This window comes from Mesorhizobium sp. M0898, assembly GCF_040319695.1.
Taxonomy (GTDB): domain Bacteria; phylum Pseudomonadota; class Alphaproteobacteria; order Rhizobiales; family Rhizobiaceae; genus Mesorhizobium.
Genome location: NZ_JAMYOE010000027.1, coordinates 1 through 54,333, shown reverse-complemented (window position 1 = coordinate 54,333; position 54,333 = coordinate 1). Strand labels below are relative to the sequence as shown.

Below are 54,333 nucleotides of genomic sequence, written 5' to 3'. Positions count from 1 at the left end.
CATTGTCTTCATTGCTGATCCACCCTCTTTTTGATGGTTCACGCCGGCCTGGCACCGCGGGCTGCTGAGTTCGGATAGTGCTTGGGGAATGCCGCAGACAGGAACTCGTTCGCGGCCTGCAGCGCCGTCTCGCGTGTGGCGTCCTCGGTGCCCATCATCAAATGCAGCCACAGACCATCCAGCATGGCGCTGAGCGCCAGCGCCATGACTTGCGGCTCATAGGCATAGAAGCCGCTCTGCTTGAGCGCCGCGCAAAGATCGATGAATATGTTCTGGTAGACGGCATCGCGTGCGCTGCTCAGCGCCTGATATTTCGGTCGCGATTTGGCCTCGCCCCAGAAGGCACACCAAGCAGCCAGCTTGCGCTTGTTGCAGATCAAGCGGTTGAAATCGGCTGCCACCAATGCCTGCAGCTGGCGGGCGGGATCATCGCCGGCCCTTTGCAAGGCGCTGCGCCAATGCGCCGAATACTCGTCATGCATGTATTGCAAAGTGGCGACGAGCAGCTTCTCCTTGCTCTCGAAATGGAAATTGACGATGCCGCGCGACAGGCCGGCGCCGTCGGCGACGTCGGCCATAGTCGTTTCCGAATAGCCGCGCTTGGCCAATGAATCGATAGTCGCTTCGATCAGTTGAACCTGCCTTGTCTCTTTCGACGCTTTGCGGCCGCGCTTTTCGGAATCGCTTTTTCGCGCCGGTTCGAGGAGGGCTTCGCGCGCCTCTGTTGTCTTCATCGGGGTGATGGTCTCCAGCATCGCCGGCTAGCCGACCGGCATCGGCCGCGAAGATCAGTGGGACGGTGTTTGCCACTGTCAAGCACCTTCTGCATGGCTGCCCATATTCGAATGTTCTCGTCGAGATTGCATCCTTGGAGAAAACGTCGTCGAAGGCACCGTCGGCGAAAGGCAGCAGTCCCGGCGATGCAAACCAGATCAGCGCCGCCGAGCCTGCCTGCAGCGGACCTTGGCTCGAGATCCACGCCAGGCGCGAGCTGCAATATCAAAAGCTGCTGAAGCGTGCCAAACTGGTGCCGCGGCTGGTCGTCAGGCTCGGCCACCGCACTGCCAATCCGCCTGCGGATTTCTAAAAATGGCCGACACCGACAGTCCCAAACTCGACGCCGAAGCCGCCGAACAGTGGCAGCTGATCAACACACCGCTCGGCGAAAAATGGTCGGGCCGCACCCGCTATGCTGCGGCCATGTTCTTCTACAAACGCGGTGAGATGAGCGCTGAAACGCTGGAGGTCTACCGTATTTGTGCCAGGCTGGATTCGACCGATCCGCTGCCGATCATCCGCGACCGCGGCATTGGCCGGGACTGGCTTAAACGCATGGGTTTCGAATAGTCGGCCTCCAAATCGCATTCCGGTCAAGCCGGCATCACCCGCTTAGCCGATGGTCTTTTCCAGCATGCCGAGCCAGTTGCGATAGGCGATCTTCTCGATCAGCGCGCGCCCGAAGCCGCGAGCCGCGAAAGCGTCGAGCAATCTTGGCAGGCCGGCAACGTCGCCTATCACGGCCGGGATCATGGCGCCGTCGAAATCCGAGCCCAGGCCGACGCCGTCTTCGCCCAGCGCCTGCAGCAGCGAATCGACATGGCGCACCATGATGTCGAGACTGGTGTCGGCGTTCATCCTGCCGTCCTCACGCAGGAACCCGGTGGCGAAATTCAGCCCGACCATGCCGCCGGAGTCGCGGATCGCGCCGAGCTGCCATTCGGTGAGGTTGCGCGAATGGCCGCAGATCGCGTGCACGTTGGAATGGGTCGCGACCAGCGGTGCGTCGCTGATCTCGACGACGTCGCGGAAACCTTTTTCGTTGAGATGCGAAAGATCGATCATGATCTTCAGCTGGTTGCAGGCTTTCACCAGCGCCTTGCCAGCATCGGTCAGCCCTGGCCCTGTATCGGGCGACGACGGGAAGCGGAACGGCACGCCGTGGCCGAAGGCATTGGGACGGCTCCAGACGATACCGAGCGAGCGCAGGCCGGCTGCGTGGAGGACATCGAGCAGGGTGAGCTCAGGGTCGATCGCCTCGACCCCTTCGATGTGGAAGACCGCCGCGATCGAGCCTTGCGCCATCGCCTTCCTCACATCGCCGGCGGTGCGGCAGACAGTGAGCGCCGAAGCCCGCTCCAGCCTGAACAGGATCGAGGCCATCGCTATGGTGGAGTTGAGCGCATCGGCGCGCGGAACCTCGGGCGGCATGGGCTCGCTGTCGCTCGGCGCCAGCGGCACCGCGCCGCGCTTGGATTTCTCGACAGGCGGCGGGAAGATCGCGAACATGCCGCCGGCAAATCCGCCTTTCTTCGCGCGCGGCAGGTCAATATGGCCACTCGGCGTCCCCTCGACGAACAGCTTTTCGACGTCCGCATCCTTCGACTGGTAGAGCCTGAGCAGCGTGTCGTTGTGGCCGTCGAAGACGGGAATGAGATCGGATTCGGTCATGGAGGGCCATTCGGTTGAAGTGGTCGGGCCGCGGAGGGCGAGCCGGTTGTTGCCAATACTTAGGCAAGGCGAGCGCTCTGCGCAAATCCCGCATGTTTGCCTTATGTTTGTACGCCGCCAATGGTCGAAGCGGCACGCGGTAAAGCCGCGCACCCTTTGTCCTGTCATTCATCGAGGGGCAGTCTCTTACCGCTTCAGCACGTCCGCCCATTCCGGATGGCGGCGGAACTGAGCATTGGCGAACGGGCAAAGCGGGATGATCGTCTTGCCCGCCGCACGTGCATCCTCGACGGCACGGGTGACGAGGCGAAGTCCCGCGCCCTGGCCGCGAAATGCATCCGGCACTTCGGTATGGTCGATGATGATCTGGTGCTCGCCGACCTTGGTGAAGGTCATCTCCGCCTCGGCGCCGCTCGGCCCACGCAGGAAGTAGCGGCCCTTCGAGCCGCGGTCCTCCAGCTCGATCTCCGGCAATAGGTCAGACATGGCTTGCGGTCCTTTCATCCGGCGCTACGGCGAACAACTGCCGCGCCGCCTCGATCTCGCTCGGCCGCACCTCATGGCCGCCGTCATGCCACTCGACTGTGACATCGGCACCATCGGCGCGCAAATAGGCTTCGAGCCGCGCCGTCAAATCAGGCGGACAGATCGGGTCTCGCCTGCCGGCGGTGACCAGGATGCGGCTGCCGTCAAGGCTGCCCTTGACCTCCGGCTCGAACGGGATCAGCGGATGCATCAGCACCGTTGAGTCGAACAGCGAGGGTTCGGCAAACAGCACCGAGGCCAGGATGTTGGCGCCGTTGGAATAACCGAGGCCTAGCACCAAAGATGGCTTTGCCGCCTCGACATGTGCCTTGACGAAGCCGGCCATCTTGTCCGTCGCTCGCGTGAGATCGCCCATGTCGTAAACGCCCTCGCCGGTACGGCGAAAGAAGCGTGCGGCGCCTTGTTCCGAGACATCGCCGCGCGGGCCGACGATCGTCGCTTGCGGCGCAAGATCGCGCCCAAGCGACAGAAGCTGATCCTCGTCACCGCCAGTGCCATGGAAGACGAAGAGCAACGGTCCGCCCAGCGAACCGGGCAGCACCTTGTGAATATACGAATCCTTGCTCATAACCCTGCCCTCAGTCTTCCAGTTTCTGCAGATGCTGCTCGAGATAGGGCCGCAAATGCTGGTGTTGCGACGGCAGTTTCAGCGCCTCGCCGAGATGGGCGGTATCCTCGTCGCGGTCGAAGCCCGGCTCGTTGGTGGCGACTTCGAACAGCACGCCCCCCGGTGTGCGGAAGTAGATCGCCCAGAAATAATCGCGGTCGATCACCGGCGTCACCTGATAACCTGTATCGAGGAGTGCCTTGCGCACTTCGATCTGCTTGGCGCGGTTCTCGACGGCGAAAGCAACATGGTGGACCGAGCCGGCGCCGAGATTGGCGAAGCCGGCCCCTGGCAGCGATTCGATATGGACGACGTCGGCGCCGTTGCCGTTCTTCACCGCCAGCCGCCTGATGTTGCCGGACTTGTCGACCTCCTCATAACCCATGAATTTCAGCAGCTCTTCGGTGGCGCCGCCATCTTTCAGCCTGAGCGACACCGAGTGAAAGCCGCGGATCGCCACGTCGGTGGGAATGCCACCCTTGGCCCATGGCGCACGGTTGTCCGCTCTGTCTTCGACCAGCGCAAACCCGTCGCCGTCGGGACCGGCGAACGCAAGACGCTTCTCGCCGAACGTCTCCTCATGGGACAGCCCGGTGACGCCTTGGTCGGCAAACCGTTTCTCCCAATAGCCGAGCGTGCCCTCAGGCACCGAGTAAGCGGTGGTGCCGACCTCGCCAACGCCATGGCGGCCCTTGCCGATGTTTGGAAACGGGAAATAGGTCATCACCGAGCCGGGTGTGCCGACCTCGTCGCCGTAATAGAGGTGGTAGACATCGGGTGCGTCGAAATTGACGGTTTTCTTGACCCGCCGCAGACCGAGCGTCCCGGTGAAGAATTCATTGTTCTGGCGCGCATCGCTGGCCATCGAGGTGACGTGATGCAGGCCCTTGACCTGGTCGAGCATGTTTCTGCTCCTTTCCTTGTGCCGGTGCGGCCCTTGCCGCTGTCCACGCAAATATGAGCATCCGCCTCCTGGCCGCAAAGGCGGCAAACACAGAATGGACTGTGCTGTTAAAGTGAACGACGAAGCAGGTTTTGTTCACCATTCGGCAAACTGGACCGGCTTGCATACTCGCCGAAATTGCGCTCCATGAGCGACGCATGTAGCCAGCATGAGGATACAGCGGTTGAGTGGAAAACGCCCCAACATTCTCCTGATCACCTGCGACCAGTGGCGGGGCGACTGCCTGTCAGCTGCTGGCCACAAGGTGGTAAGGACACCGAATGCCGACGCGCTGGCTGCCGAGGGCGTTTTGTTCCAGAAGCACTATGGCGGCGCCGCACCTTGCTCGCCGGCGCGCGCCTGCCTCTACACCGGCCTCTACCAGATGAACAATCGTGTCTGCCGCAACGGCACACCGCTCGACGCCCGCCACGGCAACATAGCCCTCTGGGCACGCGCCCTCGGCTATGATCCGACGCTGTTCGGTTATACCGACATGGCGCGCGACCCGCGCACGCTGGCGCCTGGCGACCCGCAGCTGAAAAGCTATGAAGGCGTGCTGCCCGGCTTCACCGTGCGCCAGCTTCTGCCCGAGCACCAGAAGCCCTGGCTGTCATGGCTCAAGGCGCGCGGCGTCGATGCCGGCGCCGGCTCCCCCGCCATTCACCGCCCGGCGGGCGAAATCCTGGAAAACGACGGCGCGATCAGCAACGGTCCGCCAATCTATTCGAAGGACGAGACGCCGTCGGCCTTCCTGGCCGGCGAATTCATCCGCTGGCTCGGCGAGCAGGAGCGCGATGCCCCGTGGTTCGCGCATCTTTCCTTCATCAGCCCCCACCCGCCCTTCATCGTGCCGGCGCCTTACAACGCCATGTACAATCCGGCCATCGGTCCAGCTTTTGACCGCGCGGAAAGCTGGCAGGCCGAAGCAGCAAGCCACCCTTATCTCGCCTATGAACTTAACCGGCAGGAACGGTCGAAATTCCGTCCCGGCTCGGAGGGCAAGGTGCGCGACTGGGGCGACGACAATTTTCGCCGCATCCGGGCGCTCTATTACGGCATGATCTCGGAGGTCGACGCGCAGCTTGGCCGTGTCTGGCAAGCGGTCAAGGCGGCCGATGCATGGGACGACACCGTCATCGTGCTGACCTCCGATCACGCCGAGATGATGGGCGATCATTTCATGCTGGGCAAGGGCGGCTTCTTCGACGGCAGCTTCCATATTCCGCTGGTCATTCGCGATCCGCGCCGCCACAAGGCGGCCGGCAGCAGTGTCGACCGCTTCACCGAGGCGGTCGATTTGGCACCCACCTTGGTCGAGCTCACTGGGCTCGAGCTCACTGGCGGCGAAGTCCTGCCGCATCTCGACGGCCGCTCGCTGGCGCCTTTCCTGGACGCAACGGAGCCGGACAATTGGCGCGATGCGGCGCATTGGGAGTTCGATTTCCGCTCGATTGCGGATGGTGATGCAGAACGCTATTTCGGCATCGGTCCGCGTCAGTGCAATCTCGCCGTCATCCGCACCCAAAAGTTCAAATATGTGAATTTCGGCGGCGGCCTGCCGCCCTTGCTCTTCGACCTGGAAAAAGATGCCGGCGAGCTGACCAACGTCGCTGACGACCCAGCCTATCTGCCGGTGCGGTTGGAATTTGCCGAGAAGTTGCTCGCCTGGCGGGCCGAGCATCTCGACCAATCTCTGGCGCTCGCCGAATTGACGGACAATGGCGTTGCCGGCCATGTCGCGGGCTTTCCCTCGACATAAACAAAGCCCGCGCCGTTGCCGGCGCGGGCTTCTCTGTCGGCCTGTGTGCTGCTTAGCGCATGATCATGCGCTGTTTGTCGCGATTTTGCGCATAGCTGGCCTTGTCATAGGGAGCCTGCGCCTCAAGCTGCTCCTTGGTGAAGTTCGTGTAGAGATAGCGCTTGCCGTTCTTGTCGGTCATGAATTTCAGGTTGTCCATGCCGACCGCCACCTCCTTCTCGCCGACGCCAAGGAAGCCGCCAACGTCGATGATGACTGCGTCGACCTTCTTGTCGCTGCCCAGCACGATATCGCCGATCTCGCCGACGTTGACATCGTTGGCGCCATAAACGGTGGTTCCAACCAGATCCTCGGCCCGGATTTCGCCCATCGGCATTTCGGTTAGCGTCGACTTGTCGATCGACCCGGTCTTGGTCTGGTCGGCCGTGGAATTAGCCGGAGGCGCCGCTGCCGGAGCGTTTTGAGCCGTCTTGCCGGCCTGGTCAGCGTTGTTAGTCGTTGCGGTGTTGTCGTTCGGCGCAGTGTTGCTGGCCATCACGGTGGGCGTGACGGTAGCAGGCGCATTGGCATCGTTCGACGCAGTGGTTGCCGGCGCCGGATCATAGGCCTTGCGGTTGAAGTCTGGCTGCGCCTGCAGCTCTTCCTTGGTCGTTTGCGCGACCAGCCAGCGATCGCCGTTCCTCTCGGCCCACTGCGCCTTGTCGAAGTCATAGGCGACGTTCTTTTCGCCGATGCCGAGGAAGCCGCCGACACCGATGATCAGCGATTGCGCCTTGGCTTCCTTGTTGATGACGATGTCGTTCACGTCACCGATGTTTTGGGCGTCGTCGCCGGTGCCGTTATAGACGGTCTCGCCGATGATATTGGTGGCGAGATTGCCTTCGGCGCGCTTCACTGGCTCAGCCGGCGCGGCAGGCGCCGGGGTTGTATTTTGCGCGCTGGTGGAAGGGGCGGCAGGCGCCGCATTATCCGCCGAAGCTGGTGGCGGAGTCGGATCGTAAGGCCTCCGGTCGAAATCCGGCTGAGCCGTCAACTCATCCTTCGTCGTTTGCGCTATCAGCCAACGGTCGCCATTTCTTTCGGCCCATTGCATCTTCTTGTAGTCGAAAACGACGTTCTTGGTTCCTATGCCAAGAAAACCGCCAACGCCGATGACGACGGATTTTACCTCGCCGCGCTCGTCGAAGACGACATCGGTGATCTTGCCGATATTCTCTGCATTGTCGCCGGTGCCGTTATAGACCGACTCGCCGATGATATTGGTGACAAGGCTGCCCTCGGCGCGTTGCACCGGAGCGGCTGGAGCGGAATTCTCTACGGCGGGTGGTTGCGCCGGCGCCGGGGTCGTCGCCGACTGCGCAAATGCACCCGTCGCAATCAATGTTGCGACTGCTGTCGTGGTTAAAAGGGTGCGGATCATCTTAGTGTCTCCTCGTCGGTGATTTCGTGCACGCCGTACCCGCCTGGCGTCACTGCGGGCGCAGCGTCTTCTGCATGTTCACAACGTTGTGACCACACTGTTGTTCCGAAAAAAGCCGTGGTGCACCCGGTGCGATGTCAATGGTTCTCGGATTCGCCGCGTTGGTCGAAAGGAACATTTTCTCGGCCGCCCCGTTCCACTCCCGGCTGGGGCTCCGTCCCGGCCCGATAGGTGCTGGAAAATGGAACGGCCATGCGGTTTGCAGCGGTGCTGAACAAGGACGGGGGCACCCTGCGCACCATCGATCTTGAGGCCTTCGCCAGTCGGATGCGCAGCACCCTTGAGAGTGCCGGCCACTCGATTGATATCGAAATCGTCGCCGGCAAGGATATCGTCGCCACGCTGGACGGCGTAGCTTCCAGGCGCGGCATCGACGTCCTGCTGGCTGGCGGCGGCGACGGCACCATTTCGGCCGCGGCAGCCCGTTTGATGAATGGGGAGAAGGCGCTGGCAATTCTGCCGGCTGGCACAATGAACCTTTTTGCGCGCGGCCTCGGTATCCCGCAGACCCTCGATGCGGCACTGAAATCGTTTGCCGACGGCGAGGTGATGGCAATTGACATTGCAACAGCCAACGGCCGGCCTTTCGTACATCAATTCTCGATCGGCATGCACGCCAAGATGGTGCAACTGCGCCAGAAGATGGAATTCGGCTCGCGGCTGGGGAAGATGCGTGCCTCGGTGCGGGCCGCTTGGGCAACGATCAACAACCCGCCGGCCATGAACGTAACGCTGACGGTCGGTGAGGCCGAGATCAGAACGCGGATCACCGGCATCGGCATCACCAACAATCTGTTCGGCGAGGGCCACCTGCCCTATGCCGATAATCCGGCAGGCGGCGTGCTGGGCATCTATGTCACCGTGGCAAGGCGGCGCGGCGAATTGATCAGGTTCCTCTTTGACGTCGCCCGTGGGAAATGGCGCGGCAACGAGCATGTCGAAATCCATCAGGCAAACCGCGCCGTTTTGAAAATCCATTCGACTAACAGGAAAGTTCAGGCCGTCATGGACGGCGAACTGGTAAAGCTCGATCGCGAGACGACCGTCGAAATCCATCCGCGCGCGTTGAATGTTCTCGTCCCGGCGCGCGCTGTCGAGGCAAAGGTTGCCTGACGTGGGATGCGTGATGTGGGGTTGCGTGATGCAAACTGGCGCGAGCGATGGAGAGAACCTAGCCGCTGGGCGTGTTGCCCTGTTCGGTCTTCGGCGTCTCGATCATCCAGCCGTAGATTTCGGCGACGCCCCAGGCGATAAAAGCCAGCAACAGCGCGGCGATCAGGATACGAAGGACATGCCGACCCCGCCGCCCTTGACGGGCTTTGTTTTCAGGAATGGTTTTTGGCATTGTCTGGCTCCATATTTGGCGCCGGCAGGCGTAACTGGCGGGGCGTTGGCTGGTAACGGTCCCCCGCCGCGAAAGTTCCGGCACTGCAAGGCGGCAGACGGGCCGGTTGGCCTGACCAATCAGCGGAGCCGGCCACCGGGGGCATAGTGGACGACAATAGCCAGAACACGCCGGGCCTGCCGGCCGATATTCGCCGTGTGGTGGGCGCCGCGGACCGTCTTGCCGTGCTGCACGGCCTCGACACGCTGGACGGGGCTGCCGACCCTGATTTCGATCGTATCGGCGGTCTTGCCGCTTCGGCGATGCAAACGTCTGTCGCACTGATCACGCTGGTCGATGCCGAGCGGCAGTGGTTCAAGTCCTGTATCGGCCTCGACGAGACCGAAATCGCAACCGAGACATCGTTCTGCGCCTATACCATCGCAGCCGGCGACGTGCCGATGGTGGTGGCCGACGCGGCGGCGGATCCGCGGTTCAAAGCCAATCCGCTGGTCACCGGCGAGCATCATATCCGCTTTTACGCAGGCGTGCCCATCGTAGTCGACGGCGCGCTGATCGGCACGCTGTGCGTGCTCGACCGGAAGCCGCACGCACGTCCCTCCTCTGTCCAGCTCGACCAGCTGTCGGCGCTGGCCGGCCTCGCCGCCAGCCTGTTCACGCTGAAGGATGCAACCCGCAGTGCGGCGATTGCCAAGGCAGCACTGGTTCGAGAGGAAAAGCGGCGCGCTATCGCGCTCGACGCGGCTTCGCTTGCCAGCTGGGCATGGGATATCCGCAGCGATATGATCGACTGCGATGTCCTGCTGTCCGAATTGTTCAACCTGCCGAAGTCGAACAGGCTGAGGGCGCGCGACATCCTGACCGCCATCGACCCGCGCGACGTTCACCAGACCGAAACACGCTTTCGCGACGCGCTGACCGGCAGCGACGATTATTTTGGCGAATACCGTGTCAAAGGCCTCGATCCGCCGCGATGGATCGCAACACGCGGCCGCGTCATAGAACGCGACGGCGATGGCAAGCCGACGCTGATCTTCGGCGTCAACTACGACATTACCGAACGCAAGCTTGGCGACGAACGTCAACGACTGTTGCTGCGCGAGCTCAATCACCGCGTCAAGAACACTTTGGCAACCGTACAGGCGCTGGCGACGCAGACCGTTCGCCATGCCCGCCAGCCAAGCGAATTCCTCGAAGCCTTCAGCGCCAGGCTGCAGGCACTGGGCGTTGCGCACAGCCTGCTGTCGGACCGCGAGTGGCGCGGCATCGGCATCCGCGAGCTGGTGGAGATCGAGCTAAAGCCGTTCCAAGCCGCCGGACAATCGCGCATGGCGATCTCCGGCGCCGATGTCCTGCTCTCACCCGACCAGGCAGTCGGGCTCGGGCTGATCCTGCATGAACTGGCAAGCAATGCACTGCAATACGGGTCGCTCTCGGTTTCCTCCGGAAAGGTCGATCTCGATTGGAGGGTACAAGGCAGGAAGGGCGCACGCCGTCTGTTGCTGGCCTGGCGCGAAAGCGGCGGCCCGCGGGTTGCGCCGCCCGAACGCCATGGCTTCGGCTCGATCCTGATCCGCCGCAGCCTGGCCAAGGTCATTTCCAGCGAGGTGATCCATGAATTCCGGCCGGACGGCGTGGTCGCGGAAATATCGATTCCGCTCGAAGATTTGTGATTTTGCGACCGGCGCCAGAATCGTTTGCCCCGAACTATCCCCTCCGAACTATTCACGTTTGCCGGTATCCGGATCATCGGAGCCGCGCTTCACGTTCTCGCGGTAGATGGCGTAGGCAGCGAGTGCTATCGCCGGGCCGAGAATCGCGCTCAGTCTGGCCTTTCCCGGGCCATCTTTGCCCTTGAGCAGCGCCGGCAGCACGGCGAGTGCCGCAGTGATGCCGATAGCCTTCATGTCAGCGTTGCGTCGCTTCGCCCGGCGCCTGGCGCGCGAGCCGGCCGACATCCGGTAGACGAGCAGGATGAGACCGGCGATTGCGAGAAAGCCGATCCCGAAGCTCAGGGAAGCTGCCATCGGCCCATAGCGGGCCGCCGTCCAGATATAGGCCGCCCCGACCAGGAAGCCGAGGCCGCACAGCGCTACGACCGCTGCGACCGAATAGACAATTGCAGCCACACGCGCGCGTTGCACCGCCGCAATGGTTTCGCCCGAGGCGAGGCCCGAGATCAGCGATGCAAGCATTCCCATGCGTGCAGAACTAGCGGCGCGCGAGAAGCGCGAAGAGGAACCCGACGCCGGCGGCGATCGCCAGCGACGTCACCGGCTTCTCGCGCATATGCGCTATCATCTGCGCCTCGATGTCCCTGGCGTTGCTGCGCAGGCTGTCGAAGGCTGCCTCGCCCTGGGTTCGCAACTGCTCGACGCTTTCGGCGGCGGCTCGCCGCGCTGCCCCGTAGCCATGTTCGCCAGTTTTGGCCAACAGCTTGGTAAGTTGGTCGATGTCGGCCTTCAGTTGTGCGATGTCGGCCTCAATATCGGAATTCGTGCGGGCTTCGTTCGCGGCCTTTCCTGCGGCAGTCGCCATTGCTTCACTCTCCATGCTTTTGCTCGGTCGAAACGCCCGACAGACCCCAAGGTTCCGGCACGAACCTCTTCTAACCCTATCTCCGGCAGCGCGCGTTGCAAATGCCTTGCATGGGCCGAGGCCGACGCATCCGCGCCAGCGCGTCTTTTTTAAATGACAGCATGCCAAATAACGATCATGACTTCCCCCGTTTCACGATCGAGACGAATTTAAGGAGATATTGCTGCGTGCGCGCATCACTCGACGGTTTGCGGATTCTTATCCTGGAAGATGAGTTCCTGATTGCCATGGATATCGAGCAGCTTTGCCGCGACTACGGCGCGCTCAATGTGGTCATCGCCCGTGATCTGACTGAGATCGAACAGCAAGACGTTGCCGCGCAGTTCGATGTGGCCATCGTCGACCTCATGCTGAGCGGCGTTTCGACGCTCCAATTTGCTTCGCGGCTGCGTGAAGCGGGCATCCCGTTCGTCTTTGCCTCGGGCTATTCGGATACGGACGAGATCAAGAAATCCTTTCCCGGCGTCAGACTGGTCACCAAGCCCTATTCGGGAGACGATCTCGTCGAGGCAGTGGCGGCGGCCTGCAGGCGAACGCCTCTCCGCTGAGGCGCGGAGCGGTTCGAACACGCCGCGCTTCACGCAGCCGTCGACCCGGTTACCTGAGCCGAAATTGCGTCCGGGCCATACTCGTCTTCACCGGAGATCTTCAGAATTTCCTGCAGCCGTGTGCGGGCGCGGCTGACGCGGCTCTTGATCGTTCCGACGGCGCAGCCGCAGATCTCGGCCGCTTCCTCGTAGGAGAAGCCCGACGCGCCGATGAGGATAATGGCTTCGCGCTGGTCTTCTGGCAGCAATTCGAGCGCGCCGCGAAAGTCCTCGAGGTCAAGTTGGCCGTGCTGGGCCGGGTGAACGGCAAGCCTGGCCGTCATGACGCCATCGCTGTCCTGCACCTCGCGGCCGCGCTTGCGCATCTGCGAATAGAATTCGTTGCGCAAGATCGTGAACAGCCATGCCTTCAGATTGGTGCCGGGCTGGAAGCTTTCATGCTTGTCCCATGCCTTGACCAATGTTTCCTGCACCAGGTCGTCGGCCTTGTCGGCGTTTTGCGTCAGCGACACGGCAAAAGCCCGCAGGCTCGGGATCGAGCCGAGCAAGTCGGTCTTGAAGCCCTGGGAGACGGCCGCCATGCCTCAGTCCTTCTTTTGTACAGGTTCGGCTTTTTCCAACTGGCTGAGCAGCTGGGCGAAGCGATCCGGCACATTGTCGGAGACCAGCTCGTCGTAGTATTGTTTGAGTTTGCGGCCGATTTCCGAGTTCGGCCCAAGCGGGTCGCGGGAAGCAGCCCGGCGCCCGTTGCCAACGCCACCCATGGTAGCTTTCGTCATGTTCTTCATTTCGCCCTTTTGTCCCAGCCTTAAGCCGCCCTTCAACACATAACGCAAGGCAAGCGGCAGCCTCGTCTGGTTGCCCAACCCGCCCCTAAACGCCAGCCCATATATTTAGTTCCGCATGATCGGAACTTTTTCGCAGAACCCGCGTTTTCAACTCTGGGCTTGCGAACCGTTTTTTAGCTGTAACATGCAATCACGTCATATGAGGGAGACGTCCAATATGAGCCTATCAGCAACCATCGCTCCGCACCTGCCGTTCCTGCGTCGCTTCTCGCGCGCAGTATCCGGATCGCAGGAGAGCGGCGACGCGCTGGTCGCCGCAATGCTCGAGGCCATCATTGCCGATGTCGACATCTTTCCGAACGCATCGAACGACCGCATCGCGCTCTACAAGGTCTTTGCCAAGCTCTTCACCTCAGTGGCCATTCGCGTTCCGCAGGAGCATGCCCAGTCGGCATGGGAACAGCGTGCCGCGGCCAATCTGAATGCAATTGCGCCTCGCCCCCGCCAAGCCTTTCTGCTGGTGGCGGTCGAAGGCTTCAGCGAAGACGAGGCGGCGGAGATTCTCGACGTCGACGAACAGGAATTCTCCGAACTCCTCGCGCAGGCGAGCAACGAGATCTCCCGTCAGGTGGCAACCGACGTGCTGATCATCGAGGATGAGCCGCTGATCGCCATGGACATCGAGGAAATGGTCGAAAGCCTCGGCCACCGCGTCGTCGGAACGGCGCGCACCCACGCCGAGGCGGTGGCGATGTTCGGCAAGGCGCGGCCAAAGATGGTGCTTGCCGATATCCAGCTTGCCGACGGAAGTTCGGGCATAGCGGCCGTGAATGAGATCCTGTCGTCGACCTCGGTACCGGTGATCTTCATCACCGCCTTTCCCGAGCGCCTGCTCACCGGCGAGCGGCCGGAACCGGCATTCCTGGTTACCAAGCCGTTCAATCCGGACATGGTCAAGGCTCTTATCAGCCAGGCCCTGTTCTTTGACCGGCACGCGAAAGCCGCGGCATGAAACAGCGGGCGGCCGAACTGCGGCCGCCGAGACAGCCGCTCCCCAGGATCAGAGGGGAGTGACGCCGGCTCAATTCACTGGCAACCAACTGGGGCAACCAACTGGACCTTTCCACACACCGCGGCAATTCGGGCCCTGAAGATTTTCAGCATCGTCTTTTTCGGAAAATGGTGGAACAAACGGAGGCGAATCACGTTTTCACCGCAGCATTGGAAGGAGATCGATCATGCTTTACTGGGCGCTCGTATTTCTCGTCGTGGCGATCATCGCCGGTGCGCTTGGTTTCGGCGGCATCGCTGGCACCTCGGCCGGCATAGCGCAGATATTGTTCTTCATCTTTCTCGCCTTCCTGATCATATCGCTTATTGCCGGCCTGATCAGACGAGCGTGAATGCCAAGCGGCCATTCAAGCGAACACTGGAAGCCGCACCCCTCAAACGGTTTCCAGCCACCGCCGGGCAGTGTCCTCCAACGGGATGCCGCTCGGCGGACCGCTTTTTAAGGTTTGATACGAACCTCCTCCTTTTGGAACCCATTTTTCCGCGAACCGTTCAGCCCGACATGGGTTGAGCAAATTGACCGATGCGTTCCAGAGTCGGAAAAATGAAAGACCGCGGCCAGAGTGATGAGATCATCGCTTTGCATCCCGCCGAAAGCGGGATGCAGCTTGGTCGGGCCCTTCTCCATGCACTGCACAATGCCGGGATTTCCGTCCTGTACCAGGATCGCGAGATGAAGACGGTGTGGGCGCGCAACATGCGCGCGCCCTGGACTTCCGATGCCTCCGACAACAACGGCATCTTGCCGCCGGCGCAGGCAGAGCGTATCGGCGCCGCCAAGCACGACGTCATCGTCTCCGGCAATCCTCAACATCTTGAGCTCAGTGTGCCGGCCGATGACGGCGCCCGCTGGTTTCAGGTGTGGATAGACGCCGACCGCAGCGAGACCGGCGCGGTGCAGGGCGTCGTGACCACCATGGTCGAAACAACCGAGCAGAAACGCCGGGAGCAGACGTTGAAGGCGCTGCTGCGCGAAGTCAGTCATCGCTCCAAGAACCTTTTGGCCATCATCCAGAGCATCGCCACCCAGACGGGCCGTTATTCCGGCAGCATTGACGATTTCCTGACGCGCTTCCGGGGCCGATTGCAGTCGCTGGCCTCGTCGCAGGATTTGGTTACGTCATCCAACTGGCGGGGAGCGGCGCTGCGCGAGCTGGTTTCCGGTCAGGTCGGCAGGTACGGCGCGGATCCCTTGCACAGCCTACGTTTCCGCGGCGCAAATCCATATCTCAACCCCAATGCCGCCTTGCACATCGGCTTGGCCATGCATGAGCTCGCCGTCAATTCGGTCAGCTATGGCGCACTGTCGCGCAGCGACGGTTTCGTCGAGGTGACGGCCGATCTGACGGCAGCTTCCGCTGGCGAGCCTGCGCTGTCGCTGACATGGGCCGAAGTGATCGGAGCCAACGACAATCAGCGCAGTGAGAAGCGTTTTGGCAGCGTCGCGCTCGAACGCGTCGTGCCCACTTCATTGAATGGAACGGCGACCCTTGAGATCACCGGGAACCGCCTCGAATACCGCCTTGTCGTTCCTCACGGTAATTTCGAGACGGATTAACGAGCGGCGGTCGCCGCGCGAAGGCTTGCTGCGCATCGCCATCTTTAACCGACTGTTCACCATAAAGTCCGATCCTGTGCGAACGTGCCGATCCGCCGGATTGAGTTTGGCACAAAGTGAAGGGATGGGCGTTGACGGCTGCAGACGTGAACAGACTGGAACAGGCCGCTCGCGTCTCGATGGGCGGTTTTCAGGATCCCGACGCGCCCGCAACGCCCGCGCCTCGTGCTTCGCCCCTGCGCTTCGCCGCCGTCGCGCTTATGGCCGCGATCGTCCTGACCGCCGCGTCCCAACTGATCTGAATCGAACTCGCCTCTGCTTGATCGCTTTGAAACCACTGCCCGAGTGCTCGGCCGTGCCCGTTCGCGGTCGCTGACCTGCAGGGCCAGGCCCAACATGTCGGCGCCAGATGCCTTGCCGTCGATCCGGCGCTCGAGAACGACCATGACAGGATCGTCTGGAACGTGCGCCCCAACGGCACGCTCGATGCGTCCTTGGAGATTTCCGGGTTCGTGGTAGCATCGAACGGCGCACGCCCCGAAAAAGACTATCTTAATCAACAATGAAATCGTGCGGGCAAAGGCCGTACTTTCATGCTAAATGGCGGCTGGAGCTTATTAAAGTGAGGACAAAAGTGAGGATGACTCCATGCGGAAGATGATTATTGCCATGGTTGCCGTGGTTGCGGTCAGCGGCTGCACCACCACGGAAGAGAACGTGGGTATCGGCACTGTGGGCGGCGCGCTCATTGGTGGCGCTGTCGGCGGCGGCAAGGGCGCTTTGATCGGCGCCGGCGCTGGTGCGATTGGCGGTCTGCTCGTTCGCCGGCTGCAAAATGGCTACTGCCAATACAGAGATCGTCACGGCCGGATTTACACAGCTCGCTGCAACTAGTTTCGAGCTCCAGGCGAACAGCAAACGCGGAGGCAGGCCACCTGTCTCCGCGTTTGCTCTTTAAAGCGCTGTTGCGATGCGGCCCACGAGACGGCGTTTCAGGCCGGCAGCGGAACCTTGATTTCCACGTTCAAGCCATCTTCGCGAAAATCGCGCCTGATTGTGCCACGCAATTCGCGCGTGACGTTGAGATCGATCAGTCTGGTGCCAAAACCACTCTTTGCCGGTCTCTCAAGCTTCTTCTGACCGGCCTCGCGCCAGTTGAGAGCCAATGTCCGGGTGCCGCTACGGGCTTCGAGCGACCAGTCGACCTTCAGCGCACCGACTGAATTGCCGGCTTCGCCATGCTTCAGCGCATTCGTCGCCAGTTCGTGAAAGACGAGGCCGAGTGCCTGCGTCGTCTTTTCATCGAGAAGAATCTGCGGTCCCGACAGCAGCCCTTCAGGAAGCTCGCTGCCGAACACCTGGCCTAGCTCGATGCGCAGCAGGTCGCCGAGATCGGCTTTCTGCCAGCGTGAGCGCGTCAGCATGTCCTGGGAAGCCGCCATCGCCTGCAGCCGGGCCGAGAAAGAAGCCGAGAATTCCTGGACGTCGGTGGTGTGCGATGCTGTCTGGCGCGCGATTGCCAGCACCCGCGTGATCGAGTTCTTGATGCGATGCTTCATCTCCTGCAGCATCAGGTCTTTTTCCAGCAGGCTCTTTTCGGTCGTTTCGTGAAGCAGCGAGACCGCCTCATAGGCCCGCTCCTGATAGCGGGCCACCAGCGCGATGGCGCCCGCAAGCAGCAGTCCGAACAATCCGAGCATCACCGGGATGGCGCGCGAGGAAGGTTGCGAGAAAGCACTTGTCGGCCTGAACAGGACGACCCACGGCCGGCCGGCGACGGTGACCTTGCGGGTGACCAGCAGCCTGTCGCCGAGGCTCGAAACAGGCGGCGTTTCCGATTGGAACAGCAGGTTGTCGCTGTCCACCGTGCCGTCATAGATCTCGGTGTTGACCGGCAGCAATGGTGCCCGGCTGAGCGCAGCCTGGAACAGATCACGGGCGCGGAAGGCCGCATAAAGGAAGCCGGCAGTCGAGGATCTCGTCGCGTTCACGGCGTCCGGCGCGGTTTCGACATTGAGCCGGACGAAGACGAGGAACCCGGTAAAGGTCTGCGCGGCACCCGTATCCTTGCCGAACTGCACGAGCCCGCTGGCGTGCTGCTGGTCGTCGGCCATCGCCTTTTCGATCGCCTCGCGCCGCGCCGGCCCGGTGAACATGTCGTAGCCGATGCTGGATTTGTTGGACGGATCCAGCGGTTCGAACAGCACGATGGGCGTACGCCACGGTAAGTTCGTGTCGGGATAGATCGGATGGCTTGCGCCGTGATCGTGCAGGATGTCGCGCTCGACCGCCGCCTCGTTGCCAGTTTTCGCCAGGCGGAGGAAACCGATGCCGCGCAGGCCGGCGAAATTATTGTCGACGTCGAGCGCGTTGAAGAAAGCCTTGAACTCGCCCTGCGAGATACCGCCATTGCGTGCGTCGAACAGCGCCCGGGTCGAACGCAGCAGCGACAGGTCCAGGTCGATGCGGCTTTCGATCCGGTTAAGCGCGTCGTCTGCCGTCGCCTCGAATTTAATGCGGGCCGCCTCCTGGGTGGCAAAATAGGCAAAACCCGCCATCGTCAGGCTGATCAGCGCGACGGCGATAAAAGCGACGGTCGGAAAAAGCTTCTTCAATTGCTGATACGTCCCGTGGACGGTTCGGCATCTTTATGGGCAAGTCCTGACGCCAACACAATGGCGAGGCCAAAGCATGGTGACGGCTGGCACATTTTGGCGGCGTGTGATTAGCCGGCTAATTCTCGTTCATGCGGCGATCTTCAGCGCGCCCGGCCCCGGAATGGCGCCGGGTGGGCACTTGCCGAGGATGATCATGCCGAGCACCTCGTCCTGGGTGACGTCGGTTGTGCGCGCCGTTCCGACAACCCGACCGTTCTTCATGACGCAGACACGGTCGGCAAGCTCGAACACGTCGTGAATATCATGGCTGATCAGGAAGATGCCGATGCCGTCGGCCTTGAGCTGCCTGACCAGTTCGCCGACCTGCGCCGTCTCTTGCGGCCCGAGTGCAGCCGTCGGCTCGTCCATGATCAGGATGCGAGCATTGAACAGGATGGCGCGGGCGATCGCCACCGACTGCCGCTGGCCGCCCGAAAGCTTTACCACCGGCTCCTTGAAGCGTTGGAAACGCGGATTGAGCCTGCCCATCACTTTGCGCGCCTCGGCCTCCATGGCGACGTCGTCGAGCGTTCCCCAGCCGGTCATCAGCTCGCGGCCGAGAAACAGGTTGGCGGCCGCATCGACATTGTCGGCCAGCGCCAGCGTCTGGTAGATCGTCTCGATGCCGTACTTCTTGGCGTCGCGGGGATTGGAGATCGAAGCCTCCTCGCCGTTGACCAAAATCTGGCCCGCATCGCGCTTGTAGGCGCCGGACAGGATTTTTATCAACGTCGATTTGCCGGCACCGTTGTGACCGAGCAAAGCCATCACCTCGCCCGGGAAAAGGTCGACAGAGGCATCGTCGACGGCGCGAATGCCGCCGAAAGCGATGGAGATGTTGCGCATGTCGATCAGCGGCGTGCCCGTGGGAGCGGTTTTGTCTGCCATGATCGTTCCTCCTCCCTACACACGTTTGCGATAGACGGTATCGAGCCACACCGCGAGCACCAGCACGGCGCCGACAACGATGCTCTGCAGCGGTGAATCGATGCCGAGCAGCACCATGCCGGACTGCAGCGACTGCATCAAAAGCGCGCCGAGCATGGCGCCGAGCACTGTGCCGGAGCCGCCGGCGAGCGACGTGCCGCCGATCACCGCCGCCGCGATGACCAGCAGCTCGTCCAACGTGCCCAGCGCATTGGTCGACGAGTTCTGCCTGGCTGACGAGATCGCCGCGGCGATCGTCGCCAGCACGCCCATGATCATGAACACCTTCATGGTCACCCAGCGCGTGTTGATACCGGCAAGGTTGGCTGCTTCCGGATTGCCGCCGATGGCGAAGACATAGCGGCCGAAACGGGTACGCTTGGCGATGAAGGTCATGATCAGCCCTACGGCTACAGCCATCAGCACGGGTATGGCGATGCCATGGGCGATGAACAGCCCGCCTTCGGGAACCGTTATATTGTTGGCCGCCGCATATCTGTTCACGATGCCGACCGGCCAAGGATAGGAATTGGCAAGCCATATGGCGCCCATGATGGCAGCGCAGGTGAGGACACCGAGGAACGTCTCGGCCCAGATCGGGCGCAACGGAAAGCGGAACCGCTTGCGCTGCACCCGCCCGTTGAGCAGCATGAACACAACCGCTAGGCACGCGACAATTCCGACGATCCAGCTCCATCGCGCGCCGATCGAACCCGCCGGCCCGCCCCCCATCAGCTGGAAAGTGGCATCAAGCGGCGCAATCGTCTGACCGCTGGCGACCCACCATGCGGCACCCCGCCAGACCAGAAGGCCGCCCAGCGTCACGATGAAGGCCGGCACCTCGAGATAAGCGATGATGTATCCCTGGAACGCTCCGATCAGAAGGCCAAGCGCCAGGCCGATGGCCAGTGCCAGGATCCAGATCCAGGGATTGCCTAATTGCAGACCGATCATTCGCACCAGGAAATGCACCTGCGCAAAGCCCATGACCACGCCGATCAGACCTTCGGCGGAACCGACCGACAGGTCGATATTGCGCATGACGATAACCAGCACCATTCCGGCGGCCATTATGGCCACGGCGGAAGTCTGCACCGACAGGTTCCAGAGATTGCGTGGCGTCAGGAAGGTCCGGCTGTCGAAGTCGAACGGATTGACGCCGAGCCGTACGCTGGAAATGACATGCAGGCCGACCCAGATGACCAGCAGCGCGCCGACCATGCCGAGCATGCGCGTGTCGAGTTCGGTTGCCTTGAGAAATCGGGCAACGATGCCGAGCTCGGATTCCCGTGCCCGGTCTGCCGTGCTGTCGACCGGCGTGTTGGACGTCGTGTCGGTCATGATGTTTCTCCCGCCGGGTTGCCGTCTGCCGCGGATGCCGGAAGCAGCCTAGAAGTTATCCGCCGGAAGCGGAAAAACAACTCTTGTTGAAAAACGCCGCGGCGAGCGGCCGCGGCGTTCGGACTTCTCGGAAACGTCGGCTCAGTTGCAGACTGCAACAGTGCCAGCCGTCACGCCGGCGCAGACCTCTTCTTTCTTGATCCAGCCGGCGTCGATGACGACGTTGAGGTTGTCCTTGGTGATGGCGACCGGGGTCAGGAACAGCGACTTGACGGTATTGCCGCCGGGCGTGGTGAAATCCTTCACGCCGGCAATGTCGGTCATCTGCTTGCCGTCGGCCAGCTGCGAGGCGATCTCGGCGGCATTCTTGCCGAGCTCGCGCGCATCCTTCCACACCGACACGGTCTGTGTGCCGAGCGCGATGCGGTTCAGCGCGGCGTGGTCGCCGTCCTGGCCCGAAACCGGAACCGATCCGGCCAGCCCTTGCGCTGTCAGCGCGGCGACGACGCCGCCGGCAGTGCCGTCATTGGCCGCGACCACGGCATCGACCTTGTTGTCGTTGGCGGTCAGGAACTGTTCCATGTTCTTCTGAGCGTTGGCCGGCAGCCAGCCGTCGGTATAGGCCTCGCCGACATTCTTGATCTTGCCGCTGTCTATTGCCGCCTTCAGCACCTCCATCGAACCGGCAAACAGGAAATCGGCATTCGGATCGGAACCCGAACCCTTGATGAAGACATAGTTGCCTTCCGGCTTCACCTTGAAGACTTCCCGGGCCTGCATGCGGCCGACTTCCTTGTTGTCGAAGGTCAGGTAAAAGACGTCCTTGTTCTCGATCAGCCGGTCGTAGCCGACAACCGGAATACCTTCGTCCAGCGCCTTTTGCACGGCCGGCCCGATGGCCGAGGCGTCCTGCGCCAGGATGATCAGTGCGTTGGCGCCCTGCGAGATCAGGCTCTCGACGTCGGTGAGCTGCTTGCCGGGGTTGGACTGTGCGTCGGCGGAAATATACTTGTCGCCTGCGGCCTCGATGGCCGCCTTCATTGCGGCCTCGTCGGTCTTCCAGCGCTCTTCCTGGAAGTTCGACCAGGAAACGCCGATGACCTTGTCTTTAGCCTGCGCCACCGACGCCAGCGCCAGCGTCATGGCGACACCCGCCAGAATGGCGGTCGTGAATTTCTTCATCATATCCTCCCTGCGCCGCGTACGGCGTGACCAATTGGCTCAAAGACCAGCTTAGAAGCTCTAATTTTTTCGAGCCTCGAAAAAATACTGGCCCGATCTCCGGCTGCTGTCAACATCGATTCTGATGGATTTTGATGACTCTGCGAGTTTTTTCGAGCGTCGGAATAAACGATGACAGCGCCACCTGCATCTGACACTATTTGCCTCATCCGACACTATTTGTCGGACATTACCGACGGCTTCCGGTTCATGAGCGGCCGCGGCAACCGGGAGGAAAGCAAAACAATGTCGGTCGGAATCCGCCATGACGATTTGCGCCGGCGCAACCGGGCGATGGTGATCTCGGCGGTGCGCCGGGCCGGCCAGCCATCGCGTACTGAGATCGCAGCTACCACCGGCCTCAGTCATTCGACCATATCGGCGATTTCTTCCGACCTGATACGGGAAGGCATCCTCGCCGAGAGCAAGCCAAGTGAGCCCGTTTCGTTGAAACGCGGTCGTCCGCAAGTCGGCCTCGCCCTCAACCCGGAAGCGGCGGCGGTGCTGACTGTGGTGTTGTCGCTGAATTTCCTTTCGGCCGCCATTATCGACTACACGGGACAGGTGGTCGCCGAGGAACAGCGCCGGCTGGACACGCTGACTATGCCGCGCGACGAGCTGATCCGTGAATGCATGGCCATCGTCCGGCGCCGGCTGCAGGATCCAGATCTTGACGTCCGCAGTGTCGCCCGCATCGCCCTGGCGATTCAGGGCATTACCGACTCCCCTGCACGCGCCATGCTGTGGTCGCCGATCACGCCGCAGACCGACATCGCCTTTGCCGACATGCTGGAGGACGAATTCGGCATCCCGGCAACGGTGGAGAACGACTGCAACATGATGGCGGTGGCTTTGCGCTGGCGCAATCCGGATCGCTATCGCGATGACTTCATCGCCATCCTGCTTTCGCATGGCATCGGCATGGGGCTGGTGCTGAAGGGCGAACTGTTCACCGGGACGCATTCCTCGGGCGGCGAATTTGGCCACATGATCCATCGTCCGGGCGGCGCGCTCTGCCGTTGCGGGCGGCGCGGCTGCATCGAGGCGTATGCCGGCAACTACGCCATCTGGCGCAACGCCAGGCAGATGAGCGAAGACAGCGAACCGGTCGCCGACGTCAGCGACGCCGACATGCGCGCACTGGCGGCCCGGGCGCGCGAGAAAGATGGGCCGGAACGCGAGGCCTACCGCAAGGCCGGCGAAGCGCTGGGTTTCGGTCTCGGCTCGCTGTTCGCGCTGATCGATCCGGCACCGGTCGCGATGGTCGGCGCCAGTGCCGCCGCCTTCGATCTGATCGAGCCGGCCTTGCGGAAGGCAATCGCCCAGACCGCCGGCGGCCAGCATTCAGGCTCGATCTCCTTCGATACAGAGCCGAACGAATTGCCTCTGATCCGCGAAGGCTGCGCGATGCGGGCGTTAAGCTTCGTCGACCAGGAGATTTTCGCGCCGGGCGCGCAAATGAGGCCCAGCGTCAGAAAGAACGTAGCCTGACCAGGCGGGTCAATCTTCCCTGATCGCATAGCCGGCGCCGCGGATGGTGCGGATGACATCCGGCATCCGGCCGTTGTTGACGGCTTTGCGCAGCCGCCCGACATGCACGTCGACGGTGCGTTCGTCGATGTAGATTGTCTCCCCCCAGACATTATCGAGTAACTGGCTGCGCGAGAAGACACGGCCCGGATGCCGCATCATGAACTCGAGCAGCCGGAATTCGGTCGGTCCGAGCCTGATTTCGCTCTTCTTGCGATAGACCCTGTGCGATTCGCGATCGAGCACGATGTCGCCGACCTTCAGCACGCTGGACAGCACTTCCGGCTTGGCGCGCCGCAGCAGCGCCTTGACCCTGGCCATGAATTCCGGTGTCGAAAACGGCTTGACCAGATAGTCGTCGGCGCCGGTCGAAAGACCGCGCACCCGGTCGCTCTCCTCGCCGCGCGCGGTCAGCATGATGATCGGCAGCCGCTCGGTTTCGGGGCGCACCCGCAACCGACGACAGAGCTCGATGCCGGAAACCGCTGGTATCATCCAGTCGAGCACCAAAAGGTCGGGCACATTCTCCTGCAAACGGATCTCGGCTTCGTCGCCGCGTGTCACCACCTCGACCTGGTAGCCTTCGGATTCGAGATTGTAGCGGAGCAGCACACCCAACGGCTCCTCGTCCTCCACCACCATTATGCGTGGTGCGATCATCGGCTGGGCACCCCCATCATGTCACCGGTGCGGACATTGTCGTTTCGTCCTGCTTCGGACGATTGACCGGCAATTGCTCGCCGGTCAGCACATAATACGCATTTTCGGCGATGTTGGTGACATGGTCGCCGATCCGCTCCAGATTCTTGGCGCAGAACAGCAGGTGCGTGCAAGCGGTGATGTTGCGCGGATCTTCCATCATGTAGGTCAACAGCTCGCGGAACACGGACGTGTATTTAACGTCGATGCGCTCGTCGGCGGCACGAAGCTTGGCCAACGCGGCCGCATCGCCTGCAGCATATTCCTCGATGACACCCTGCACCTGGATGAGAACCAACTGCGCCATCGCGTCGATGGAATGCGACAGGTCCCGCGGCGTGGCGCTGAGGCCGACCGCACTCACGCGCTTGGCGATATTCTTGGCAAGGTCGCCGATGCGTTCGAGGTCGCCCGCCATGCGGATCGCTCCGACCACATGGCGAAGATCGTGGGCCATCGGCTGGCGTTTGGCGATCAGGGTGATGGCGCGGTCGTCCAGTTCGCGTTGACGCGCATCCATGATGGCGTCGTCGGAAACGACGCGTTGCGCCAGCACGTTGTCGGAATTCAACAGCGCCTTGGTCGCCCCGCCGACCATCGAACCGGCGAGGTCGGCCATGTTGCGGATCAGCTTGCTGATCTGCTCGAGATCCTCGTCGAAAGAAGCGACTGTGTGTTCGCCCATGGTCCTGTCCTCATATGCATGATCGGAACGGCTCAGCCGAAGCGGCCAGTGATGTAGTCCTGCGTGCGCTTCTCGCGGGGCGACGTGAAGATCTTCTCGGTCCGGTCGAACTCGACCAGTTCACCCAGATACATGAAGGCCGTCTGGCGCGACACGCGCGCCGCCTGCTGCATGTTGTGGGTGACGATGACGATCGTGTAGTCGGCTTGCAATTCGTCGATCAGTTCCTCGATCTTGGCAGTCGACAGCGGGTCGAGGGCCGAAGCCGGTTCGTCGAGCAGAATGACTTCCGGCTTCACGGCCACGGTGCGGGCGATACAGAGCCGCTGCTGCTGGCCGCCGGATAGGCTCAAGCCGCTGGCGTTGAGCTTGTCCTTGACCTCGCTCCACAGCGCGGCGCGCTTCAACGCCTGTTCGACGCGGCCGTCCATCTCGGACTTGCCGAGGTTCTCGTAGAGCCTGACGCCGAAGGCGATGTTCTCGTAGATCGACATCGGGAACGGCGTCGGCTTCTGGAACACCATGCCGATCTTGGTCCTGAGGAGGTTGAGATCCTGCGACCGGTCGAGAATGTTCTTGCCGTCGAGCAGCACCTGGCCCTCGGCCGTCTGTTTTGGGTAGAGCTCATAGATGCGGTTGAATACACGCAGCAGCGTCGATTTCCCGCAGCCCGAAGGGCCGATGAAGGCCGTGACACTGCGCTCAGGCAGCGACAGGCTGATGTCCTTCAGCGCCTTGCTCTGGCCGTAGTAGAAGTTGAGATTCTTGACCTCGATCTTCGTCTTCTCGGCGACCGTTTCGGCCATCGTCATGTCTGGGGACAACATCTGTGTCATCTGTCCTCTCTGCGTCCGGTAAGGCTGCGGGCGAGGATGCTCAAGCCCAGAACCGTCAGGGTGATTATGAGTGCGCCGGTCCACGCCAGTTGCTGCCATTCCTCGTAAGGGCTGAGAGCGAACTGGAAGATGGTCACCGGCAGGCTGGCCATCGGCGCGTTGATATTGCTGCTCCAGAACTGGTTATTGAGCGCGGTGAAGAGCAGCGGCGCCGTCTCGCCGGAAATGCGTGCTATCGCCAGCAATATGCCGGTGACGATGCCGGACAATGCGGCGCGGTAGGCGACGGAACGGATCACCACCCAGCGCGGCGCGCCGATCGCGGCACCGGCTTCACGCAACGCGTTCGGCACCAGGTTGAGCATGTCTTCAGTGGTGCGCACGACCACCGGAATGACCAGGATGGCAAGCGCAACGGCGCCGGCAATGGCCGAGAAATGTCCCATTGGCCGCACCATCAGCTCATAGACAAACAAGCCGATGATGATCGACGGCGCCGACAACAGGATGTCGTTGATGAAGCGGACGACGGTGGTGATGCGCGAAAAGCGTCCATACTCGGCCATGTAGGTTCCCGCCAGCACGCCGATCGGCGTGCCGACGACAACGGCGATGATCGTCATCAGCAGGCTGCCCGTGATGGCATTGAGCAAGCCGCCGGCCTCGCCCGGTGGTGGCGTCATCTCGGTGAAGACCGCGAGCGAAAGCCCAGCTGTGCCCTTATAGACCAGTGCGCCGAGAATGAGCGCCAGCCAGGCAAGCCCGATGCCCGCGGCGACGACGCAAAGCGCCATCATCACCGAATTCCTGGCTTTGCGGCGGCTGTGGAGCGATGAGGATGTCGACATCGGTCAGGCTCCCGTACGGGCGTCGATCCGCATCAGCATATAGCGGGCGGCGGCAAGGATCAGGAAGGTGATGACGAAGAGGATCAGGCCGAGCGAAACCAGCGAGGAGGTGTAGAGGTCGCCGTCGGCCTCGGTGAATTCATTGGCGATGGTCGCCGAGATTGTCGTGCCCGGCGCGAACAGGGAGGCACTGATGCGATGTGCGTTGCCGATGACGAAGGTCACCGCCATGGTCTCGCCGAGCGCCCGGCCGAGGCCAAGCATGACGCCGCCCATGATGCCGATGCGGGTATAGGGAATGACCACGCGCCGGGTCACTTCCCAGGTCGTGCAACCGATGCCATAGGCCGATTCCTTCAGCACCGCCGGCACCGTATCGAAGACGTCCTTGGTGATCGAGGTGATGAAGGGCAGCACCATGATGGCGAGGATCAGCGCCGAGGTCAGAAGGCCGATGCCGTAAGGAGGGCCAGCGAAAAGGCTGGATAGTCCCGGCACGCCGTGGAAGATGTTGATGATGAAGGGCTGTATCGTCGTCTGCAGGAACGGCGCGAACACGAACAGGCCCCAGATGCCGTAGATGATCGAAGGAATGCCGGCCAACAGCTCGACCGCTATGCCGATCGGGCGCCTGAGCGGGCGCGGGCAGAGCTCGGTGAGAAAGATTGCAATGCCGATGCCGATCGGAACCGCGATCAGGATGGCAATGGCCGCCGTCACCAGGGTGCCGTAGATCGGCGCCAGTGCGCCAAATTTTTCCGTAACGGGATTCCAGCTCTCAGTCGTCAGGAAAGAAAAACCGAACGACGACAGCGCCTGCCATGAGCCGGCAAACAGCGAGATGGCGACACCGCCGAGGATGACCAGCACAAGGATTGCGGAAGCGCGGGTGAGTCCGCGAAATATGGCATCTGTGAGCGCGAAGCGCCGCACAGTAGCTTCCCTGGCCCGGGCTGCTGCAGATGATGGCATGGCATCGGAAGCGATGGTCATTGGGTCCTCGCGATTAAAGGCAACAGGGAGGGCGCCATCGACGCCCTCCCTGGAGGAGATTACATAGCCGAGTAGAGCGGCTTGCCGTCGTCGCCGACGACTTCCTTGGCCCACATGGCCTTGACGCTCTCAACCACCTTGTCGGGCATCGGAACGTAGTCCAGCTCGCCGGCCATCTCGTCGCCCTTGTCGTATGCCCAGGCGAAGAATTTGAGCGCTTCGCCGGTGGTCGCGGCATCATCCGGCTTCTTGTAGAGCAGGATCCACGTTGCCGCCGTCATCGGCCAGGACTCGGCGCCCGGCTCGTTGGCGAGGATGACGCCATAGCCCGGCTGCGAGCTCCAGTCGGCATTGGCCGCTGCCGCCGAGAACCCCGCCGCGGTGGGCTCGACCTTCTTGCCGTCCTTGTTGATCATATCGGTGTGGGTGAGCTTGTTCTGCTTGGCGTAGGCATATTCGACATAACCGATCGCGCCGCCGGTCTGGGAGACGTTGTTGGCAACGCCCTCATTGCCCTTGGCGCCGATGCCGACCGGCCATTCCACGGCCTTGTCGACGCCGACCTTTTCTTTCCAGACCGCGCTGACGTCGCCGAGGTAATAGGTGAAGTTGAACGTCGTGCCCGAACCATCGGAACGGTGAACGACCGCGATCGCCTGCGAAGGCAGCTTGACGTCGGGATTGAGCTTCTTGATCGCTTCGTCATCCCAGCTCGTGATCTTGCCGAGGAAGATGTCGGCCAGCGTCGGGCCGTCGAGAACCAACTCGCCCGGCTTGATGCCTTCGAGATTGACGACGGGAACGATGCCGCCCATCACCATCGGGAACTGAGCCAGTCCGGTCGCTTCAAGCTCGTCGCCCTTGAGCGGCGCATCCGAAGCGCCGAAGGTAACGGTCTTGGCCTTGATCTGCTTGATGCCGCCGCCGGAACCGATCGACTGGTAGTTAAGGCCAACGCCGGTGTCTTTCTTGTAGGTGTCGGCCCACTTCGCATAGATCGGATAGGGGAAGGTGGCGCCGGCGCCGGAGATGTCCGCGGCGAGCGCGGCGGACAGGGTGAGGGTGGTCGTCGCCGCAGCCATTGCAATCGCAACGGCCGCCGAGCGGATGAAATGTCTCATGTGGCCTGCTCCTGTTCGGAATATGGTCTCTCGGCGCCATTCCTCCGGCGCCCGCTGAGGCCAATAGCCCCCGATTATTACAGTCGCATGACAGTTTCATGTCGCTCCGGTAACGACGTCCAGCCGGGTTAAGAAGGAGCGGCCGCGGGCTTTTGTCGGCATGGGCCGCGGTTTGCCGCTGGAATCAGCAGCTTGCGTGAATTCCGGCCGGCATCGTCTGCTCGGCGATCGCAGCCACCGGCTTTAAAAGAAAAAAGCCGGACGGGAGCGCGTTGCATGCAGCCAGAACGTGTCATGGCCGCGCCATCGCCGAAACAGGTCCGTTGGGGTAAATCTGACCCTGTTTCTTGCCGGCGGTCGCTGCTCCCGCCCGTAACTGGAGGAGCGGAACTTCGAATATCCCATTGTCGCCACTGAGCGCGGCTTTGGTATGGTGCGATCGCACCATGGCCTTACGCTGGAAGCGTTGACGAATCGCAAGGTTCTAACTCGCGCTGGACCTCCATCCGCGCCCGACCCGGCGCTCGATCTTCGAGCAACGCCTTCCACTGGAAGTGCGACGACTTCTACTTCACGGTATCTACTCCCTTCGCCCTATTCCGCCGGTTGTCGGTTAGGCCGAAGCAGCGTTATAAGCTTGCAGGGGTATTGCTGATGTCTCGACGGATTCTGCCTGTCTTCCTGTGCCTGGCGCTGCCTCTGGGAAGCGGCTGCGCGCGCAGCTATGACGGCACCGTCATCATTCCCAAGCCGCTCGATGTTCGCCGTTTCTGGGACAGGCCTTCGCCGCAGGCGCAAGCCGAACAGTCGCAACTGGAGACCGACGTCTTTCCAGTGGCGCCGCAAACGCCGAAAAGGCCGGCGGTGCGCAGGAGCGCGGCTTCCGTTGCAACGCCTCGGAGGAGGGTCACCAACAACCCGCCCATGCTGTCGCCGGAGTCGACGAAGCCGCTAACTTGCAAGAATGTCAGCGAGCCCGGTAAACGGGCCCGCATGGTCTGCGAATAACCAGCCGACGTCGGTCGATGCGCACGGCTCCAGGCCTTGAAGCGGCTATCCGGCCAGCCGTCTCGGAACATCGCCCGCCCTGGTCAGTCCGCCGGGAAAAAGGCCGGCCCGACCACTCTCACCGGCCGCGCGCCGATCGCTTTCTCGATCGACTGATGCTGGGCAGTCCCTGGCACCTCGAAAACCGACGTTTTTGCCCCTGCGAGAGCCGCACCGGCAGTTTCGATCCCGGATTCAGGAATTTCCGCGACGACGCCAAGATCCGGCTTTGCGGTCGGCAACGGAATGATGGCGTTGCTCATGTTGGCCGGTGTCACGGTTCGTGCCCTGAGTTCGGCAACGCGCTGGTAATAGCGCTTGACGTCACAGGCCTTGAAGTTCGCGTCGTCGCGGTACCGGAACGCGGCAGGTAGCTCCACATAGGGTTTTCCCGACTCGAGCGCGACCATCTCCTCGGTCTCGCGAGTGGCGTCGCTCAGCGTATAGAGGTCGACGCCGGCATCGTCGCAGATGTAGCGACACTGATCGACCGTTTCCTTCAGATCGTCGCTCTTGGCGAACTGCGATTTTGGCGCGGGGAAGAAATATCCGTCCGACAAGCGAACGCAAAACAGCATCCGATTGCCGCCAATTGTTGTGCCTGCGGACTGGGCCTTGGGTGCCGGGCGTTGCTGCGCCGGCTGTTTCTTGGCAGCGGGGGCGGCGCAGCCCAGCGCGACAAACCTGGCCTTCAGTCCGGACGTGTCCCTGCTCGAATTCGACAGTCTGGCGATCTGCCGTTGCACCTCCGCCTTGCTGCTGACCAGGTCGGCGCAGGGATTGAAGAAGAAGCCGGCGGTTTTCGCTGCGCATCTGCGTTGTCTCTCAAGCTTTTGAATCGCGGCGAGTTGCCGGCGCAGTTGGGCAAGCTCGGGGCTGGTCCCGCCGCTGCGCCCCGCCGAAAGCAATTGGCTCCTGATGGCACCGCAGCTATCCGCGTAGGAGAAGGATGTGCCGAGCGCAACGGCTATTGCCGACACCAGCATCAGAATCGTGAGGGGCCAGAAGCGTGTCATTGGAACGACCATTATCCTTGTTGCACCGAGAACATGATTTCTTTGTCGACTATGGATAAGTACTAGCTAAATCAGTTTTTCCTAATTGAAGTAGATCAAACCGCCACCAGAGACTTTAGCTCTAGTGTATTAGATCTACTCGTGTAAATTCAATATTACATTTTTATTTCAAGATTGAGACGAACCGGCAGCAACGCCGGCGGACGCCCGCCACGGCGAAGTTTGATGCGCGCGGCGGGTTCGGCATCGCGATCAATCCGGCGTTACCGGCCGGCCGTCGCTGAAACCTTAGCCCTGGGATCGGCGTTGAGCGGCCAAAGGAGGAGACCGCAAATGTCGATCCACTTCACTGTCGCGGACCTGACCAGGAATCTGTTCCATTCACTTTGGTTGGACCATGAACGCGCACCGAGGCCACTCGACCACGAGCAGAGGCTTTTGCTGGAGTGCTATCTCGCCGGCCAGATACCGGAATCGGCTTGGAGCGACTATGTCTTCGAGGTGCCGGAACTGGCGCGACATGTCGAGGCGAGACGAAGGCGCCACTAAAGCGCATCGCGGTCGACCGGGCGTCATGCGACGCGCTTAGGTTCTTGTCTAATGCATGTCGTTGTCGCAAAACCGCTGCACGCTTTTGCGCGACATGCATTAGGTCCCGAAAAGTGGAATCCGGTTGTCGGAAAAGATCAAGGCGAAGCCTTCACTCGCGGTGCAGCCTGTTCTTGTTTGGGCGAGTTGAATTGCAGAGTGAACACCTTGCCCGGGATGCCTTCAGCCAGCGCCGGTGAAAAGCTCAACGGCAGGCAATGGTCCACGGCCGCGACCGCCGCGTCGACAAAAGCTTGGCGCGTCTTCTCCTCGCCGGCGACGCGGATGGCGGTCGGCTTGGGCCGGCCGATCAGCGTGCCATCGCGCCTGAAGCTGAAGCTCAGGGTGACGGTGGAATTCCCGGCATTCGCCGGAGGGGTCCAGCACGCCTGGATGGCAGCCCCGACCTCGGGCATGGTGTTGAGCGTCGCTGCATTCGATTGACCGGCTGCACCCGCCAGCATGGCGCCTGCAATCACCATCATTCCAGCAATGCTTTTCATGACAGGGCCTCTGTCCTTGAACCGCCATCGAGGACGGGACTACTTCGATGGTAGGGCCCACATCGGCGATGACAAGATGGCGGCGACGCGTTTCATCAGCCATGCAGGCGTCGTGAAACGCCGTCTGGCGCAACTTCGGCAGGGGCTGAAATAAGCAAAAGGCCGGCGCGCAGCCGACCTTTGCTTCCCATCCGCGCCAGTACATCCGTGGTCGCGGGCTGGAGGTGGATTCAGTAGAAAGGGTTTAGGTTAACGAAACCTTAAGCTCCCCACATCGTGCAAACAGGGGAGATTAAGAAAATCCCCAGTTCATTACCGGCTCCTGCAGACGTGCGGACGACCGCTAGTGGCATGTGACTCAGGCGTTGGCCTGCGACCTCACATAGGCGATATAGCCGCGCACGTCGCCGGCCGGCTCGGCATAGGCCTTGCCGAGCTTCTTCTCGATCGCCGCCATATAGTCTTTTGCCCATTGGGGCAGCGCGTAGTCGATGACGGCGAGGAACTCGAGCGTCGCCGCCAGGCGGATGTCGGCGATCGACGGGTTCTTGCCGCCGATGAACGGCTTGCCGTTCCTGAAGAAGCTGTGAAACACCTCCAGCGGCTCGGCTATCGCCTCTATAGCGGCCTTCTGGGCTTCCGACTTCTTGTCGGGGTGGGCGTCGCTGTGGCCGACCTCGCCGGCATATTGCGGGAAATTCAGCACAGGATATGTGGCGCGCGCCACATAGGGGTAGAGCGTCCCGATCAGGTAGAACATGGCACTGTCGATCATTGCCCGCTTGGCCGGCGCCTTGGGATATAGTTTCTCCAGCCCGTGCTTGTTGGCGAGGTACTGCATAATGGCGCAGCTTTCCCATAAGACACCTCTCGGCAGGCCCTTGTCCTCGATCATCGGCGTAAGATGGGCCGGGTTTCGCGCCATGTATTCGGGCGAGCGCGTGAGACCCCATACGTCGGTCTCGGAATGATCGAGCCCGGCGGCGCGTGCAAACACTCGAACGCTCATATTGTTGACGCTGGGCTTCAGCATGCTGAGCGAGAGCGCGGGCTTTTTCGCCGGTTTCGCCTTGGCCTTCGGCGCCAGCTTCTTGGCGGAGACCTTGGCCGCCGGCTTTGCCACTTTCGCCGCTGACTTGGCGGCGGCTTTGGCCGCCGGCTCCGCTCCTGGCCTGGCTGCCTTGGCGGCGGGCTTCGTGGCACTCTTGGTTGCTGTCTTCGCCATTGTATCCTCCCTTTGTTCGGCGTGTCGTCAGTATGGATTTTTCGGTGCGCGATCCTCCGACAAGGTCGTGCGCGAGCGCTCGACAAGCGCCTGGATCGCATCGGCAAGGTGCACTTCGGCGATGTTGTAGTCGCCGCGCGCGACGCGGATCTTGTGCGCCTGCATCAGCACGTCGGCATGGGTGAAGCCCGCCGGCGGTTCGAAACGGTAGGAGGCGAGTTCGATCAGCAGGCCGAGCGGATCCTCGAAGTAGATCGAGTCCATGAAGCCGCGATCCTTGACGCCGCTGTGCTTGATGGCGCGCTCGTCGAGCCTGGCAACCGCCTGCAGGAAGGTGACGCGCGACACCGCGAAGGCGATGTGATGGACACAGCCCATATCGGTCGGCGTGCGCCGCTTGACCGGCGTGCGGCTCTCGTCAGTGAAGACGGTGATCAGCCGGCCGTCGCCCGGATCGAAATAGAGATGGCTTTCGCTTGCCTTATCGAGATTGGGCTGCTCGAAGATGAAAGGCATGCCAAGCACGCCCTCCCAGAAATCGATGGAAGTCTGGCGCCCGGCCCCGACCAGCGTGATGTGATGAACACCTTGCGATTGCAGCTTTTGCATCTGACTCCTCCCGGCCACGCCGTCTTGCCGCCGAACGGAAGTTCGGATGCCCAGTCGCGCTTGGCATGTGACCGCGCCCGGCCTCGCTCGCCTGCGCTCCGCATTCCGCATCCTGCAGGAGTGCGGCCGGAGCTTTGATGAACGGATGCTAATTCAATCCGAGGCGTTGCGCCAGAAGCGCTGAGTTTCAAGAACTCCACGCAGGCGCCAAGAGCGGCACCGAGATCGCGGACGCCTTCGCCGAGCTCGCTGAAACGACCCGTCGCCGGCAGCTGTAATGGTGCGGCGGCCCGCAGGTCGCTGGGTTTCCCGAGCGGCCGGTTTGGCGACGGCAGGTCAAAGGGGGCCTCGTTGACGCATGCCGCGCCTAGTTCGGATTACGGGCATCCGCGGCCCTTAGATGAAAATCACATATTCTTCATCGGCACGTCGGGATCGACATGTCCCCCATCGGCAGTGATCTTGAGCCTTGAGAGGTAGTGCTCCCATCCCCTTCGGTGGCTGTCACGCTCCTTTGCGTTCGGCAGTCCGCTGTGCGTGAAGCGGATCAGTGTCCCCGCATCCCTCGCGATCAGGTCGATCTCGACATGACTGGAGCCGGGCGGCACGGTCTCGTTGTCTTCCCAGCCAAAACTGTAGGCAAGACGGTGGACCGGGATCACCTCGGTGAACTCACCGCGCGCCATATGGCGACCACCGACATTGACGAGGAACAGACCGCCCGGCGTTGCATCCAAATTCGCTTCGGTCCCGATCCATCGCACAATCTGGTCCGGATCCGTCAAAAGCGCGAACACGGTCGCTTGTGGCGCCGCGACCTCAATCTCTGTGTAAACCGATTCCGCCATCGCTCACTCCAGGTCACATCCGCAGCGAATACCTGCATGATTGAAGCGAATGTGGGGAGTTGCAAGAAGATGTTCGAGGCGTAAGCATAAGCCGGTGCCGAGTGACCTTCTACCCATGCTTCTCGCAAAGTCGCTTTCATTCCTTCTGGACGACGCCGCGCATATTGGCGACGGTGGGCGACTTCTATTGCAGCTCTCAACGCATTTGATTGAAGACGGCTTGCCGATCATCGCCGGCGCGCTGGCGCAGGATGCTCCCGACCCGATTATCTCACGCCGCATCTGGCTCTGGCGAGCGCCTGGGGGTGAAGTGGTCGAGGCTTTGGGGATAGGCGCCGACCGCCAGAATGCCGATCCCCGGCTCGTGCTGCGGGAGTGGCTTGGCACGACGCGGGCGATCGTGTTCGACGAGCGAGCGGGCGGTGTCGCACCGACTTTGGTGTGGGCGTTCGATCATACTCCGGATGAGGCGCAGTCAGAGCTGCTGCGGCAAATCTCCCGGTTTGCTGCGGCTCCGATGACCGCACTCGCAGAACGGTCCGCGAAACGCGCATTGCTCGAGGCATATTTGGGAAAGCGCAGTGCAGCACATGTGCTCAACGGTCATTCTCGTCGAGTAAAGGGAGAGACGATACGGGCTGCGCTTCTGTGCGCGGACCTTCGAGGTTTCACCGATCTATCCGAGGTTCATGATGCAGACGAGATCGTATTGGTACTTGATGCCTGGTTCGATTGCGTCGCCGGCGCGGTGCACGCATTTGGTGGTGAGGTTCTCAAGTTTATAGGTGATGGCGTCCTCGCGATTTTCCCGATTGGCGAGCGCGATGCAAATGCCGCATGTGACGCGGCGGTACGCGCCGTGAAGGCCACGCGCGCCGGGATAGATCATCTCAACCAAACTCGGCGCCGCAATGGCGGCCCTGAGCTCGGATATGGCATTGGCCTGCATGTCGGCGAGATACTCTGGGGGAATATCGGCACTGCCGGCAGGTTGGACTTCACCGCGATCGGCAAGGCTGTAAATCTTGTCAGCCGCATCGAGGGGCTGTGCAAGCCGTTGGGACGGACGGTGCTCGCGTCGACAGTGTTCGAGGCAGAAACTACCGAGCGGATGATCGCCATGGGCAGTCATCCGCTCGGAGGAATAGCAGGCGCGCAAACACTTTTCGGCTTGCCGGAATAGATCGAATGGTTGAGCCCGCCGTGGATGTGTCGTTCGCAGCATATCTTGGTATCGTGCGAAGCCATGACTGAGAGAAATTCGAACGGCAAAGAAGCTACGATACTGCAACTGGAGTATGGCGCGTTTAGAGCCCAGCCATGCGCGTCGCGCGCAGCTTTCGCTGGCCGGTGCTAAGGGCCTTCCCGGCATCCACCCTTCGAGGGAGAGGCGCCTTCGCCGAGTTCGCCAAAACGATCCGCCGCCGGCAGCTGTAGCTCAGGTCGGCTCCAGGCAGTGCCGACCAGCGTGATGGACGCCTTGTGATTGTAGTTTCTGTATCTGGCTCCTCCCCGCGTGGCATCGACTGCCCTGTTCAGCGCGACGTTCTGCGCGCCGCTAACGCTGTGCCTCAAGACCCACGATGCAATGCTAATGCAATCAGCTCCGCTTCACCAGAAGCGGCAATGAGCCAGACCCGCCGCGACCCAAGGCGATGGATCGGATTGATGGTTTGCCGAGAGCTTGGAGAGACTTGGTACGCCCAAGGGGAATCGAACCCCTGTTCCCGCCGTGAGAGGGCAATTGCATATTATAGGGCACGTCTCAGTCTGTTCTCCAATGTCCACGTCCGTTTCATCTCTGTTCCCCAAAGATTCACCCATACTTTAGCTAGCGTCTCCCATTGTGTCAGGCTGTGCACGGGCGTATATTTGACGAATATTTGACGGTTTGGTGATTCCCCCATTGGCCAAGACATTGACGGAGGCGGCGCTAACAACCCGCAATGCGCGCGCCGGCCTGCCCCAGGGGGTGCACTGGCGCGGACTGAGCCCCGACGTTCACCTTGGCTATCGGAAGCAGAAACGCGGCGGGCGCTGGCTGGTGCGTTGGTATCAGGGCGATCAGAAGTACAAGCAGGAAACGCTTGGTACGGCGGATGATGGCAAACTAGAGGCGGATGGCGTAACGTGTCTGACATTCGAGCAAGCAAAGACAGCGGCGGCCCGACACGTTTCCACCAAACGCGCTGACGATCTGGCGGCAGTCGATGGCCCGGCCCCGACCGTGCGCCTGGCGATCGATGCCTATTTGGTCGCACAGGAAGCCCGCGAGGTAGCCAGGGACGGGGAAAAGGCAAGCCGGGGTGACGCTCGCTTGAGACTGACCCGCCACGTTCTCTCGTCTCCGCTGGCCAGCAAAATGCTTCATTCGTTGAAAGAGAGCGACCTTTCGAAATGGCGCGATGGCTTATCCAGTGATTTGGCCGCGACAACCGTTCGTCGCATCATCAACGATTTGAAGGCCGCTTTGAACGCAGCGGCGACAAAGCATCGCGCGCGGCTCCCTGCTGAAATCCCGCTGATTATCAAGAATGGCCTCGCTGCTTCACATGCGGAAACCCCGACCGCCCGCGACAAGTTGGCCTTGCCGGATTCTGACATTCGTCGCGCCATTATGGCCGCAGCGACCGTGGACGAGCGCGAAGAATGGGACGGGGATCTATTACGTCTCGTCCTGGTGTTGAGCGCCACAGGGGCAAGGTTTTCCCAGGTCAAGCGCTTGGCGGTTGGGGACGTGCAGCAGAACCGGCTGATGGTTCCGACCAGTCACAAGGGACGCGGCGTAAAAAAGGCTTCGCACAGTGCGGTGCGCGTGGGCGCGGATGTCATGACGGCGCTGCGGCCTGCAATCGCTGGCAGGCGTCCGGGCGAACCGTTGCTGGAGCGCTGGCGGCATAAGCAGGACAAGGGGCACGAGAAAGCCGTTTGGGTCCGCGACAGTCGGGGGCCATGGATTACCGCCTCGGAACTCTCCCGGCCATGGGCTGAAATTGTCAAGCTGGCAGAGCTTCCAGCCGGGACCATCCCTTATGCTTTGCGGCACTCTTCCATCGTTCGCCAGCTTCGAAATGGTTTGCCGGTTCGCCTTGTGGCAGCGCTGCACGACACAAGCGCGCGGATGATCGAGACGCATTATTCGTCGGCCATCATTGACGCACTGGACGAACTGTCCGCCGGGGCGGTGGTGCCCCTGATGCCTCCCGAAAGCGATGGCGACAAGGTGGTGCCTTTGCGCGTCGGCTAGAGCTTCATCGATCGCAGGGATAGGAGGTATCCGACAAGCCGGTACAGCACCTCCGGCTTCCCTGTGGTCCAAAGGTGCCATGCGAAGGTGCAACGGTGGTCGTTTTCAAAGATCCAGATTTCAACAAGCAGACTTTGTCGCTGTTCGAAGCCGCCATGTTCCTAGCAAACGCCGGCAAGCCGGTGACGTACAGGCAGGCGACAGAAGGTGATATGATCGAGCGCGGCGCCGCGCTCATCGTTGCCGGCCTAAGGACTGGGCGTTGGGTCGCGAAGGGGACAAGACCTGGCGCGATACTGCCGGAAGACATCCCGGCATCAGTGTGGACCTACGTTGAATACGATCCGCCCCTTTTGGCCGTCGGAGTCGAGGACGGCTATCGCGGTCACTTACTGGAATTCGTTGACCATGAAGGTGGAAGGCTTGACCGAAACGCACTCGGTATGGGCGGTTCGCTGACTGGATTTGGGGAGACCCGGGCCACATGGCAAATGATATCGATTGAAAAGTCGTCCCTAGCCGACCCGCACGTCGAAGCCATTCTTCAGCAAAAGCCAAACACCAGCTATTCAAAAACACGGCTTGTGAACGCTATCCTAAGCGGAGCCGAAGTGATGAAGAAGCGGGGCTTCTTCCTGCCGACACAGTCGGAAATCCAATCCTTGTTTGATGCGGACGAGCGCCCCTCTCGGGAAAAAATGCGCCAAGCGTTCTCTGACCCTAGCGTCAAAGGCCTATTTAGCGGGCGCGGAAGGCCGAAACGACCCTCAAACGTAAACAGGCACAAGGAGTTAGAGAATATTCGCCACTTTTTCAGGATGGCTAAATAGCCAATTTCGACGGCGAATTTCTGTTCATCGATTGTTGTCCCGTTAGAAACCATAAGACGGAACAGGACAACATGACAAAGCTAAGCGCCACTATCAACGAAGCCGTTGCGATGACGGGCATCAGCCGTAGTTCACTCTACAAATTGCTCGCTGCTGGTACGGTTCCGAAGAGAAAGAGCGGCAAACGAACGCTGATCTTGGTATCAGACCTCGAGAACTATCTCACCAGCTTGCCCGCGGCACAGTGAGGTGGTCCGATGAACATTCACGACAAAGCCGCCGGCCTGGCAGGGCTCGGCGGCTCGGCGGCTCGGTAGATAGGAAAGCTGTAACGGCTACTTTCTACTCCAATTCCTCGACCACAGCAATTGAAATTGATGATGGCGCATATGCGGTCGCAGTCATAGCCGACCGTTTTCGGGTTCCGCCAGCAACCGCATTCGAGGTCTGCCGACTGGCAGGGCTGGGGGTGCGCTGATGGCCTCCCGCCCCCAACTTCCAGCCCTCACTGCCGAGCGCGCAAGGGCTCTGCTGATCTACAATCCTGAAACCGGCGCCGTGAATTGGCGCGTCGCCCGCCCGGGTACCCTGAGCGGTGCGCTAGCAGGCACGCGGACGAGTGAAGGCTATACCCAGGTCGAGATCGACTATCGGCTCTACAAGGCACACCGCGTTATTTGGCTGATCATGACTGGCAAGTGGCCAACCCATCAGGTTGACCACAAGAATGGCATGCGTGCAGACAATCGTTGGACAAATCTGCGAGAAGCTACCCCGCTCCAGAACGCGCGAAACCGCCGTCCGGGCAAGCGAAACAGTAGCGGCAGGGTCGGCGTTACGCAGACGGCCAGTGGCCGTTGGCAAGCCTTTATCGGTGTCGACCTTCAAAACTGCGTACTTGGAACCTTTGGCAGTTTCGCCGAAGCGGTCGCTGCGCGCGTCGAAGCTGAACAACACCATTATGGCGAGTTCGCTGCCGCACGTGAGGCAAGTTTGCCTCTGGAGGTCGGCACATGAGCGACCTTCATTGGATGCCGCTTTACATCGCCGACTATCTTGCGGACACCACGCACCTCAGCACTGAAGAGCATGGGGCATACCTACTTCTGATCATGCACTACTGGCAGCAAAACGGGCTGCCGGACGACGATGCAAGACTCGCGCGCATCACGCGACTGTCACCTGACCAATGGACGGCGATTAGACCGGCCGTGAGGCCATTCTTCGGCGCCGGCTGGTTTCATTCACGTGTGGAAGCCGAGCGCGCGAAAGCGGAAATGAAGTTCGAAAAACTGTCTGCTGCGGGTAAAAAAGGTGGACGGCCCCGCAAGAATGAAAACCTTGGCGAAAAGCCATTGGAAAGCCAGGCTTTTGAAACGACGAAAGCCGTTGGAAAGCCGGGCCTAAGCTACTCACAGTCACAAACACATACAAATAATCCTATCCAAGAAGGAAAACCCTCAAGGGGGAAGAGCACGTCCCCGCTCCGTGATGCTCTTGGTAAGGATGCTTTCGGGGGCATCGCATGACTGAAAAGCTTCGCGATAAAGCACGAGGCCGGTGGCGCGGCATCCTGAGCGGCATTGGCATTCCAGATGAAGACCTTACTGGTCGTCATCGGCCGTGTCCGATCTGCGGCGGCAAGGATCGTTTCCGCTTTGACGATAAAGACGGGAACGGCACGTGGATCTGCTCACAATGCGGTGCCGGCGATGGCGTTCACCTAGTGATGAAAAAGAACGGTGTCGACTTCAAAACGGCGGCGACCCTGATCGAACGGTTGATAGGCATGTCGCCGGTCCACAAGCCAAAGAAGACGATGACGGTCGAGGAACAGCGCACCGCGCTGGCTAGGCTTTGGCGCTCGGCGACCGACATCACAGCCGGCGATCCTGTCGATAGATATCTGCGAAACCGTGGCCTCGGTTGCGATGCTTATCCCACGGCTTTGCAATTTGCGCCGCGAGCCAAACATCTGGACGGCGATGATCGGGTCGTATCTTGGCATCCGGCGATGCTGGCTGCGCTGGCAGATGTCGACGGCAATCCGATCAACATCCATCGAACCTATCTGACGCACGATGGCCGCAAGGCTCACGTTGTAGAGCCTCGCAAGATGATGCCTGGCTTGATGCCGGCGGGCGCCTGCGTTCGGCTGCATCCCATCTCCACGACCGGCGCGCTCGGGATCGCTGAAGGGATCGAGACCGCATTGGCGGCTACCGCTCTGTTCGAAATCCCCTGCTGGTCGGCGCTAAACTCCACAGGGATCGAGAAATGGATACCCCCTCAAGGCGTAACCGAGGTCGTTATCTTCGGCGACAATGATGCGAAGTTCGGCGGGCACGCAGCGGCTTTCGCATTGGCGCATCGCTTGGCCATTAAAGGCCTTATCGTCCACGTCGAGATACCCACGGCCGTCGGCGAAGATTGGAATGATGTTCTAGCTAAGCATAAAGGGGCGTGAACGAAGCGGTAGGCATTGCCAGGAGTTTCACCCGATTGCCAGTGCGAGCAGCTTCACAGATCGCCGCACCATTTCAGCCGCCTTGGCCCAGTGCATCGTCGGGTTTTTAGCAAACGATCCGCCTAAGACCTTGCCGTCACGCTTTCTGAAGTTGGCGGTGAATAATCTCGCGCCGCTGTTCAGATAGCCTGGCTACCCTTTTTGGACGCGCCGAGGGTCAGAAGCCCGACAAAGAGATAGGCTCCCACGGCCATATTGAGTTTGGGCAGCCTTTCCTCGAGAGGCTTTGACCAATCTGGCCGTTTAGTTAGCTCGTCCGCAATCATCTGATTGGTTTCAAACGGGTTAATACCAATCTCGTCCCGGATTGCCGGACCGCTCGACTTCAGCTTCTCGAAATAGTCGGTTACAAGCAATCCCACGTTGATGTTGTGAATCTGCACTGCAACTCCGTCGCCAGTTTCCAGGAAGCGAGATAGTCGCGCTTTGTTCTCAGCGTCCCCAAGACTGAACGCCGCATCGATGTGAGCGGCCACGTTGCGGAGCTCTCGCAGCGCTTCAACGGCATTGAATGCTGTCTCACTGATCCAACCTTGAATTGCCGCAAATTTAATACGGGCTGAGAAGGTACCCAGCGGTCCACTAAAATCTAAGATATCTTTTCGTCTCTTTCTCGAAGTCAAGAAAGGTGGAAGGCAAGAGACGATCAACTTTTCTAACGCCATGTTGATTATTTCTGCCGTTATGAGTGTCGCGCCTCTATCAGATTCGCCAACGATTTCTTCAAAATAGGGAATTACTGCTTGGACATCAGGATGGTCAAGCCAATCCCGAACTGAACCATCTTCTGGCATCTCTGTTTATTTCTGTCTCTTGAATTAGGAGTGCTAGGTCGCAAATCTGAGAATCAGATGAGTTCCAAGCCCAGTGTTGCAGCATTGGCGTCATCCTACACGGAAGACGCAAGACCAGTCAGCTCGTAGCCGTTGCAATTCCACTGTAAGCCACGATCGGCAATGTCCTCAAAATGGCGATATTTCATTGCGCATGATGTCTCAGTTAAGCAATATTATTGCGTTCTTTTGCCTCCGGATTGGACGTTGCAAGACACCCATGAACGTCTTTGGACGACCATGGATTGTTATTAAGCCCTTGTTCTAACATGAGAATTTGTGGACACCCGCCTCGTCTCTGGTAGAATCCGCCCATGTTCCAAAGGGCGACAGCTACATGAGAAAAATGGATGGAATAATCCGCGTCCGGGTTGCAAGCGACGAGAAGCGCCGGCTGGTAAAATTTGCGCAGCAGCAAGGTCTCACGCTCAGCGAGCTATTGCGGCAGTCGGGCGTTGGCGCAGTTAGACAGGGCCGCAAGAGCGGGACGGCCTAAGTCGTGTCCCAATTTTTGACGCCACCTCTATTCCAGACGCTGGACGCGAGTGCAAACCCTCGCGTTGGGGCAAAGCTGTCTATCTTCCAAACGGCGACGACAACGCTGCTTTCGCTGTTCAGCGACGAGGCGCTGACTACGCCGATCGCCAACCCGATGATCTCTGACAGTGCCGGCGTCTTCCCCCTCTGCTTCATTGCTGAAACAAAATTCAAGGCCACGCTGACGACATCGGCGGATGTCCTCGTTTATAGCCGAGATCCGGTCTATTCGACGGGGCAGGCTGACAACATCCTGGCGGAAGATGTCAGTTTCGATGGCTCTGGAATTGGGTTCTCCTCGACCAACGTTCAAGATGCCATCGTTGAATTGTACGGTTCCGTCGCGCATCTGACCGGCGCTGATTTTACCGGCGATCTGTCAACGACTGGCGATGTATCGTTCAAGGGGACCGATAGCGCTTCAAATGTCACGACCTATGCAGGGCTCGCCAAGACGGTCATCGACAACACCGACGCTTCCGAAGATGGCGAACTCAGCGTCAAGACGATGGTGGCCGGCACTTATGCCAATCGCCTGAACATCGCGCAAGGCGTCTGGACTCCGGGAGCAACCGGTGGCGACAAGGGCGTCAATACGCTCAATGTCACCGCTGTCTATGTCAACGGTGCCCGATTGGGCGGCGCTCCCGATGCGGTCTTCGTTGACCAGAAAACGACTGGTACGGGCGGCGGAACATTTACGCTGGGCGCTTGGCGAACCCGCGATCTGAATACAAAATTACTTGATCCCGGCTCATTGATCACAGTCTCGGCGAACACCTTCGTTTCGACGATTGCCGGGTGGGTGGAGTGGTCGGCGCCTGCAAAGGGCGTCCAGGGTAATAAGACAAGGCTCTACAACGTCACGGATTCCACGGTTGCTGGGGTCGGATCGACAGCGTGGAACGACACGTCCCCCGATTCGGGTTCGCTCTCGGTAGGCAGTTGCGCCGTTGTGGCTGGGAAGACGTATCGGCTTGAGCACCAGAGCAGCTCTACCAGAGCGGATGGGTTCGGGGTGGCTTCCGGCTTTTCAGAGGTGGAGATTTATACCCGTATCAGCTTCTGGCGTACCGCATGATCCCCGCAATGAGAGATAGGCAGTGACCGATCAATACTTCTCGACCGCCGGCAACTTCGTCGCGCAAGGCGCCGACCATGTGAACCCTGCGCTCGTTGACATTTTACAGGAAGCAGCGAACAGGATTGGCGTTAAGGTCGAGGCGTTTTCCGGCTATCGGCCGGGCGATCGCCGTTTCCATGGCAAGGGCATGGCAACCGATGTCCGGATCATTGGTGCGGATGGAAAGGCGGTCCCGAACTATCAGGACGCGGGCGGCTTCTCTGCCTACGAAAAGCTGGCACAGGAAGCCCGCAAGGTCCAGATGGAGAAATACCCGAGCCTTGCCCAGAACTTCCGTTGGGGCGGTTATTTCGGCGGCCCTAAGGGCAAGTATGGTGCAATGGACACCATGCACTTCGACCTTGGCGGTTCGGCAAAGCTCGGCATGGCCGGCGGCTCATGGGAGAAGGGCCTGACAGAAACGCAGGCCTCGCGCTTCCCCGGCGCGAAAAGCCGTGGTCTTGGCATGATGGCGCTTGTTGATGGCGCACAAGACAAGCCGACCTTCGACCCGACCGCGTTTGGCGCTGTTGCTCTCGATGCGCCTGCACCTACTGCCGCGCCTGCCCCGACACAGGCCGCATTCGCGCCTGACCAGCCCGCCAGTCCAGCGTCCAACGCGCTCGACAATCTCGTGCAGCCAGTAGCAGCCCAGCAGCCAATGCCGGACGATGGGCGCGTGTTTATGCATCCATTGCCACCGCACGTTCCACCGGTCACGCCAGTGAGGGCAGGTCCGGCGCCAGTAGCGCCAGCCGCTCTGTTGCCCGGCTATCAGGTCCAGCAGCCACACAAGCCAGTTCCGTTCGTGCCGCCGCAGGCCAGCCAACCGCCGCCCATCGCGGCAGGGGATGGCGCTGGACCAGCCGGCAACTTTCCGGGGCTTGTGAAGCCGGGCAATATAGACCTGTCGAAACGACCCGTCGTGAAGAACGCGGACGGCACGATCAGCACCGTGCGCTCGATGTCTTTTTCCGAAAGCGAGGGCGGCCCGGAAATCCTCATTCCGACCGTTTCGCCCGATGGCAAAATCCTGAGCAATCAGGACGCCATCAAGCTCTATCGCCAGACTGGCCAGCATCTCGGCATCTTCGACAATCCGGACGATGCCACTCGATATGCCGAATCCTTGCACGAGAGCCAAGCCAAATTCTATGGCGGCGGTCAGCAAGGAACGAAACCGGCGTTCGATCCAGTCGCAGCCGGCGCCGTCCCGTTTGATCCGACACAGTTCGGTGCAGTGCCGATCGACGGCAACAAGGTCCAGGGCTTCGGCTCGATTGAGGCAACTACCCCGTCTGTTATGGAGCGGGTTGGAAACACCCTCTACGACGCAGGGAAGGCCATCGGCCTGCCTGTCGGTCAAATGCGCCGCGATGCCCAGAGTGCTGACGCCTTCATGCGCGGCGCTGCCGATGTTGGCAGCTTTGGCTTAGCTGATGAATTTGCCGCAAAAGCGGACGCGCTGACCGGTCTTGGAGGCAAGCAAGGCGACTACGAGGGTAACCTCCGCTATCAGCGCGCGGTTGACGCCAACGATGTCCAGCAGCATCCGGTTGCGCGTGGTGCAGGGCAACTTGCCGGCGGCATCGGCGTCGGGATGATCGCCGGCCCTGCCGCAGCGGCTCCCAATGCGCTTGCCAAGGTAGGCCAAGGCGCCGTGCTCGGTGCGGGATATGGTGGAGCTTACGGCTTTGGTTCTGGCGAGGGCGGTTTTGAAAATCGCCTGCAGTCCGGGGCGATAGGCGCTGCCACTGGCGCCGCCATCGGTGGCGCTATCCCCGCGGCGGCGGCTGGTGTCGGTAAGGTCTATAACACCTTGGCCGATGTCATGATGCGGCCGGCAGCGAACGCGATCCGGGGGACCATCAACCCGGAAGCCAACGCGCTCCAGCTTGCGCAGCGCGCCCTGTCCCGCGACAGCCTGACGCCAGATCAAGCCGCCGCCAAGATGCAGGAAGCCATCGCGGCCGGCGACGATACTACCATGCTGATGGACGTGGCCGGCGACAACACCCGCCGTCTTGGTCGGCTGGCGACAAACATCCCAGGCAAGGGAGCGGACAGGCTCAAGGAAGCGGTCTTCGATCGACAGCTTGCGCAGCCCGAACGTGTCGCCGAAGCTGTCAGGAAGGGCCTGGACGACCCAGAGAACTACTTTTCGACCATTGACGACATCATCTCCCAACGGCAGACGGCGGCAAAGCCGCTTTACGACAAGGCATACCAGACGCCCGTACCGTTTTCGGCCAAGCTTGAATCCCTCCTTGATCGGGGTAAGGTCATGAAGGATGCGCTACGCCGGGCGAGAGATATGGGCGAAGCAGAGGGCATACCTTCGCAGCAATTCTTTGCCAAGATCGCCGACGACGGAAGCTACACGATCCAGAGCGTCCCTGACGCCCGGCAATGGGATCTGATGAAGCGCTCGCTCGATGACGCCATTCAGGCGGAAACCGAGACGCTCCCGAACGGCAGTGAAAAGCTCTCCAACCTAGGCCGCATCGTGTCCGGCATTCGCCGTGAGATGCTGACCGAAATCGACAAGGCCAACCCGGCCTATGCTCAGGCGCGCAAGGTCTATTCGACGGCATCGGAATCGCTCGATGCTGTCACGCGCGGCGGCAAACTTCTCGATGCTGATCCCGAACTGGCAAGGCGCACCCTTGAGGGCATGAGCGAAGGCGACAAGCAACTTGCTCGGCTTGGCATCTCGAAAGCCCTGGTGGACCGCGTGCAGAAGGCCAAGGACGGCGCCAACGTGGTTCGGGCTATCTTCGCCTCCCCCCGGACCCGATCCGTTCTCAAAGAGACCTTCCCGTCCGAAGCATCGTTCAACGACTTCAAATCGACCATGGAGCGGGAGGCGCAAAAGACGCGCACGAAAGTCGCCATTCAGGGCAACTCGACCACTGCACAGCAAGCAATGGATATCGGCGGGAACCAGATCGATATGGGGGTTGTCGGCAATCTCGCGACAGGCCGCTTTGGTGCTGCTGCTGGTTCTATTATTCAGAAGACGCTGGCCCGCGCCACTGTTGTCAACGAGGCGACAGCAAATGAACTCGCCAAGATACTCACCACGACTGATCCGGCTGTCAGCAGACAGATCATGGGCGAAATGCAGCGGCTGGCGATGAAAGACGCGCGCGTTGCGAAAAACCTTGTGAGGATTCGTAGCCTGCTTCGAAATTCGTCGATCGTCGGGGCAACACAAGCTGGGACGGATGCCTTCAGCTCGGCTCCCCTCTCTCGGCCGCCCGTTATCAAGGCGCCTCTTAGTTTAGCCGCGCCTTCGTCAGATGGGGGTCTCTAATGCAGCAGATAAACTGTTCCCAGCACAGGAACGAACGCAAGCACGATCACGAACAGATCGCGACCCGAGCCGCGATAGGCTTCATTGCCTGCCACTTCGTGACGGGAATAGCGGATTATCCCGAATATTGCCCGGGACGCCAATAGTGCCCCAATGATACCGGCCGATCCGAACGTCAGAAGATCCGTGCGGCGGTCACCACCGTCTGGGAAGAATACGAAATACAGAGCGGCGATAACCCATGTTGCGACCAATGCCGGCCCAAGCAACTTCCGCCAATCCCGGGTCTTTGACCAGGCCACCACCTGCGCAATCACTATAGCGGCGATAAAGCTCCCGGCGATCGTCGCGCCCATGACCGTAACAAACAGATTAAGTTCGTGTGTCACTTCAGATCCTCAGAACCCGTTTCGCAACGTACCATCATCCATGCGGAACCAGGAAGCCCATCTCGACAGCACCCCAACGGAGATCAAAGGCAATGCCCCTCGCTTCAAGCAAAGGAAGCCGCGACTCTGTGGTTGTCCCGATGAAAAAGACGGCTCTGGTGCCAGATTCCCCCGATGCTCTGACCGACCGTGAGAAAAGGGCAGTCGCGGCATTTGATGCACGGCAGAAGAAACGCTCGCCCCTTCCCATGTTCAAGACTGAACCGCGCGCAAGCGTCGATGGCGTCCCAAATGTGATGCTGATCATCGACCATGCGGATACGATTGCCGGGTACATGCTGCAATCCGAGGCCATCAAATCCGAGAGCTTCGCCTTCTATGACGGCATCACCAAATCGCTCGCCACGCTTGCGACAAAGGACGGAAAGACCGACGAGAGGACACTAAACTTTGGCATGGCCATGGTCGCCGGCATCGACCCACGCGACCAACTCGAAACCATGCTCGCCACCCAGATGGCGGCCGTTCACATGGCGACGATGACATTCGCGCGCAAGCTCCAAGGCTCGGTGACGTTTGAACAGCAGGATAGCAACGAGAGGACTTTCAATAAACTCGCACGCACCTTTGCGGCCCAGGTGGACACCCTGAAGCGCTACCGCAGCAAGGGTGAACAACGCGTCATCGTTGAGCGAGTCACCGTTGAGAAGGGCGGGCAGGCTATCGTAGGCAATGTCGCTCGCGGGGGTGGGGTGGAGTCGGAAAAGGATGCATAAACCCATGCATAAGGCCCACGCGGCTCGACGGTGCCAGGCCAAGAGCAAGCGCAGCGGCGTGCAATGTCGAGCCCCAGCAGTTCGAGGGAAACACGTCTGCCGGATGCACGGCGCCCGAAGTGGTGCGCCTACCGGGCCTGCCCACGGAAAGTATCGCCACGGGCTTTTCACCTGCGAAGCCATTGAGGAGCGGCGTGCGATGGCTGCGCTGTTGGCAGCATCCCGAATGACAACTCGCGCAGTCGAGTAAGGAGGCAGAAATGAACCACGAGCAGATAGCTACGATTTCCAACAGGCCGAAAGCTTTGGCGACTGCCATTGGAAGCCGGGACACGCTGTTGCAGACAATGAGTTTTGACTGCCCGAGCTTCTCTGTGATGATGGAGGACGAGGTTTTGATTGTGCCCGGCTCGGGTAACTATCCGATCTTTAGCACCCTAGTTCCTCATGTGAGCGATCTGGATGATGCCACGGGAGAGTATTTCTTACGAGCCTCAACCGAGGGCTCAACGATCTGCAAGCTGCCGGTTACGGTCTTGTGGGCGACTGATGACTTGCTGCCCGATAGGCTTCTCGCCTTCATAGCCTACGAACCGAAATTGTTCGAAACGCTCTCCATGCACCGCGGCAAAGCGATGAGCCTCACATTTACTGCCAGCTGACGATGACAAGTCTCCAACCCCACCGACCGTCCCGTCAGACGGGGTTTTCGATCCAGTATTGGTAAATCTCATCAATCTGAGGAAAATCGACCATGCCGGGCCCTTCGACCCATACCCTTACCAACTGATAAGCGCCCGAATCCCTGGCCGCTACCGCCGCAGCAAACGCGCCCTCTGCGCTCTCAAATACGGTTTCGGATGCCCCGACCAACTGAGTGCCTGACGCAGTAAATAGCTTTGCGGCGCCATCGCGAGGCACATTGACCAGATAAGCTCCGGAACCCATTCCTCGTCCTTCCTGCATCTCGACGCGAATCGCCGAGGAGAGATCAACCGTCTTCCTGTGCCTTGGCCATGCCGGCCTTGATCCCCTCACGGAATGGCGTCGAGCCGAATGGCGTGAATGGTTCGAATGGACAGAATGGCAAGAAGACGCTGTCACCCTTGATCATCTTGTAGCCTTCCTCGAAGCCATCGCAGAATTCGCTCGCAAAGGCAGGCGACGCGAGGAGTAAGGCAAGGGCGGCCACCAGTAGCTTCCGCAATCTTTCCTCCTATCCAGCACGGAGGGGCGTTTTCATCCGCACTGATAATCCTACGCTTCTGGCCACTGGAGAACTGTGCACGTTTGCAGGCGAGTATGATTCAGGAGTGGGGATGGTATCAGTCGTCGTCCATTTCAAGAGTCCGGTACTCGCCACTTTCGTTGTCGTACACCTCGACCTCAACTGACGATCCGTGTCGCCGGATACTCTCAACAGTTACGTCCCGATATTCACCAGCACCACTGTCGAATATTTCTATGTCCCCGCCCCTTCGAACGAGATTACCCTTACCAATCTCAACCGCATCCCCGGTCGCGGTATCCGTGCCGTCCCAAGCACATGCACCGGACGTACCCACAATCAACCCGATTGCGAGCGCAAAACACCTGACCATAGTAGGCGCCCTTAATGGCAGTGATATTGGCCAGTTTTGTGATTCGTGTGACAACCGTTGTCATCCGTTCCGCCGCTGTGCGCATAGGCGCTGGCGGAAAAGGCCGCTAAGCTCAATGCCGCAAATGCGGCCAGAATTGCAGATTTCATTTAGCCCTCCCTTAATTTACTCGCCAACAAAGCATCATTTGTAGGCGAGAAACAAGCGGGCAGAACCATATCGTACTTGTTTGTGACGAGTCTCTCTGCCGACGTAGGACAAAAAACATGCTTTTCGATGTTAGTATGGTCGAGGCACAGCACCGACCATTGTTCCAGAACGGCAACCTTGGCGACGCCTATCGATCAGCCACACTTGGATGTGTGCGGCTGATCGAGGATGTAGTTGTCCGCGGAGACCGGAATTCTGAGCGCGCCACTTCCGTCGTCGTCGATCTCGGCGTGCGGATGATCAACAATTGCGGGGCGGCCGGCCAATTGGCTTTGTCAGGTCTCTGGTCGGCAGCAGGCCACCAAGTTCGTGATCTGGTGGAATGCCATCAACTGATCCAATATTTCCGCCATCGGCCAGCCAAGGCGCAGCCTTGGCTCGATTGCGAGGGCAAGACGCGCTACCAGAAGTTCGGCTTTGGGAAGGTTTTTGCGGATCTTGAAAGGCTTCGGGGGCCAGCGGCCTTCGACCTTAAGCAGAGCTTCGAGTTCTATTCGAATGTGGGTAGTCATCCCAGCTTCGAGGGCCTTGCCTGGCATATGACAGACGCTGGCAAAAAGATGATCGGACCAGTTCCGCACCCTGATCGCCTTCGCCTTTTCACCGGCGACCTGTGGGCGCATGCGACGAGGGCGACACTGGATTTTGTCGGCACCATGGATGCGCTCAATCCCGACCACAAGCTGATCAGCGATCAGTTTCGCTTTCGCCATTCCGTTGTCACCGGCGGAAGGAAATTGCTTGCGGGGATCACTGGCGACCAGGCACTAGCAGCCTGGAAATAGTGCGATTTGACGCATCGGTTCCGGAAATAGGTTGCCTGTTCCGTCTGGGTCGTGGTGGCAAACCAAGCAGGCGAGCCAGGCATCCCTAGGCCCGAACCGGAGCAGCCGCTTAAAAGGATGGTCGCGACCCCTACGACCATGAAGATATGGTGTTTGCGCATGCCCCCCGCGCACTGAACGTCAAAAGCTGCGCCTCCGCAAGGGCGTCGCTCCGTTCACCAACCACTTATCCACTCAACGGCCGACCACAACCTCGCGGCCCCTCTTCAACCAGTGCTCTACCGGCGTCGATACACGCGACGGCCTCGAGCCGCGTCCCCCTGCTTCATCTATTCGGCCGATGCGTGAGGACAGGGAATTCGCTATACTCCGAAACCTAATGGGCCTCTATCGTCCCTTGCCCGCTGGCTCCGGCCGGCGGGCATTTTGATTTCAGTGCTCTGTCAGCGCGTTGCAAATGAGTGAAACCAAGCTGTCGCGCGCTCGTTTGTGAAGCGTGCTGTTCGGGCGCCGTGCAAGGAAATCATCAACGCTCATCCAATCGACCGGGTTTGTTTCGGCGTCTGGCTGGCTGAATTCCACATACAGATGCAGTTCGTCAGGCACGAAGACGACGCTCCACGATCCTTTGATGTCATTGGCAAGGTTGTAGGCGAGGACGGTCATGGCGGGCACTCCTTTCGCCGTGGAGCGTGCCTATCTCACGGGAAAATTCTATCGCCAGAAGTTGGTATTGACGATCGGGGTCTGACGCAGGTGCGGCAGGATTTTTGTTTCCCTGGTGGAACGTCGAGTTACCCCGGAACGTTCAATTCGTGCAGCAAGTGTCCTCCTTAACGAACGATATTGCTGCAAGATCGAGATGCTCCGATCGGGCCCGCGTCTCCATCCAGAGACGCGGGCTTAGGGGGTGTTGTGTGGTGGTCATCATGCCATCCTCGAAGGCGCGACAACGCAAAGTTCACCGGCCCGGCCAAGCGCGACTATTTGACAAGCGCGCAAATGGCGTATGCTGTCAGCGTCCAAGCTGTTGGGGACGTAGTCGCTACATGCGCTTGTGCTACCCACCCTGGAGCTGGGGAAGTAACCGGCAAGCTCCTAGAAATTAGAGCATTTGAATTTGACGCGCTGGCACCGCCACCTATGACGACCTTTGGCTTGGGACACCAAGCCTGTGCGGATTTGTCTGGGCTTGTATCACTCGCGCTTGCATACTGGGTGATTTCCCAACCGCCGACGCCGTCCTTCCCCGCCGGACCCTCAGCCCCCATTGCACCCTTAGGTCCCTGCTTGCCGGGAAGACCTTGTGGACCGACAGGCCCCTGGGGCCCTGGGGGGCCTGCCGTTGTGCAACCTGCAAGGAGGGCGAGGCATGCTAGAGTCGTAATAATTCTCATGACCACCTCCCCGGTTTCCCGGTGAGTTGACGACAAAAAACATTCGCCAAATCAACCGAATGTACCACCACGCGATTGCCGTGGATAGGAACGCGATCGGCGGCTAACGGAACGTCGCATATGCGCCGTGACGACGGGCGCCCAGCAATCGTGGCGTAGAGTGTTGACGCGCCTTCCTTGCGCTAGGGCGGTCGGGTCGTTTCGGCGCTCTGATCATCCGCTCCTTAGAGATATGCTTCGCCGTCGGCGCGGTGTTCAAAACAGAACCAATGCGAAGGCTGCCTGGGCTTGGCAAAGCCCCATCCTGCATCCTTGCCGCAGTCGGGATGCTCGCACCTATGATGCTGAACGCCCGGACGTGTGGCGGGCTCTATTGCGCCGGGAAGGCGGATCGATTCATCACTCATCGGGTTAGTTTCTCGGCTTAGTTAGTCGAAAGATTCCATAGCCCTTGACGATCAAGCAAAATGTTCCTTTTCTGTTCTCAGGGCGCACGATCCGATAGACACTCTGGGCAAGGCGACCCGGCACAATATGCTCGTCAAGGCGGAATGCGGCTGCGGCAACGTCCGCTACTGCCGTTCCGCTGATCTCATGATGGTCTATGGCGGCGGCGCCGATCCGCTCAAGCTCAAGTTCGACTGCAGCCGCTGCAAGCCAACGGTGAAAATCACCTTGTTAGAAGTCCATCCCGAGCATCTGCCTAAGCGCCTGATGATCCACAAGCCCATGAAGATAGCCGGCAAGATCCATTGGACCACCGAGCGGTTTCGTGGATGAGAAACGGCTGAAGGTCCGCTTGGCCAACCAGCGAGGCTCTTCCAGGTGGGGCGAGAGGAGTGTTCGCGGTCAAGGCTGATCCTTTAACTGAACTCCGGGTCGTCCGTGGTTCAGGAACTCGATGCCTCGCTGCTCAAGAACGCGCTGCACCGCCTGCACGTTCTGTGCGCGACCAGCAATCGGGCCAGCGCCCGACGCCTCCATGCTTCGAACGGTATTGACGTTCACGCCAGCCAAATCGGCCACGTCCTTTTGCTCGATCCCGATAAGAGCCCGGGCTGCTTTCAACTGGTTGCCGGTGGTCAGCATGTCGCCTCTCAAATTGCATTTTCTAGTTATCACACCTAGAAACCGGTTGACAATGCCTATGTGCGGTCTTAGGTTACCAAACACAGTAAATAAGTGCTGATAACCAGAACGGGAGAACTTGAAATGCCGAACACCACTGTTCGGGCAGCCGGCGAAGGCATGCCCATTTATCCCCGCAATCCACATTTCCTTGGCTTCGTACGTAAACTGCTGCTGAGCTGGAGTTCGCGTGCGGAAAACGCATCCGTCATCCAATCGTCTGTACAGGAGAGTTTTATGAACCAGCATGTCAGCCGCCGCGCATTTGTCGAAACCGCCGCTTACGCCTCGACCGCTATGGCGGGTGTGTTGGCAACCAGCACCACCGTCATGGGGGCTGTTTCGAGGTTGGGTGAACTCGAAGCTACATTCAACGAGGAACTCGCAACATGGACCGCGCAGGCTGCTGCGCACAGCGAGGCCGAAAAACGCTTCATGGAAGCGCGCGCGAAGCTGCCAAAACCCGTTAAGGCGGACATGACGCCGGCCGAGGTGGAGGCGATGCGCCGAATGACGCTGGCGGAAATCGTCTCAAGGCCAGCGAGCGCCGCCGATACCGAATATGCCGAAGCGCAGAAGGTTTACGAGCGCGCCGAAGCAGCCGCTCAGCGTCGCTCCGGGTTCGCAAAGATCGACCGAGCATATGAGCGACAAATGTGGAGGACTTCCGATGCTGCTAAGGCTGTGATGTCAGCGGAAGCTTCCAATATCGAGGATCTTGCAGTGAAGGCCCGCGTCTATCAGGCGTGGCACCACGGCGCATCCGAAGAGCTAGACGATATCATGGGCGAAATCCTGCGGGTGGCGCGTAATAGCACTGTGTGAGATTTGGACAGACCGGACGCCCGCTGCCTCACGGTGGCGGGCTCTCGCTATTGCGAGCAGCGCCACGCGCTGTATGTCAAAATTGGTGCAGGGAAGGTTCCGGTCGTTGGCGATGAAGATGAATCTAGCTCAGACAAGCCCCACCTTTTGAAAGTTCGGCACCTGGGGCTTGTGAGAATTTCCAGAAGCAATAGGCGCGCGATGCGGTGTCGCACGGCCCGTTGCTAAAGAGTGGCAATCATGGCCATTACCCCTGACGAGCAAGGGTAATTCGCGACCATTACGCGCACGCGCGCGAGGGGAGTCAGTTCAAGAGACAATGGCTTGGGTAGTGTCTCAGTCGTCTAATCGCGGACCGAAATGCAAGCCCAAATTTGTATTGAGGTGTCGTTTGCCGGGAGCACGGTCGTCTTCGCGGTCG

The 54,333-nt window shown here is 60.5% G+C and carries 63 protein-coding genes; 29 read left to right on the top strand and 34 right to left on the bottom strand.

Translation table 11 applies throughout. The annotated features are described in order from the left end of the window. Positions 1-38 precede the first annotated feature (38 nt). Positions 39-755, bottom strand: coding sequence for a transcriptional regulator BetI (gene betI / locus NKH90_RS23840; RefSeq protein ID WP_502898870.1), 717 nt, complete (start codon positions 753-755; stop codon positions 39-41). Between the two features lie 113 nt (positions 756-868). On the opposite strand from betI, the gene NKH90_RS23835 reads away from it, so the two are divergent. Together NKH90_RS23835 and NKH90_RS23830 are read left to right on the top strand one after the other, a co-directional pair. Beyond that, the gene (locus NKH90_RS23835; RefSeq protein ID WP_352821312.1) at positions 869-1,087 is read left to right on the top strand and encodes a hypothetical protein; all 219 of its coding nucleotides are present in this window, start codon (positions 869-871) and stop codon (positions 1,085-1,087) included. Between the two features lie 2 nt (positions 1,088-1,089). After that, entirely contained in the window at positions 1,090-1,347 is a 258-nt protein-coding gene (locus NKH90_RS23830; protein WP_352821310.1) for a hypothetical protein, read from the top strand. Between the two features lie 42 nt (positions 1,348-1,389). On the opposite strand, the gene NKH90_RS23825 is transcribed toward NKH90_RS23830, so the two are convergent. From NKH90_RS23825 to NKH90_RS23810, 4 genes are all read right to left on the bottom strand, one after another. Then, a complete protein-coding gene (locus NKH90_RS23825; protein ID WP_352500772.1) occupies positions 1,390-2,448 on the bottom strand; it encodes a dipeptidase in 1,059 nt (352 codons plus the stop codon). Between the two features lie 186 nt (positions 2,449-2,634). Then, the gene (locus NKH90_RS23820; protein ID WP_352451160.1) at positions 2,635-2,934 is read right to left on the bottom strand and encodes a GNAT family N-acetyltransferase; all 300 of its coding nucleotides are present in this window, start codon (positions 2,932-2,934) and stop codon (positions 2,635-2,637) included. After that, entirely contained in the window at positions 2,927-3,562 is a 636-nt protein-coding gene (locus NKH90_RS23815; protein ID WP_352821307.1) for an alpha/beta hydrolase, read from the bottom strand. Before NKH90_RS23815 ends, NKH90_RS23820 begins: the two co-directional genes overlap by 8 nt. Positions 3,563-3,572: 10 nt before the next feature. Continuing rightward, the gene (locus NKH90_RS23810) at positions 3,573-4,505 is read right to left on the bottom strand and encodes a VOC family protein (RefSeq protein ID WP_352821305.1); all 933 of its coding nucleotides are present in this window, start codon (positions 4,503-4,505) and stop codon (positions 3,573-3,575) included. A gap of 208 nt (positions 4,506-4,713) precedes the next feature. On the opposite strand from NKH90_RS23810, the gene NKH90_RS23805 reads away from it, so the two are divergent. Continuing rightward, entirely contained in the window at positions 4,714-6,306 is a 1,593-nt protein-coding gene (locus NKH90_RS23805; RefSeq protein ID WP_352821304.1) for an alkaline phosphatase family protein, read from the top strand. A 52-nt stretch (positions 6,307-6,358) separates the two neighbouring features. On the opposite strand, the gene NKH90_RS23800 is transcribed toward NKH90_RS23805, so the two are convergent. Continuing rightward, positions 6,359-7,726: a PRC-barrel domain-containing protein gene (locus NKH90_RS23800; RefSeq protein ID WP_352540232.1), complete on the bottom strand. Its 1,368-nt coding sequence runs from the start codon at positions 7,724-7,726 to the stop codon at positions 6,359-6,361. 252 nt (positions 7,727-7,978) lie between these two features. On the opposite strand from NKH90_RS23800, the gene NKH90_RS23795 reads away from it, so the two are divergent. Further along, the gene (locus NKH90_RS23795; RefSeq protein ID WP_352821302.1) at positions 7,979-8,899 is read left to right on the top strand and encodes a diacylglycerol/lipid kinase family protein; all 921 of its coding nucleotides are present in this window, start codon (positions 7,979-7,981) and stop codon (positions 8,897-8,899) included. A 58-nt stretch (positions 8,900-8,957) separates the two neighbouring features. On the opposite strand, the gene NKH90_RS23790 is transcribed toward NKH90_RS23795, so the two are convergent. Beyond that, entirely contained in the window at positions 8,958-9,131 is a 174-nt protein-coding gene (locus NKH90_RS23790) for a hypothetical protein (protein ID WP_292659198.1), read from the bottom strand. Positions 9,132-9,277: 146 nt separating this feature from the next. Here NKH90_RS23790 and NKH90_RS23785 point away from each other — a divergent pair, with 146 nt between their 5' ends. Continuing rightward, the gene (locus tag NKH90_RS23785) at positions 9,278-10,804 is read left to right on the top strand and encodes a sensor histidine kinase (RefSeq protein WP_352613535.1); all 1,527 of its coding nucleotides are present in this window, start codon (positions 9,278-9,280) and stop codon (positions 10,802-10,804) included. Between the two features lie 48 nt (positions 10,805-10,852). On the opposite strand, the gene NKH90_RS23780 is transcribed toward NKH90_RS23785, so the two are convergent. Further along, positions 10,853-11,332 (bottom strand): hypothetical protein, encoded by a 480-nt coding sequence (locus NKH90_RS23780; protein WP_352540234.1) that lies wholly within the window; start codon positions 11,330-11,332, stop codon positions 10,853-10,855. A gap of 10 nt (positions 11,333-11,342) precedes the next feature. Beyond that, positions 11,343-11,669, bottom strand: a complete 327-nt coding sequence (locus tag NKH90_RS23775; protein WP_023678546.1) for an ElaB/YgaM/YqjD family protein — start codon at positions 11,667-11,669, stop codon at positions 11,343-11,345. 110 nt (positions 11,670-11,779) lie between these two features. On the opposite strand from NKH90_RS23775, the gene NKH90_RS23770 reads away from it, so the two are divergent. Then, on the top strand, positions 11,780-12,277 hold the full coding sequence (locus tag NKH90_RS23770; protein WP_352821300.1) for a response regulator: 498 nt from the start codon (positions 11,780-11,782) through the stop codon (positions 12,275-12,277). A 29-nt stretch (positions 12,278-12,306) separates the two neighbouring features. Here the strand turns inward: NKH90_RS23770 and NKH90_RS23765 are convergent, their stop codons facing one another. Together NKH90_RS23765 and NKH90_RS23760 are read right to left on the bottom strand one after the other, a co-directional pair. Then, positions 12,307-12,858, bottom strand: coding sequence for a sigma-70 family RNA polymerase sigma factor (locus NKH90_RS23765; RefSeq protein WP_023678544.1), 552 nt, complete (start codon positions 12,856-12,858; stop codon positions 12,307-12,309). A 3-nt stretch (positions 12,859-12,861) separates the two neighbouring features. Then, positions 12,862-13,065, bottom strand: coding sequence for a NepR family anti-sigma factor (locus tag NKH90_RS23760; RefSeq protein ID WP_023678543.1), 204 nt, complete (start codon positions 13,063-13,065; stop codon positions 12,862-12,864). A 217-nt stretch (positions 13,066-13,282) separates the two neighbouring features. Between NKH90_RS23760 and NKH90_RS23755 the strand changes: the two genes are divergently transcribed. From NKH90_RS23755 to NKH90_RS23735, 5 genes are all read left to right on the top strand, one after another. After that, positions 13,283-14,077 carry a response regulator gene (locus NKH90_RS23755; protein WP_352471123.1) on the top strand — a complete coding sequence of 265 codons (795 nt, stop codon included), beginning with the start codon at positions 13,283-13,285 and terminating at the stop codon, positions 14,075-14,077. Between the two features lie 226 nt (positions 14,078-14,303). After that, on the top strand, positions 14,304-14,468 hold the full coding sequence (locus NKH90_RS23750; RefSeq protein WP_023678541.1) for a DUF1328 domain-containing protein: 165 nt from the start codon (positions 14,304-14,306) through the stop codon (positions 14,466-14,468). A gap of 191 nt (positions 14,469-14,659) precedes the next feature. Continuing rightward, a complete protein-coding gene (locus tag NKH90_RS23745; RefSeq protein WP_352451150.1) occupies positions 14,660-15,694 on the top strand; it encodes a sensor histidine kinase in 1,035 nt (344 codons plus the stop codon). A gap of 131 nt (positions 15,695-15,825) precedes the next feature. Next, positions 15,826-15,996 carry a hypothetical protein gene (locus tag NKH90_RS23740; protein WP_352685923.1) on the top strand — a complete coding sequence of 57 codons (171 nt, stop codon included), beginning with the start codon at positions 15,826-15,828 and terminating at the stop codon, positions 15,994-15,996. Positions 15,997-16,342: 346 nt separating this feature from the next. Continuing rightward, the gene (locus NKH90_RS23735; RefSeq protein WP_006328050.1) at positions 16,343-16,588 is read left to right on the top strand and encodes a YMGG-like glycine zipper-containing protein; all 246 of its coding nucleotides are present in this window, start codon (positions 16,343-16,345) and stop codon (positions 16,586-16,588) included. Positions 16,589-16,686: 98 nt separating this feature from the next. Here NKH90_RS23735 and NKH90_RS23730 read toward each other — a convergent pair whose 3' ends face one another. The 4 genes from NKH90_RS23730 to xylF form a co-directional block, all read right to left on the bottom strand. Further along, positions 16,687-18,309: a CHASE domain-containing protein gene (locus NKH90_RS23730; RefSeq protein WP_352821298.1), complete on the bottom strand. Its 1,623-nt coding sequence runs from the start codon at positions 18,307-18,309 to the stop codon at positions 16,687-16,689. 129 nt (positions 18,310-18,438) lie between these two features. Further along, the gene (locus tag NKH90_RS23725; RefSeq protein ID WP_352613525.1) at positions 18,439-19,239 is read right to left on the bottom strand and encodes an ATP-binding cassette domain-containing protein; all 801 of its coding nucleotides are present in this window, start codon (positions 19,237-19,239) and stop codon (positions 18,439-18,441) included. A 15-nt stretch (positions 19,240-19,254) separates the two neighbouring features. Beyond that, a complete protein-coding gene (locus NKH90_RS23720) occupies positions 19,255-20,619 on the bottom strand; it encodes a sugar ABC transporter permease (protein ID WP_352821295.1) in 1,365 nt (454 codons plus the stop codon). A 141-nt stretch (positions 20,620-20,760) separates the two neighbouring features. Next, positions 20,761-21,801, bottom strand: coding sequence for a D-xylose ABC transporter substrate-binding protein (gene xylF / locus NKH90_RS23715; RefSeq protein WP_352685929.1), 1,041 nt, complete (start codon positions 21,799-21,801; stop codon positions 20,761-20,763). A 285-nt stretch (positions 21,802-22,086) separates the two neighbouring features. Between xylF and NKH90_RS23710 the strand changes: the two genes are divergently transcribed. Beyond that, positions 22,087-23,331 (top strand): ROK family protein, encoded by a 1,245-nt coding sequence (locus NKH90_RS23710; protein ID WP_352685931.1) that lies wholly within the window; start codon positions 22,087-22,089, stop codon positions 23,329-23,331. 9 nt (positions 23,332-23,340) lie between these two features. Here NKH90_RS23710 and phoB read toward each other — a convergent pair whose 3' ends face one another. The 6 genes from phoB to pstS are packed head-to-tail and all read right to left on the bottom strand — an operon-like array spanning position 23,341 to position 28,552. Further along, the gene (gene phoB / locus NKH90_RS23705) at positions 23,341-24,030 is read right to left on the bottom strand and encodes a phosphate regulon transcriptional regulator PhoB (protein ID WP_031212149.1); all 690 of its coding nucleotides are present in this window, start codon (positions 24,028-24,030) and stop codon (positions 23,341-23,343) included. Between the two features lie 16 nt (positions 24,031-24,046). Then, positions 24,047-24,754, bottom strand: coding sequence for a phosphate signaling complex protein PhoU (gene phoU, locus NKH90_RS23700; protein WP_352821293.1), 708 nt, complete (start codon positions 24,752-24,754; stop codon positions 24,047-24,049). Positions 24,755-24,786: 32 nt separating this feature from the next. Beyond that, positions 24,787-25,590, bottom strand: a complete 804-nt coding sequence (gene pstB / locus NKH90_RS23695; protein WP_352451144.1) for a phosphate ABC transporter ATP-binding protein PstB — start codon at positions 25,588-25,590, stop codon at positions 24,787-24,789. Further along, complete coding sequence (gene pstA / locus NKH90_RS23690) at positions 25,587-26,438, bottom strand: phosphate ABC transporter permease PstA (RefSeq protein WP_352613520.1); 852 nt, start codon at positions 26,436-26,438, stop codon at positions 25,587-25,589. Before pstA ends, pstB begins: the two co-directional genes overlap by 4 nt. A gap of 3 nt (positions 26,439-26,441) precedes the next feature. Next, positions 26,442-27,431 (bottom strand): phosphate ABC transporter permease subunit PstC, encoded by a 990-nt coding sequence (gene pstC / locus NKH90_RS23685; RefSeq protein WP_352634128.1) that lies wholly within the window; start codon positions 27,429-27,431, stop codon positions 26,442-26,444. Between the two features lie 59 nt (positions 27,432-27,490). Then, complete coding sequence (pstS, locus tag NKH90_RS23680; RefSeq protein ID WP_352685935.1) at positions 27,491-28,552, bottom strand: phosphate ABC transporter substrate-binding protein PstS; 1,062 nt, start codon at positions 28,550-28,552, stop codon at positions 27,491-27,493. A 654-nt stretch (positions 28,553-29,206) separates the two neighbouring features. Between pstS and NKH90_RS23675 the strand changes: the two genes are divergently transcribed. Next, positions 29,207-29,560: a hypothetical protein gene (locus NKH90_RS23675; RefSeq protein WP_352540241.1), complete on the top strand. Its 354-nt coding sequence runs from the start codon at positions 29,207-29,209 to the stop codon at positions 29,558-29,560. 83 nt (positions 29,561-29,643) lie between these two features. Here NKH90_RS23675 and NKH90_RS23670 read toward each other — a convergent pair whose 3' ends face one another. Next, entirely contained in the window at positions 29,644-30,615 is a 972-nt protein-coding gene (locus NKH90_RS23670) for a DUF2865 domain-containing protein (RefSeq protein WP_352540242.1), read from the bottom strand. Between the two features lie 333 nt (positions 30,616-30,948). On the opposite strand from NKH90_RS23670, the gene NKH90_RS23665 reads away from it, so the two are divergent. Next, complete coding sequence (locus NKH90_RS23665; RefSeq protein ID WP_352768213.1) at positions 30,949-31,164, top strand: hypothetical protein; 216 nt, start codon at positions 30,949-30,951, stop codon at positions 31,162-31,164. Positions 31,165-31,301: 137 nt separating this feature from the next. Here NKH90_RS23665 and tolA read toward each other — a convergent pair whose 3' ends face one another. From tolA to NKH90_RS23645, 4 genes are all read right to left on the bottom strand, one after another. Then, on the bottom strand, positions 31,302-31,706 hold the full coding sequence (gene tolA / locus NKH90_RS23660) for a cell envelope integrity protein TolA (protein WP_352471136.1): 405 nt from the start codon (positions 31,704-31,706) through the stop codon (positions 31,302-31,304). 358 nt (positions 31,707-32,064) lie between these two features. Beyond that, entirely contained in the window at positions 32,065-32,931 is an 867-nt protein-coding gene (locus NKH90_RS23655) for a glutathione S-transferase family protein (RefSeq protein WP_352821290.1), read from the bottom strand. 27 nt (positions 32,932-32,958) lie between these two features. Then, positions 32,959-33,540, bottom strand: a complete 582-nt coding sequence (locus NKH90_RS23650; protein WP_352821288.1) for a VOC family protein — start codon at positions 33,538-33,540, stop codon at positions 32,959-32,961. Between the two features lie 407 nt (positions 33,541-33,947). Beyond that, positions 33,948-34,388, bottom strand: a complete 441-nt coding sequence (locus tag NKH90_RS23645; protein ID WP_008873905.1) for an SRPBCC family protein — start codon at positions 34,386-34,388, stop codon at positions 33,948-33,950. A gap of 115 nt (positions 34,389-34,503) precedes the next feature. Here NKH90_RS23645 and NKH90_RS23640 point away from each other — a divergent pair, with 115 nt between their 5' ends. From NKH90_RS23640 to NKH90_RS23610, 7 genes are all read left to right on the top strand, one after another. After that, positions 34,504-35,571, top strand: coding sequence for an adenylate/guanylate cyclase domain-containing protein (locus NKH90_RS23640; RefSeq protein WP_352703759.1), 1,068 nt, complete (start codon positions 34,504-34,506; stop codon positions 35,569-35,571). A 723-nt stretch (positions 35,572-36,294) separates the two neighbouring features. Next, positions 36,295-37,635 (top strand): site-specific integrase, encoded by a 1,341-nt coding sequence (locus NKH90_RS23635; RefSeq protein ID WP_352821286.1) that lies wholly within the window; start codon positions 36,295-36,297, stop codon positions 37,633-37,635. A gap of 95 nt (positions 37,636-37,730) precedes the next feature. Next, positions 37,731-38,465 (top strand): hypothetical protein, encoded by a 735-nt coding sequence (locus NKH90_RS23630; RefSeq protein WP_352821284.1) that lies wholly within the window; start codon positions 37,731-37,733, stop codon positions 38,463-38,465. Between the two features lie 71 nt (positions 38,466-38,536). Then, positions 38,537-38,713, top strand: coding sequence for a helix-turn-helix transcriptional regulator (locus tag NKH90_RS23625; RefSeq protein ID WP_352821281.1), 177 nt, complete (start codon positions 38,537-38,539; stop codon positions 38,711-38,713). A 229-nt stretch (positions 38,714-38,942) separates the two neighbouring features. Continuing rightward, complete coding sequence (locus tag NKH90_RS23620) at positions 38,943-39,482, top strand: HNH endonuclease signature motif containing protein (RefSeq protein WP_352821279.1); 540 nt, start codon at positions 38,943-38,945, stop codon at positions 39,480-39,482. Next, on the top strand, positions 39,479-39,994 hold the full coding sequence (locus tag NKH90_RS23615; RefSeq protein ID WP_352821277.1) for a YdaU family protein: 516 nt from the start codon (positions 39,479-39,481) through the stop codon (positions 39,992-39,994). Before NKH90_RS23620 ends, NKH90_RS23615 begins: the two co-directional genes overlap by 4 nt. Then, positions 39,991-40,932 (top strand): DUF7146 domain-containing protein, encoded by a 942-nt coding sequence (locus NKH90_RS23610; protein ID WP_352821275.1) that lies wholly within the window; start codon positions 39,991-39,993, stop codon positions 40,930-40,932. Before NKH90_RS23615 ends, NKH90_RS23610 begins: the two co-directional genes overlap by 4 nt. A gap of 179 nt (positions 40,933-41,111) precedes the next feature. Here NKH90_RS23610 and NKH90_RS23605 read toward each other — a convergent pair whose 3' ends face one another. Beyond that, positions 41,112-41,786, bottom strand: a complete 675-nt coding sequence (locus NKH90_RS23605; protein WP_352821273.1) for a hypothetical protein — start codon at positions 41,784-41,786, stop codon at positions 41,112-41,114. A 376-nt stretch (positions 41,787-42,162) separates the two neighbouring features. On the opposite strand from NKH90_RS23605, the gene NKH90_RS34885 reads away from it, so the two are divergent. Genes NKH90_RS34885 through NKH90_RS23595 form a run of 3 tightly spaced genes read left to right on the top strand, consistent with a single transcriptional unit; the run spans position 42,163 to position 46,801 of the window. Further along, positions 42,163-42,321 carry a plasmid mobilization protein gene (locus tag NKH90_RS34885; protein WP_502898869.1) on the top strand — a complete coding sequence of 53 codons (159 nt, stop codon included), beginning with the start codon at positions 42,163-42,165 and terminating at the stop codon, positions 42,319-42,321. A gap of 3 nt (positions 42,322-42,324) precedes the next feature. Next, the gene (locus NKH90_RS23600; protein WP_352821270.1) at positions 42,325-43,443 is read left to right on the top strand and encodes a hypothetical protein; all 1,119 of its coding nucleotides are present in this window, start codon (positions 42,325-42,327) and stop codon (positions 43,441-43,443) included. A 22-nt stretch (positions 43,444-43,465) separates the two neighbouring features. Beyond that, a complete protein-coding gene (locus NKH90_RS23595) occupies positions 43,466-46,801 on the top strand; it encodes a hypothetical protein (protein WP_352821267.1) in 3,336 nt (1,111 codons plus the stop codon). On the opposite strand, the gene NKH90_RS23590 is transcribed toward NKH90_RS23595, so the two are convergent. Further along, positions 46,798-47,190 carry a hypothetical protein gene (locus NKH90_RS23590; RefSeq protein WP_352821265.1) on the bottom strand — a complete coding sequence of 131 codons (393 nt, stop codon included), beginning with the start codon at positions 47,188-47,190 and terminating at the stop codon, positions 46,798-46,800. The genes NKH90_RS23595 and NKH90_RS23590 overlap by 4 nt on opposite strands. 140 nt (positions 47,191-47,330) lie before the next feature. Between NKH90_RS23590 and NKH90_RS23585 the strand changes: the two genes are divergently transcribed. Beyond that, a complete protein-coding gene (locus NKH90_RS23585; protein ID WP_352821263.1) occupies positions 47,331-47,966 on the top strand; it encodes a hypothetical protein in 636 nt (211 codons plus the stop codon). Positions 47,967-48,226: 260 nt separating this feature from the next. Next, the gene (locus NKH90_RS23580; RefSeq protein ID WP_352821261.1) at positions 48,227-48,628 is read left to right on the top strand and encodes a hypothetical protein; all 402 of its coding nucleotides are present in this window, start codon (positions 48,227-48,229) and stop codon (positions 48,626-48,628) included. 34 nt (positions 48,629-48,662) lie between these two features. Here NKH90_RS23580 and NKH90_RS23575 read toward each other — a convergent pair whose 3' ends face one another. The 4 genes from NKH90_RS23575 to NKH90_RS23560 form a co-directional block, all read right to left on the bottom strand. After that, on the bottom strand, positions 48,663-48,914 hold the full coding sequence (locus tag NKH90_RS23575; RefSeq protein WP_352821260.1) for a hypothetical protein: 252 nt from the start codon (positions 48,912-48,914) through the stop codon (positions 48,663-48,665). Between the two features lie 43 nt (positions 48,915-48,957). Then, a complete protein-coding gene (locus NKH90_RS23570) occupies positions 48,958-49,158 on the bottom strand; it encodes a hypothetical protein (protein ID WP_352821258.1) in 201 nt (66 codons plus the stop codon). Positions 49,159-49,291: 133 nt separating this feature from the next. After that, complete coding sequence (locus NKH90_RS23565) at positions 49,292-49,567, bottom strand: DUF5334 family protein (protein WP_352821256.1); 276 nt, start codon at positions 49,565-49,567, stop codon at positions 49,292-49,294. Positions 49,568-49,578: 11 nt separating this feature from the next. Beyond that, complete coding sequence (locus NKH90_RS23560) at positions 49,579-49,716, bottom strand: YHYH domain-containing protein (RefSeq protein ID WP_352821253.1); 138 nt, start codon at positions 49,714-49,716, stop codon at positions 49,579-49,581. Positions 49,717-49,851: 135 nt separating this feature from the next. On the opposite strand from NKH90_RS23560, the gene NKH90_RS23555 reads away from it, so the two are divergent. Further along, positions 49,852-50,562 (top strand): hypothetical protein, encoded by a 711-nt coding sequence (locus tag NKH90_RS23555; RefSeq protein WP_352821250.1) that lies wholly within the window; start codon positions 49,852-49,854, stop codon positions 50,560-50,562. Positions 50,563-50,994: 432 nt separating this feature from the next. Here the strand turns inward: NKH90_RS23555 and NKH90_RS23550 are convergent, their stop codons facing one another. Then, positions 50,995-51,228: a hypothetical protein gene (locus NKH90_RS23550; RefSeq protein ID WP_352821247.1), complete on the bottom strand. Its 234-nt coding sequence runs from the start codon at positions 51,226-51,228 to the stop codon at positions 50,995-50,997. Between the two features lie 1,265 nt (positions 51,229-52,493). Between NKH90_RS23550 and NKH90_RS23545 the strand changes: the two genes are divergently transcribed. Further along, positions 52,494-52,739, top strand: a complete 246-nt coding sequence (locus tag NKH90_RS23545) for a hypothetical protein (RefSeq protein WP_352821244.1) — start codon at positions 52,494-52,496, stop codon at positions 52,737-52,739. 69 nt (positions 52,740-52,808) lie between these two features. Here the strand turns inward: NKH90_RS23545 and NKH90_RS23540 are convergent, their stop codons facing one another. Continuing rightward, entirely contained in the window at positions 52,809-53,048 is a 240-nt protein-coding gene (locus NKH90_RS23540) for a helix-turn-helix transcriptional regulator (RefSeq protein ID WP_352821242.1), read from the bottom strand. A 123-nt stretch (positions 53,049-53,171) separates the two neighbouring features. On the opposite strand from NKH90_RS23540, the gene NKH90_RS23535 reads away from it, so the two are divergent. Continuing rightward, positions 53,172-53,912, top strand: a complete 741-nt coding sequence (locus NKH90_RS23535; RefSeq protein WP_352821240.1) for a hypothetical protein — start codon at positions 53,172-53,174, stop codon at positions 53,910-53,912. Positions 53,913-54,333: the final 421 nt, after the last annotated feature.

Excerpts from the sequence above, each read along its gene's own strand:
- NKH90_RS23745 (WP_352451150.1), top strand. The coding sequence starts at position 14,660 with ATGCGTTCCAGAGTCGGAAAAATGAAAGACCGCGGCCAGAGTGATGAG.
- NKH90_RS23640 (WP_352703759.1), top strand. The coding sequence starts at position 34,504 with ATGCTTCTCGCAAAGTCGCTTTCATTCCTTCTGGACGACGCCGCGCAT.
- NKH90_RS23670 (WP_352540242.1), bottom strand. The coding sequence starts at position 30,615 with ATGACACGCTTCTGGCCCCTCACGATTCTGATGCTGGTGTCGGCAATA.
- tolA (WP_352471136.1), bottom strand. The coding sequence starts at position 31,706 with ATGAAAAGCATTGCTGGAATGATGGTGATTGCAGGCGCCATGCTGGCG.
- NKH90_RS23665 (WP_352768213.1), top strand. The coding sequence starts at position 30,949 with ATGTCGATCCACTTCACTGTCGCGGACCTGACCAGGAATCTGTTCCAT.
- NKH90_RS23725 (WP_352613525.1), bottom strand. The coding sequence starts at position 19,239 with ATGGCAGACAAAACCGCTCCCACGGGCACGCCGCTGATCGACATGCGC.
- xylF (WP_352685929.1), bottom strand. The coding sequence starts at position 21,801 with ATGAAGAAATTCACGACCGCCATTCTGGCGGGTGTCGCCATGACGCTG.
- NKH90_RS23780 (WP_352540234.1), bottom strand. The coding sequence starts at position 11,332 with ATGGGAATGCTTGCATCGCTGATCTCGGGCCTCGCCTCGGGCGAAACC.
- NKH90_RS23820 (WP_352451160.1), bottom strand. The coding sequence starts at position 2,934 with ATGTCTGACCTATTGCCGGAGATCGAGCTGGAGGACCGCGGCTCGAAG.
- NKH90_RS23585 (WP_352821263.1), top strand. The coding sequence starts at position 47,331 with ATGAAAAAGACGGCTCTGGTGCCAGATTCCCCCGATGCTCTGACCGAC.
- NKH90_RS23800 (WP_352540232.1), bottom strand. The coding sequence starts at position 7,726 with ATGATCCGCACCCTTTTAACCACGACAGCAGTCGCAACATTGATTGCG.
- NKH90_RS23615 (WP_352821277.1), top strand. The coding sequence starts at position 39,479 with ATGAGCGACCTTCATTGGATGCCGCTTTACATCGCCGACTATCTTGCG.
- NKH90_RS23550 (WP_352821247.1), bottom strand. The coding sequence starts at position 51,228 with ATGACCGTCCTCGCCTACAACCTTGCCAATGACATCAAAGGATCGTGG.
- NKH90_RS23775 (WP_023678546.1), bottom strand. The coding sequence starts at position 11,669 with ATGGCGACTGCCGCAGGAAAGGCCGCGAACGAAGCCCGCACGAATTCC.
- NKH90_RS23805 (WP_352821304.1), top strand. The coding sequence starts at position 4,714 with ATGAGGATACAGCGGTTGAGTGGAAAACGCCCCAACATTCTCCTGATC.
- NKH90_RS23815 (WP_352821307.1), bottom strand. The coding sequence starts at position 3,562 with ATGAGCAAGGATTCGTATATTCACAAGGTGCTGCCCGGTTCGCTGGGC.
- NKH90_RS23620 (WP_352821279.1), top strand. The coding sequence starts at position 38,943 with ATGGCCTCCCGCCCCCAACTTCCAGCCCTCACTGCCGAGCGCGCAAGG.
- NKH90_RS23540 (WP_352821242.1), bottom strand. The coding sequence starts at position 53,048 with ATGCTGACCACCGGCAACCAGTTGAAAGCAGCCCGGGCTCTTATCGGG.
- NKH90_RS23560 (WP_352821253.1), bottom strand. The coding sequence starts at position 49,716 with ATGAAATCTGCAATTCTGGCCGCATTTGCGGCATTGAGCTTAGCGGCC.
- NKH90_RS23755 (WP_352471123.1), top strand. The coding sequence starts at position 13,283 with ATGAGCCTATCAGCAACCATCGCTCCGCACCTGCCGTTCCTGCGTCGC.
- NKH90_RS23765 (WP_023678544.1), bottom strand. The coding sequence starts at position 12,858 with ATGGCGGCCGTCTCCCAGGGCTTCAAGACCGACTTGCTCGGCTCGATC.
- NKH90_RS23535 (WP_352821240.1), top strand. The coding sequence starts at position 53,172 with ATGCCGAACACCACTGTTCGGGCAGCCGGCGAAGGCATGCCCATTTAT.
- phoU (WP_352821293.1), bottom strand. The coding sequence starts at position 24,754 with ATGGGCGAACACACAGTCGCTTCTTTCGACGAGGATCTCGAGCAGATC.
- NKH90_RS23710 (WP_352685931.1), top strand. The coding sequence starts at position 22,087 with ATGTCGGTCGGAATCCGCCATGACGATTTGCGCCGGCGCAACCGGGCG.
- NKH90_RS23580 (WP_352821261.1), top strand. The coding sequence starts at position 48,227 with ATGAACCACGAGCAGATAGCTACGATTTCCAACAGGCCGAAAGCTTTG.
- NKH90_RS34885 (WP_502898869.1), top strand. The coding sequence starts at position 42,163 with ATGAGAAAAATGGATGGAATAATCCGCGTCCGGGTTGCAAGCGACGAG.
- NKH90_RS23575 (WP_352821260.1), bottom strand. The coding sequence starts at position 48,914 with ATGGGTTCCGGAGCTTATCTGGTCAATGTGCCTCGCGATGGCGCCGCA.
- NKH90_RS23760 (WP_023678543.1), bottom strand. The coding sequence starts at position 13,065 with ATGAAGAACATGACGAAAGCTACCATGGGTGGCGTTGGCAACGGGCGC.
- pstB (WP_352451144.1), bottom strand. The coding sequence starts at position 25,590 with ATGACACAGATGTTGTCCCCAGACATGACGATGGCCGAAACGGTCGCC.
- pstC (WP_352634128.1), bottom strand. The coding sequence starts at position 27,431 with ATGACCATCGCTTCCGATGCCATGCCATCATCTGCAGCAGCCCGGGCC.
- phoB (WP_031212149.1), bottom strand. The coding sequence starts at position 24,030 with ATGATCGCACCACGCATAATGGTGGTGGAGGACGAGGAGCCGTTGGGT.
- NKH90_RS23795 (WP_352821302.1), top strand. The coding sequence starts at position 7,979 with ATGCGGTTTGCAGCGGTGCTGAACAAGGACGGGGGCACCCTGCGCACC.
- NKH90_RS23790 (WP_292659198.1), bottom strand. The coding sequence starts at position 9,131 with ATGCCAAAAACCATTCCTGAAAACAAAGCCCGTCAAGGGCGGCGGGGT.
- NKH90_RS23565 (WP_352821256.1), bottom strand. The coding sequence starts at position 49,567 with ATGGTCAGGTGTTTTGCGCTCGCAATCGGGTTGATTGTGGGTACGTCC.
- NKH90_RS23555 (WP_352821250.1), top strand. The coding sequence starts at position 49,852 with ATGGTCGAGGCACAGCACCGACCATTGTTCCAGAACGGCAACCTTGGC.
- NKH90_RS23810 (WP_352821305.1), bottom strand. The coding sequence starts at position 4,505 with ATGCTCGACCAGGTCAAGGGCCTGCATCACGTCACCTCGATGGCCAGC.
- pstS (WP_352685935.1), bottom strand. The coding sequence starts at position 28,552 with ATGAGACATTTCATCCGCTCGGCGGCCGTTGCGATTGCAATGGCTGCG.
- NKH90_RS23750 (WP_023678541.1), top strand. The coding sequence starts at position 14,304 with ATGCTTTACTGGGCGCTCGTATTTCTCGTCGTGGCGATCATCGCCGGT.
- betI (WP_502898870.1), bottom strand. The coding sequence starts at position 755 with ATGCTGGAGACCATCACCCCGATGAAGACAACAGAGGCGCGCGAAGCC.
- NKH90_RS23735 (WP_006328050.1), top strand. The coding sequence starts at position 16,343 with ATGCGGAAGATGATTATTGCCATGGTTGCCGTGGTTGCGGTCAGCGGC.
- NKH90_RS23825 (WP_352500772.1), bottom strand. The coding sequence starts at position 2,448 with ATGACCGAATCCGATCTCATTCCCGTCTTCGACGGCCACAACGACACG.
- NKH90_RS23645 (WP_008873905.1), bottom strand. The coding sequence starts at position 34,388 with ATGGCGGAATCGGTTTACACAGAGATTGAGGTCGCGGCGCCACAAGCG.
- NKH90_RS23770 (WP_352821300.1), top strand. The coding sequence starts at position 11,780 with ATGGGCCGAGGCCGACGCATCCGCGCCAGCGCGTCTTTTTTAAATGAC.
- NKH90_RS23675 (WP_352540241.1), top strand. The coding sequence starts at position 29,207 with ATGTCTCGACGGATTCTGCCTGTCTTCCTGTGCCTGGCGCTGCCTCTG.
- NKH90_RS23830 (WP_352821310.1), top strand. The coding sequence starts at position 1,090 with ATGGCCGACACCGACAGTCCCAAACTCGACGCCGAAGCCGCCGAACAG.
- NKH90_RS23720 (WP_352821295.1), bottom strand. The coding sequence starts at position 20,619 with ATGACCGACACGACGTCCAACACGCCGGTCGACAGCACGGCAGACCGG.
- NKH90_RS23625 (WP_352821281.1), top strand. The coding sequence starts at position 38,537 with ATGACAAAGCTAAGCGCCACTATCAACGAAGCCGTTGCGATGACGGGC.
- NKH90_RS23655 (WP_352821290.1), bottom strand. The coding sequence starts at position 32,931 with ATGGCGAAGACAGCAACCAAGAGTGCCACGAAGCCCGCCGCCAAGGCA.
- NKH90_RS23605 (WP_352821273.1), bottom strand. The coding sequence starts at position 41,786 with ATGCCAGAAGATGGTTCAGTTCGGGATTGGCTTGACCATCCTGATGTC.
- NKH90_RS23610 (WP_352821275.1), top strand. The coding sequence starts at position 39,991 with ATGACTGAAAAGCTTCGCGATAAAGCACGAGGCCGGTGGCGCGGCATC.
- NKH90_RS23650 (WP_352821288.1), bottom strand. The coding sequence starts at position 33,540 with ATGCAAAAGCTGCAATCGCAAGGTGTTCATCACATCACGCTGGTCGGG.
- pstA (WP_352613520.1), bottom strand. The coding sequence starts at position 26,438 with ATGTCGACATCCTCATCGCTCCACAGCCGCCGCAAAGCCAGGAATTCG.
- NKH90_RS23545 (WP_352821244.1), top strand. The coding sequence starts at position 52,494 with ATGCTCGTCAAGGCGGAATGCGGCTGCGGCAACGTCCGCTACTGCCGT.